Below are 57247 nucleotides of genomic sequence, written 5' to 3' on the forward strand. Positions count from 1 at the left end.
TTCGTCTCCAACAGCTGGGGCGGCTCCGAGTCCTCCTCGCAGACCAGCGAGGACACCTCGTACTTCAAGCACCCGGGCGTCGCCATCACCGTCTCCTCCGGTGACGAGGCCTACGGCGCCGAGTACCCGGCCACTTCCCAGTACGTGACCGCCGTCGGCGGCACCGCCCTGTCCACCAGCTCCAACAGCCGCGGCTGGACCGAGTCCGTGTGGAAGACCAGCAGCACCGAGGGCACCGGCTCCGGCTGCTCCGCCTACGACGCGAAGCCGAGCTGGCAGACCGACACCGGCTGCTCCAAGCGCATGGAGTCCGACGTCTCCGCGGTCGCCGACCCCGCCACCGGCGTGGCCGTCTACGACACCTACGGCGGCTCCGGCTGGGCGGTCTACGGCGGTACGAGTGCCTCCTCGCCGATCATCGCGGGTGTGTACGCCCTCGCGGGCACCCCGGGCTCCAGCGACTATCCGGCGAAGTACCCGTACTCCCACACCTCGAACCTGTACGACGTGACCAGCGGCAACAACGGCTCCTGCTCGCCCTCGTACTTCTGCACCGCGGCCACCGGCTACGACGGCCCGACCGGCTGGGGCACCCCGAACGGCACCACCGCCTTCGCCTCGGGCACCAGCACCGGCAACACGGTGACCGTCACCAACCCGGGCAGCCAGTCCACCACCACCGGCGGTTCGGTCGGTCTGCAGATCTCGGCGAGCGACAGCGCGGGCGCGACCCTCACCTACAGCGCGAGCGGTCTGCCGACCGGCCTTTCGATCAGCAGCTCCACCGGTCTGATCTCCGGCACCGCGAGCACGGCCGGTACGTACAGCGTCACCGTCTCCGCCTCCGACAGCACGGGCGCCTCCGGCTCCGCCTCCTTCACCTGGACCGTCAGCACCTCCGGCGGCGGCACCTGCACCTCGGCGCAGCTGCTCGGCAACCCGGGCTTCGAGTCGGGCAACACCACCTGGAGCGCCAGCAGCGGCGTGATCACCAACTCCAGCAGTGAGGCCGCGCACGCCGGTTCGTACAAGGCATGGCTGGACGGCTACGGCTCGACGCACACCGACACGCTCTCCCAGTCGGTGACGATCCCGTCCGGCTGCAAGGCCAGCTTCACCTTCTACCTGCACATCGACACCGCGGAGACCACCACAAGCAGCCAGTACGACAAGCTGACGGTCACCGCCGGATCGACCACCCTGGCGACCTATTCGAACCTCAACAAGGCCACCGGGTACACCCAGAAGACCTTCGACCTGTCCTCCTTCGCCGGGTCCACCGTCACCCTGAAGTTCAGCGGTGTCGAGGACTCCTCCCTCCAGACCAGCTTCGTCGTCGACGACACCGCCGTCACGACCAGCTGACCAGTGGGGCCCTGGCCGGCGTCGCGGCCAGGGCCCTGTGACCCTGTGTGGATCCTGATGCGGGGGTGGCACGTCCAAGCGACAAGGAGGTGCCACCCCATGCGCCGTACGACCCACCATCGGATCCTCACCCTCACGGCCCTGACGCTGCTCCTCGCGGGCTGCGGCACACAGGGCGGCGGTGACGCGGGCGGCAGCCGCAGCGTCTCGCCGTCCCCCACGACGAGCCAGCCGAGCTGTGACACGGCTCCCGCGGAGCTCGGCGCCGCCGACACCGGCCACACGTACTGCCTCACGGCCGGCGGCGTACTCCGCCTCACCCTGGACGGCACCGCCAGTCGGCCGTGGACACCCGTCAAGGTCAGCGGCACCGGGCTAGAGGCGACCAACAGCGGCGTCGTCCTCCAGGCGGGCGACGCGAGCTCCGCCTTCAAGGCGGTCTCGGCGGGAACCGCCCACCTCACCTCGTCCCGGCCGCTCTGCGCGACCGCCCCGGGCAAGGTGTCGTGCAAGGGCATTCAGGAGTGGACGGTCACGGTGCTGGTCACGAAGTCCTAGCTGCCGGTCGATGCGCCGCTCGTGGGCCGTGCCGATCAGCGCGGGCAGGGCCAGGACCACGAACAGCGCGAGGACGGTCAGGATTCCGACGGTGGTGTCCGAGTTGTCGATGAGCATCTCCATGAACACCACTGTCGTACCGCTCGCCCTTCGGCGTCAGTGGCAGGACTGCCGTACACCCTCGATTTCCTGCCACTGACGAGGCACACTGGCCGACATGCTGAAAAACGTGGCCGCGGTCCTGCTCGACGGTGTGCACCCCTTCGAACTCGGGGTCGTCTGCGAGGTGTTCGGCATCGACCGAAGCGACGACGGGCTGCCCGTCTACGACTTCGCGGTCGCCTCCGCCGAGGGCCCGACCCTGAGCACCCACGCGGGGTTCTCGCTGACCACGGAGCACGGCCTGGAGCGGCTGGAGAGCGCCGACCTCATCGCTCTCCCCGCCGGGAACTCCTATGTGTCCCGGTCCTATCCGCCCGAACTGCTCGACGCCCTGCACCGCGCCACGGACCGCGGCGCCCGGGTGCTCAGCGTCTGCTCCGGTGTCTTCGTGCTCGGCGCGGCCGGGCTCCTCGACGGGCGGCGCTGCGCCGTGCACTGGCACCACGCCGAGGAGCTCACCCGGCAGTACCCGAAGGCGATCGTCGAGCCGGACGTGCTGTACGTGGACGAGGACCCGGTGATCACCTCGGCCGGCACCGCCGCCGGAATCGACGCCTGTCTGCACATCGTCCGCAAGGAACAGGGCCCCGAGGTCGCCAACGCCATCGCCCGCCGCATGGTGGTGCCCCCGCACCGGGACGGCGGGCAGGCCCAGTACATCGAGCGCCCGCTGCCCCGCTCCACCTGCGACACGGTCGGCGAGGTGCTGGTGTGGATGGAGCGCCACCTCGACCGGGAGGTGACCGTCGAGCAGCTCGCGGCCCGCGCCCACATGTCCCCGCGCACCTTCGCACGCCGCTTCCAGCAGGAGACCGGCACCACCCCGTACCGCTGGATCCTGCGCCAAAGGGTGCTGCTGGCACAGGAGTTGCTGGAGGCGTCGGACGAGACGATGGACGCGATCGCGGGCCGCACCGGGTTCGGCACCGCGGCCGCGCTGCGCCACCAGTTCGTCCGGAGCCTGGGGACGACCCCGCAGGCGTACCGGCGCACGTTCAGGGGCCCGCGGGCTGCCTGAACGCGCACCGGTACGGACACGGGGTCACCGCTTACGACGCCGCGCGGTCACCGCGGCAGGGCCCTCAGCAGCAGCCGGTACGGACGCAGGGTGATGCCGACGCGGGTCGCGTCATTGGACTCGGAGACCTGCTCGAACCGCCAGCGGGACGCCACCGTCGCCGTGATCAGGCTGAGCTGCGCCATCGAGAAGTGGTCGCTCGGACACTTCCGGTTGCCCACGCTGAAGGGGCTCATGGCGTGCTTCGGGACGTCCTTGGCGCGTTCCGGAAGCCAGCGGTCGGGGTCGAAATCCAGATGCCCGTCGTACGAGCGCGGATCACGCTGGATGGCGAACGGACTGTAGACGATGTCGGCACCGGCGGGTATCCGATAGCCGCCGAGTTCGGTTTCGGTCACCGCCCGCCGGGTCAAAATCCATACGGCGGGGCGCAGCCGCATCGACTCGACAACGACATTGTTGGTGTACGACAGCTTCCGGACGTCGTCGAATGCGACGGGCCGGTCCCCGACGACGGATTTGACCTCCTCGGCCACCCGCGCGGCGTGTTCTGGGTGTTCGGTGAGGACTTGCAGCAGCCACATGATCGTGGACGCCACGGTTTCGCTGCCGGGCGTGAGTATCGCTACGACTTGGTCGTGGATCTCCTGTTCGCCGATCGGCTCGCCGTTCTCGTCCTTCGCTTCCAGCAATGCCGTCAGCAAATCGTCCGGCTTTTGACCGGATGCGCGGCGCTCGGCGACGATCTCGTCGACGAGGAGATGCAAATCGGCCAATGCGCGGTCGAATTTGCGGTTGGCCGGAAGCGGCAGCCGATAGAGCGGGCCCGCCGGGATCACCATGCGCCGGTACATGCCGCGGAACACGGTGGCGAGCGCGACGCTCAGCCGCTCGGCGCGCTCGTCCATGAACTCGCCGCGCAGCAGACAGCGGGCCGCGATGCGCACGGCGACACGGAACGACTCGGAGGTGCAGTCGACGGGCTCGCCCGACCCCATGCGCTCGGCGAGCGCACGCGCCTCCTCCTCCATGATCGGTCCGTACTCGGGGATGATGTCGAGCCGGAACGCGGGCTGGATGGTGCGGCGCTGACGACGGTGCCTGGGCCCGTTCGCGGTGGCGACGCCCTCCTTGCCGAGCAGGCCTTCCAGGGACTCCCAGAGGGGTCCGTCGATCTTGAAGTCGGTGCTGAGCGCCATCGCTCCGGTGAGGGCCGGCGAGGTGAGCGCGTACACCGTCTTGGGGCCCAGCTTGAGCCGTACGACGTCGCCGTGGTCGCGGAGCCGGGCGAGGAAGCCCAGCGGGTCGCGGACCAGTTTCCAGCCGTGGCCCAGGACGGGTACGCCGCCCCCGGCCAGAGGTGGGACGGGCAGCTGCGGTGCCGCGGGTTGCGCGGGCTTCACGGACTCGACGGTCATGACTCACCTGCCGCTTCGTTGTTGACGTACGGGGGTGTGGAGCGGTCGTCCCAGCTGTCGACGGTGTACCGGCCGGACTCGTGGTGGAACCAGTACACGGAGCTGAACCAGTTCCGCATATTGCCGAGGCACGCTTTCACGGCGAGGCTCAATTCCTTGCCGTGCACGGTGCCGTCCGCGAGCGTGTCGGCGAACCGGTTGAGGTCCTTTTCCGCGTCGAGGAATTCGGTGATGCATTCCTCGATCCGCCGCCGGATGTCCTGCACCGCTTCTTCGAGCGTCATCCCCTCGTGATGGATGAGGCTGATTCCGATATTGTGGACCTCGTCGCCCGCGATTTCTTTCGGGAGCGAGCAGAGATCGTTGTACCAGGCCGCGAATTCCTGGCTCAGCAACGCCGCCCGCCGATATGCGAAATGGTTCCGCACGGCGGTGGGAAGTTCACAGTCGACGCTCGACTCAAGAAGGTCGGTCCAGATCCAGTGCGCGAAGGTGAGCCGCCGCAGTTCCAGATATTCCTCGACCGTGGGCACGGTGCCGTTGACACGGTTGCGGAATTCCCGGTCGTACGCCTCGATCACCGCGTGGAAATGCCGGGCGAAGCGCGCGTTCCACTTCTTGGTCAGGAACGAGTACAGGCGCACCACGCTGTCCGCGAACCCCGCGACCAGGGGATCCCGGTGGTGCAGGTGCTCCCCCGGGGAGTCGAGAGCCGCGTGCAGCTGGAACCTGAGCCTCCGCCAGGCGTCGGGCCTGCCGCAGATGACATCGCGGTCATGGCGGTCGTCCCAGACGAAGAACCACGCACTGTAGTCCGCTATCGCCTGCATGACCTCGTCGGGAGCGCCAATGTAGTAGCCCGCCATCAGGTCCGTATAGCAAAGGCCGTCGGCATATTCGTCGACCTTGTCCGCCGGCATGAGGCGTTTTTCCCTCAACCACGAACGTGTGTTCTCCTGGAGCCTCGGCCAATACGGGTGCAGTTGACGGGGAAACGCGGACTCGATCACCGGGAGAGAGAGCGCCGGTGGAACCGCGACCACGGTCGGTGTCGATGAAGTGCCGTGTGAGAATGCATGCACGAACAAACCCCTCTCAGCCGCCAGTTGACGCCGCGCCCCTCCCGCTGTGCCGGGCGTGCGCCGTTGCGTATCCCCGCACTTCCCATTCAGCACCACAACTGACCGTTCTGGGAACGGATTTACTCCACTCGCTACCCCACAGTGCTGAGAATCTCCCCTTCTGTGACTGAATATGGATCACTGGAGGAGCACAAGGGATCGAACGTGCGACGCACATGCGAACGGCGCCTGGTCAGGGAGTTCCCCCTGACCAGACGCCGCTCGAACCGACCCGCGCGTGCGCGCGAGCCCCAACTGCCCCGCCGCGACTCAGTCGTTCGCGACGATCGGGTAGCGGGGCTCGTTCTCGGCCATCTGCCGCAGGGCTTCCTTGCGCTCGCGCTTGGAGAGCCGGTCGATGTAGAGGTAGCCGTACAGGTGGTCGGTCTCGTGCTGGAGGCAGCGCGCGAAGTAGCCGGTGCCGCGCACCTTGATCGGGTTGCCCTTCTCGTCCTGCCCGGTGACCTCCGCGTAGTCGGGGCGGGCCAGCGGCGCGTACGCGGTCGGCACCGAGAGGCAGCCCTCGTTGCTGTCGTCGAGGCGGCGCTGCTCGGCGGGCAGCTCGACGAGGACGGGGTTGCAGACGACACCGACGTGCCGCTTGCCCTCGTCGTCCTGGCAGTCGTAGACGAAGACCTTCAGGTCGACACCGATCTGGTTCGCCGCCAGGCCCACGCCCTCGGCGGTGCGCTGGCTGGCGAACATGTCGGCGACCAGCTGGTCGAGCTCGGGCCCGAACTCGGTGACGTCCTTGCACTCCTTGTGCAGCACCGGGTTGCCGACGACCGTGATCGGCCGCGAGGTACCGCGCTCACGGTAGGCCGCCTCGCGCTCCTCACCGTCCTCGGTGTCGTTGACGAAACCCTCGTCGTCCACGGGGAGCACTCCAGAGTGCTGCTGCTCGGTGTCCTGCTGCGCCATGACCGACGTACGCCTTCCTGAGTGCATGGGAGTGTGGTGCTGTTACAGAGTACGGGGACAGGCGCCCCTTCAGGGGCGCGGGGAACTGCGCGACAAGCCCCCACCGGCCCGCAGTGAACCCGCGGCGCTCAGCAAACCTCTTCGAGATCCCGCCAGTCCCGGGAGTCCGGACTGTCGGCGACCCACCCGTCCAACAGCCCCCGCACCAGCCCGGCCGGCGCGGCCACCCCGCACTCCCGCTCCGGCACCCACAGCTGCCCGTCGGTGCGGTGACCGAGCGGCCCCGGATGTCCGGGCTCGCTGTGGTCGTGCGGGTCGAGATGCTCACCGTCGCCCTCGTCGGACGGCATCCGCGACTCGGAACACATCCGGCACAGCAGCCGTACGGACGAGGACCAGTCCTCCGCGGCGAAGCCGGCTTCCGCCGCGAGCTGCTCCAGGGCGTCGCGGTCCTCCTCGGTGGCGGCCTCCAGGAGGACCACCCAGGTGGGCACCGGGGAGGGCGCCCACAGCTCGATCTCGTCGAAGACGGGATAGGCGTGCCCGGCGGCGGTCGTCCGCTCCCCGTGCGGGACACCGTCGTGCAGAACGACCTCGCCCCAGCGCCGCCCCGAGGACGGCAGCGGAATGGACAGGACCTCCACCCGGGCCGGATCGAGCCTGCGCCCCCACACGACCTCGGCCTCGCCCTCCGGCGACAGCCGTACGGCCGCACTGCCGAGGTCCATGCCCGCCGGTTCCCCGGACACGGCGGCCCCGCCGGGCACCCGCAGCCCGTACGCCTGCCAGGCACGGCGGGCCAGCGGCCAGTCCTGCAGGGCGGTGGCGGCGATCCCGACGTTCCACCAGTCGGGGGCGCCCGCCTCCCTGTCGAGAAGTGCGACGGCCCTGAGGCCCGCGGCCCGCGCCTGCTCCCAGTCGTGCCGGAACTTGTGCAGCAGGGCCAGGTTGAACCAGGACTCCGACAGCCAGGGCTCCAGGTCCGCGGCGCGCGTCAACAGCGCTCCCGCGTCCTCGTACCGGCCGTCGCCGATCAGCGTGAACGCGCGATCGGTGGCCTGCCGCCATGAGGCGGAGGGCCGGTGTCGTCCCTTGCCGAAGATCCTCACGATTCCCGCCTGCCAGTTCCTTGCGTTTCCCGCCTGCCGGTCCTTTGAAGAGTTTCCTGAAGACAGCGCAGCCCCGGGCTGGCCCGTGCCCCCGAACGCCCTCTTCCTCGCATCCAACCACGGACCGTTGGACGGGCGCTCATTACCCATGGGTTACCCAGCCTGGGGCAGGGTAAGGGTGCCCCGCAACAGGACCCTGGCCAGCGACTCCACCACCTCGGGCTGATAGTCGCGGGCGGTGGCCAGGCGCAGCTTCTCCAGGGCGGTGAGGGGCCCTCCCGGGCCTGCTTCCCTGGCCATCTCCTCGTACGCGTTGACGGCCCGCACGATCCGTGCCGTGACCGGCTGCTCCCGGTACGGATCGGCCTGCCGTTCCACGACCACGGCGACCTCGGCGTCCACGCCGGTCTGACGTACGACGGCGCCGCCGAGGAGGGCGATGCGCCTCTGCTCGTCGGCGGAGAGCACGGAGGTGGCTCCGGCCGGCACCGGGTCGACCAGGCTGAGCTGTCCGATGTCGTGCATGAGCGCCGCGTACTCCAGAACGGTCAGATCGGGCTCGGACAGGCCCAGCTCACGGCCGACGGCCCGGCTGAGCTCGGCGACCCGCCGGGCGTGCCCGGTGGGGGTGTACCCGGCGATCTCAGTCGCCCGCGCGAGTGAGGCGATCGTCTGCCGATAGGTGACGCGCACGGCGGCGTACCGCCGGACGGAGAGCTGGGTGAGCAGCAGGGGCAGCGAGAACACGGGCAGCGCCCACAGCCCGACGACCGCCACCGCGAGCGACATCACGGCCCCGGTCGCGCAGACCGCCGACCCGATGCCGAGCGTGGCCCGCAGCTCGTCCCGCAGCAGCGGTCCGAAGGGCCAGCGGGTCCGGGCGTGCGCCATCGCCGCCGCGAGCACGGCGTCGCACAGCGCGGTGAGCACCAGCAGGGAGACCAGCAGCAGGGCGTACGAGGGGCCGCCCCAGCCCATCAACCTCCCCTGGTTGTACAGGGGTTGGAAGCAGACGGCGGCGAAGCCGACGGTGAGGACGCGCCGGGTGAGGTGGTCGGCGGTGGGCCCTCGGCCGCGGGCGACGTGCGGTACGCAGCCGATGAGGGCCGCGGCCACGACGACGGCGACGATCTCGAGGACGCCGTGGTCGGCGCGGTGTCCGGCGTTCTCGCCGAGCAGCGCGTACGCGAGGGCTCCGGCGGCGGCGAGGGGCGCCGACTCCCGCTCCTCGGCCCCGCTCCAGCGGGTCAGCTCCCCCACGGCGATGAGGATCCCGAAGGCGAGCGCGACACCTCGTTCGTCGAGACCGTGCCAGAAGACGACGGCCAGCGAGACAACGGCGAGGAGCAGGGCGACCGCGTGAACGAGAGTGAGGGTGAACGGGGCTCGCCCGACGATCCCGTACCCGGGAATCCCCACCCCCACGGCACTCATGACCGCCCCCGCCCACCGATGTCGCCCGATGGGGGTTCGCCCCCCACCGACTCCCGCCCCACACCGGTCAACGACCCGTCGGCGTCCGTCGGGCAGCCGTCCGTACTCGCCGAGGACCCGGTTTTGTTTGTCGGGTTCCCCTCTGTCCGACTGGAAACGGGCGGAGCGGGCGGGTAAACCCCTGCGGTCACCGCAGGATGCCACCCGTGTCGGTTCAGCGCTCGCACCAGGGCCCGTACCATCCCCGGATCGAACTGCGCCCCCGCACACCGTTCCAGTTCCTCCAGCGCCACCGGCACCGGCCGGGCCCGCCGGTAGGACCGGGTCGACGTCATCGCGTCGAACGCGTCAGCGACGGCCACCACGCGCGCGAACTCCGGGATCTGGCGTCCCACCAGCCCGTACGGGTACCCGCTCCCGTCGATCCGCTCATGGTGGTGCAGGATCGCCGACCGCGCCTCCCCGAGGAAGCCGATACCGCGCACCATCTCGTGCCCGTACTCGGGATGCAGCTCGATGATCCGCCGTTCCTCCGGCGTCAGCGGCCCGTCCTTGCGCAGGAGCCGCGTGGGCACGCCCAGTTTCCCCACGTCGTGCAGGATCCCGGCGAAGCGCAGCACTTCGACGCGCTCGTCGTCCATGCCCAGCTCACGGGCGATCATCATGGACGCCTGCCCGACCCGCTCACTGTGCCCGCGCGTGTACCCGTCCTTGATGTCGACGGCCTGCACGAGGGCCCGGATGGTGGCCTGGTGGGCGGCCCGCTCCCGGTGGTACTGCGCGAACGCCCAGCAGGACACGTACATCGGCAGCAGGACGAGCAACGCGGCGACGGGACCGTACGGACTGCGCCACAGCACCGCCATCATCAGCCCGGCGAGCCCGTGCACGGCGACGGAGGCGAGGGAGCGCGAGAAGAGCCCTCGCCAGGCACCCCGCACCGGCACCCGCTCGGCGAGCGCCAGGATCCCGCCGTCGAGCGCGGTCAGCACCACGCAGAAGGTGAGCACCGCGGCCCCGGCGGGCACGAGCGCGTACGGGAAGTGGGGCAGGGCGACCGCGTCCCGGCCGCCCAGCGCCCAGTGCACCCGGGACGCCGCCCAGACCGCGACGGCGAGCTGGGCCGCGCGCCAGACCCGGCGCAGCCACCGCGGCCGCTGCTCCACGCGGGCGAGCAGCGCGCCCGGCAGCGCCACGAGCGCGGCGGCCGGCGGCGGCAGCAGAAAGGCCCCGGCGAGCAGCACGGGCAGGAAGGTGCCCAGCCCTCTGGGGGCGCCCCGCTCGGCGACGCGGGCGGCGGCACCCTTGGGGCTGTGCGGGAAGGGGATCCGCTCGCAGCCGGCGTACAGCGCGGCGAGCAGGGCGACGATCCACCAGGGTGCGTGAACGGCGGGCAGCGGAGCCAGGCAGGCCACGGCGGCCAGGACGACACAGACGACGTAGACACGGGCCCACGTCGGAATCGACCCCATCGCCACATTCCCTCCCCCGGACGTCCCCTGCCCCGGTCAGGCTCCGGAGCCTAGGGCGGTGGGAACGGTACGGGGGCGGCAATGGCCGAATCCGCGGGCTCGGAGCCCGCGGATTAGCACGTTCGGGTGATAACCGGACGATCTTCCCGGGGAGTTCAGGACTCCTGGGGCGTCGCGGTGACGTCGTGCTCGGGCACGGTCTGACCGGAGCGGATCAGGTCGATACGGCCCATGACCTTGGCACGCAGATCGGTCGGCACGTCGTCCTGGCCGCAGCACCGCTTGACCAGCTTCTTCACGGCCTGCTCGAGTCCGTACTTCTCGAGACACGGGGAGCACTCCTCGAAGTGCACCTCGAACTTGGTGCAGTCCGAGTCCGGCATCTCATGGTCGAGGAACTCGTACAGGTGGTCGAGTACCTCACTGCAATCCGTCTCGTGCGGCTCTCCGCAGCTCATGAGCCCGAGCCTTTCGCTTCGTTCGACTCTCCGGCGCCGGCCGGGACCAGTCCGCGGTCACGGGCGTAGTCCTCGAGCATGCCGCGCAGTTGGCGACGGCCCCGGTGCAGCCGGGACATCACCGTACCGATGGGTGTCCCCATGATGTCCGCGATCTCCTTGTACGCAAAGCCTTCTACATCAGCGAGATAGACCGCGATGCGGAATTCCTCGGGGATCGCCTGCAGTGCAGCCTTGACGTCCGAGTCGGGCAGGTGGTCGAGCGCCTGCGACTCCGCGGAGCGCAGACCGGTCGACATGTGCGACTCGGCACGCGCGAGCTGCCAGTCCTCGATCTCCTCGGCCGCACTGCGCTGGGGTTCGCGCTGCTTCTTGCGGTACGAGTTGATGAAGGTGTTGGTGAGAATGCGATACAGCCAAGCCTTGAGGTTGGTGCCCTCGCGGAACTGGTGGAAGGACGCGTACGCCTTCGCGTACGTCTCCTGCACCAGATCCTCGGCGTCGGCCGGGTTGCGCGTCATGCGCAGGGCGGCCGAGTACATCTGGTCGAGGAATTCGAGCGCGTCCCGCTCGAAGCGCGCGGTGCGCTCGGCGGACGACTCCGTGCTCGTGCCCTGGCCCTCGGGCTGCTCCGCCTGGCCGTGATCGGTCCCTGCGTCGGTCCCAGTGACCGGACCCACCTCCTCCAGCGACGTGACAGGACCGAAACCGGTCCCACTCGAATCGGAGGATAGACGAACATCCACACCCGCCGCCGCTCGAACGGGGGCGGTCTTCGCCGCGTGCAGCACCGTCCAGTCCAGCTCAGGGCTACTGCTGCGGTTCGGGCAGATGGTCGAACCCATGCGGCGGACTTCCTCTCGTTCGAACGGTTCAGCACGCTCCGTGCTGTCTGCCCGACACAACAGTGGTCCACCGCCCGACATTCCCGTGCGTCACCCGAGTGACGCGATCCACCTCACAACGCCGTCGGTGATGATCTCCAGGGCCGCGTCCTGGTCGATCGGTGCCCGTTTCGGCACGGCGAAGCCATGATCTCCGTACGGCACCTCGATCAGCTCATGCGAGCCCTTCGGGAACTCCGCCGGCCTGCCGAACGGGTCGTTGCCACCCTGGACGACGAGGGTGGGCACCCCGGCGCCGAGGAGTTCGTCGGCGCGGGACTTCTCGGGCTTGCCGGGGGGATGCAGCGGGAAACTGAGGGCGAGGACGGCGGTGGCGCCGAGTTCGGTCGCCGTACGGCAGGCGACGCGGGCCCCGGCGCTGCGCCCGCCCGCGACCACCGGCAGTCCGGGCTTCGCGACCGTGGACCACAGGCCCCGCCATCCGACGTCCAGGGTCTTCGGCGCGGGCGCCACCTTCTTCCCGGCCACCCGCCAGGGCTGCTCGACCAGCGCGACGCTCACGCCGTGCCCGGGAAGCACCGCGGCCAGCGCCTGGAGATCGCGCGCCTCGATACCGCCGCCCGCACCGTGACTCACAGCGAGCACCAGGCGTGGCTTCTTGGCCCGGTGCCAGCTGACGCGGGCCGTACCGGCGTCCGTCTCGACCGTCTCGATCGCGTCCATGATCTCCGTCACGTCACCCTTCCATGACCTCCGTCACGTCAGAAGAGTGTGCCCTCTTCGGGGCCCTCCAGCTCCTTCAGCAGCTCCGGCCCGTTGTTGCGGACGTTACTGACGGCCGTGGAGACGGGATAGGCGCGCATCAGCCCGGCGGGCGGCGGCGCGAGCAACTCGCGCAGACCGTCGACGTCCGTACGGGCCGGGTCGAGCCAGGCGTCCCAGCGGTCCGGGGTGAGCATCAGGGGCATCCGGGGGTGGATGTCGGCGAGGGCGTGCGGCCCCTCGGCGGGCGCGACCGCGAGCGGTGAGGTCTCCGCCTCGGTCGTGATCACCGAGCACGTCACCCACCAGGCCCGGGGGTGGTCGTCGGGGAGCGTCCTGTCGCGCCAGAACTCGTACAGCCCTGCCATCGCGAAGACCGAGCCGTCCGCGGGGAGCACGAAGTACGGCTGCTTGCGTGGCCGCTTCTTCTTGCCCTCGACCTCGAGATCGCGCTCGGCGGACCCGGTGACCCACTCGTAGTAGCCGTCGGCGGGGACGATGCAACGCCGGGCGGCGAAGGCACGGCGGTACGAGGGCTTCTCGTGCACGGTCTCCGCGCGGGCGTTGATCATCCGGGCGCCGCCCTCGGGCGTCTTGGCCCAGGACGGGACGAGCCCCCACTTGAGCCTGCGCAGCTGGCGAACCGGCTTCGGGCTCTCCGCGTCCTTAAGGGGGCGGTCGAGGACGGCATAGACGTCCTTGGTCGGAGCCACGTTGTAGTCGGGGTCCAAGGTCTCCTCGGGCTCCCACTTCTCGACCTCAAAGATTCCTGCGAGATCCTCGGGCCTACGACTCGCTGCATACCGTCCGCACATACGTGCCACACTGCCAGATTCCGCGACATCAGAGGGAGCCACCGCAGACAATGGACAGCACCGCATCCACCTCGCTGGCCTCGCTCTGGGACCAGGTCTCCGGCACCCAGCCGGACCCCGACCTGTGGGTGGTGATAGCCACCCTGGTCGCCGCTCTCGCGGTGATCGTCCCGCACGGCGTGTGGCGTCTCTCCCGCAACGCCATCACCATCGCGCACGAGGGCGGCCACGGGCTGGTGGCGCTGCTGACCGGGCGGAGCCTCAGTGGTATCCGGCTGCACTCCGACACCAGCGGTCTCACCGTCAGCCGCGGCAAGCCCACCGGCCTCGGCATGATCCTCACCGCGACGGCCGGCTACACCGCTCCCCCGCTGCTCGGCCTCGGCGGCGCCGCGCTGCTGGGCGTGGGCCGCATCACCCTGCTGCTGTGGCTGGCCACGGCCCTGCTCGTCGCGATGCTGGTGATGATCCGCAACGCCTACGGGGCGCTCACGGTGGTCCTCACCGGCGGTACGTTCCTGATGGTGTCCTGGCTCGCCGGACCCCAGGTACAGGCGGCCTTCGCGTACGCCGTGGTGTGGTTCCTGCTGCTCGGCGGCGTCCGGCCGGCCTTCGAGCTCCAGGCCAAGCGCAGCCGGGGCGGCGCCGGCGACTCCGACGCCGACCAGCTCTCCCGCCTCACCCACGTCCCGGCGGGGCTGTGGCTGTTCCTGTTCCACGCGGTGTCCCTGTGCTCCCTGCTGGGCGGCGGCCGCTGGCTGCTGGGACACTGAGGCACCCCAGCAACTTTCGATCACATTCCGTCACTTTTGATCAAGATCTACCCCCACCCCCACCCACTAAAGTGGGCGCATGACCGCGAACCCCGCCCACACCGCCCTCTGGCCCGCCCCGCACGCGAGCGGAGTCGTCGACGCGACGGTCCACGTGCCGGGGTCCAAGTCGGTCACCAACCGCGCCCTGGTCCTCGCCGCGCTCGCCTCGGAGCCGGGCTGGCTGCGCCGCCCGCTGCGCTCCCGGGACACGCTGCTGATGGCGGGCGCGCTGCGCGCGATGGGCGTCGGCATCGAGGAGACGGTGGCGTCCAGCTCCACGGTCGCCGCGGGCCCGGACGCCTCCGGCGAGGCCTGGCGGGTCATCCCCTCGGGTCTCCAGGGCCCGGCCACGGTCGACGTCGGCAACGCCGGCACCGTGATGCGCTTCCTGCCCCCGGTCGCCGCCCTCGCGGACGGCCCCATCCGCTTCGACGGCGACCCCCGGTCGTACGAGCGCCCGCTGAACGGTGTGATCGACGCGCTGCGTCTGCTCGGCGCCCGCATCGACGACGACGGCCGCGGCGCGCTGCCGCTGACCGTGCACGGTGGCGGCGCCCTGGACGGCGGCCCGGTGGAGATCGACGCGTCCTCGTCGTCCCAGTTCGTCAGCGCTCTCCTCCTGTCCGGCCCACGCTTCAACCAGGGGGTGGAGGTCCGCCACATCGGCTCGACGCTGCCCTCGATGCCGCACATCCGGATGACGGTCGACATGCTGCGCGCGGTCGGTGCGCAGGTGGACACCCCGGAGTCGGGCGGCGAGCCCAACGTCTGGCGGGTCACGCCCGGCGCGCTGCTCGGCCGTGACCTGATCATCGAGCCGGACCTGTCGAACGCCCAGCCGTTCCTGGCGGCGGCCCTGGTGACCGGCGGCACGGTCGTCGTCCCCGACTGGCCCTCGCACACCACCCAGCCCGGTGACCGGCTGCGGGAGATCTTCACCGAGATGGGCGGTTCCTGCGAACTGAACGACAGCGGTCTGGAGTTCACCGGTTCGGGTGCGATCCACGGCATCGACGTGGACCTGAGCGAGGTCGGCGAGCTGACCCCGGGCATCGCGGCGGTCGCCGCTCTCGCCGACTCCCCGTCCACCCTGCGGGGGGTCGCCCATCTGCGCCTGCACGAGACGGACCGGCTGGCCGCGCTCACCAAGGAGATCAACGAACTCGGCGGTGACGTCACCGAGACCGCCGACGGCCTGCACATCCGCCCGCGCCGACTGCACGGCGGCATCTTCCACACCTACGACGACCACCGCATGGCGACCGCCGGCGCGATCATCGGGCTGGCGGTGGAGGGCGTCCAGATCGAGAACGTGGCGACGACGGCCAAGACCCTGCCGGACTTCCCTGACATGTGGTCCGGAATGCTCGGGAACTGACGGGCGGACCGGGATCATGCGCCGCTACGGCAAGCACACCGACGAGGACGACATCCGCCAGCGCCCCAACCGCAAGGGCAACCGTCCGCGCACGAACATCCGCCCCAAGCACGAGGAGGCGGTCGAGGGCATGGTCGTCACCGTCGACCGGGGCCGTCTGACCTGCCTCGTCGAGGACCGCCTCGTGATGGCGATGAAGGCCCGCGAGCTGGGCCGCAAGGCCGCCGTCGTCGGGGACCGCGTCGCGATCGTCGGTGACCTGTCCGGCGAGAAGGACACCCTCGCCCGCATCGTCCGCATCGAGCCGCGCAGCTCGGTACTGCGCCGCACGGCCGACGACGACGACCCCTACGAGCGCGTGGTCGTCGCCAACGCCGACCAGCTCGCCATCGTCACCGCCCTCGCCGACCCCGAGCCGCGCCCCCGCCTGATCGACCGCTGCCTGGTCGCGGCGTACGACGCCGGCCTGGAGCCCCTGCTGGTGCTGACCAAGTCGGACCTCGCCCCGCCCGACGAACTCCTCGAGCTGTACGGGGCCTTGGGCGTCCCCTACGTCGTGACGAGCCGTGCGGAGCTGGAGAGCGGCGCGGCGGTGGACCGGGTGCGCAAGCAACTGGACGGCAAGATCACGGCGTTCGTCGGGCACTCCGGCGTCGGCAAGACGACCCTGGTCAACGCGCTGGTCTCGCAGGAGCGGCGGCGCAGCACCGGCCACGTGAACGCCGTCACGGGCCGCGGTCGGCACACCACGACCTCGGCGCGCGCGATCCCGCTGCCGGGCAGTGAGGGCTGGGTCATCGACACCCCCGGCGTCCGCTCCTTCGGCCTGCATCACGTCGACCCGTCCCGGGTCATCCACGCCTTCCCCGACCTCGAACCCGGTACCGAGGGCTGCCCGCGCGCGTGCAGCCACGACGAGCCGGACTGCGCGCTGGACCAGTGGGTGGCGGACGGTCACGCGGACCCGCAGCGGCTCTACTCCCTGCGCCGGCTGCTGGCGACGCGGGAACGCACGGAGGGTGACTGAGTCCCCTGAGCCCCCTTGTGACCTCCGCGTTGTTTGCGTGGGCGGCCCGTCGGTAAGTGCTTAGCCGGTCGGCAAATGCATAATCGCACCAAGCCGGACCCAGGCCAGGCGAAGCAGTCGACGTGCGGACACGGGAGGACGAGACATGGCGTGGCTGCTGGTCGTTGTGGCGGGACTGCTCGAAACCGGCTTCGCCGTCTGTCTGAAGCTCTCGCACGGATTCACCAGACTCTGGCCGACGGTCGCCTTCTGCGTCTTCGCGCTGGGCAGCTTCGGTCTGCTGACTCTCGCCCTGCGCAAGCTCGACGTCGGCCCGGCGTACGCGGTGTGGACCGGCATCGGCGCGGCGGGCACCGCCATCTACGGCATGATCTTCCTCGGCGACCTGGTGTCGACGCTCAAGATCGTCTCCATCAGCTTCGTCATCATCGGCGTCATCGGCCTCCAACTCTCGGGCTCCGCCCACTGAGACGCCCCGCGAGGACGTCCTCTTGGGGCGCGGGAAGTCTTTCTTGGGGCGCGGGAAGTCTTTCAGGGGGGCGCGGGAAGTCTTTCAGGGGGGCGCGGGAAGTCTTTCAGGGGCGCTGGGCAGTCTCCTCAGGGACGCGGCACAGTCTTTCGGGGACGCGGGGCAATCTCCTCAGCGGCGCGGCACAGCCTTTCGGAGGCGCCGGGCGGTCTCCTCAGCGGCGCGGCACAGCCTTTCGGAGGCGCCGGGCGGTCTTCTCAGGGGCGCGGCACAGTCTTTTGAGGGCGCCGGGCGGTCTTCTCAGGGGCGCGGCACAGTCTTTTGGGGGCGCGGGGCGGTCTTCTCAGGGGCGCGGCGCAGTCTTTTGGGGGCGCGGGGAACTGCGCGACCAGCCACCCACACGCCGCACCCGCCCGCCCACCTGCCGAGGCACCCCAGAAGGCGCCCAGAAAGCGTCACCTCAGCTGCCGAGGCAACGCACCTCGCACCAGCTCCGTCACCCCACCCTCCCCCGGCGGAGCCGCCACACACGACAGCGACAACCGCACCACCAACTCACACGCCCCCGCCAACTCCCCCATATCCCCCCGCATCGCCCCGGGCCCGGACAACGCCGCGACGGCCCGATCCCGTACGAGCGCCACGAAGTCGGCGGGCGAGGGCAACGGCCCGTCGGCCCTGCGCTGCGCGGGCACCGCGGACGACGACGGCACCGCCGAGAGCGTCGGCGACGGCAGCCGCTCACTCCAGCACCCGGTCAGCATGGCCCGTACGAGCACGTTGCCCCGGGCCGCCGACGTGGTCCACTCGGCGGCCGCGACCAACCGCTCGCGCGCGTCCGCGTGGGCGGCCAGCGCGCGCTCGACACCGGCGAGATAGCCGTCGGCCTCCCTCCGCACGAGGGCGCGCGCGAGCCCCTCCTTGCTTCCGAACTCGTTGTAGAGCGTCTGGCGGGACACACCGGCCACGGCGGCGACGTCGACCATCCGCACCGTGGACCACGGACGGTGTGCGAGCGCCGTATAGGCGGCATCCAGAAGGGATTCCCGCGCTGCAGGCATCTTTCGCCTCCCTGGGGGCGAGCGGGCGGCACTGCAGCTCAGATTTGACGCGCGCAGGGGCACTGTCAAGGGTTCGCGGCGGCGTCGAGGGGCGTACGTCGACCCCCGCACGCCGCGGTGATCAATCCGGCCGTACGTCCCGCGCCCCCGAGGCGCCCCCGAGCCCCATGACCGTGCCCTATGATCCCCCGGGCCGTATGGCTGTGGCCCGAGTGGGCCATATACGGTGCAGTCATGCCCGACTATCGCGATGACCTGCGCCTGGCCCATGTCCTGGCGGACGCCGCCGACGCGGCGACGATGGACCGGTTCAAGGCGCTCGACCTCAAGGTCGAGACCAAGCCGGACATGACACCGGTCAGCGAGGCGGACAAGGCCGCCGAGGAGCTGATCCGCGGCCACCTCCAGCGGGCACGGCCACGCGACGCGATCCTCGGTGAGGAGTACGGCATCGAGGGCACCGGCCCGCGCCGCTGGGTGATCGACCCGATCGACGGCACCAAGAACTACGTCCGTGGGGTGCCCGTCTGGGCCACGCTGATCTCCCTGATGGAAGCGGGCGAGGGCGGCTACCAGCCGGTGGTCGGAGTGGTCTCGGCGCCCGCGCTGGGCCGCCGCTGGTGGGCGGCGAAGGGGCACGGCGCGTTCACCGGCCGCAGCCTGTCCTCGGCCACGCGCCTGAAGGTCTCCCAGGTCTCGCGGATGGCCGACGCGTCCTTCGCGTACTCCTCACTGTCCGGCTGGGAGGACCAGGGCCGCCTCGACGGCTTTTTGGACCTGACGAAGGCGGTCTGGCGCACGCGCGGGTACGGCGACTTCTGGCCGTACATGATGGTGGCGGAGGGCTCGGTGGACATCTGCGCGGAGCCCGAGCTGTCGCTGTGGGACATGGCGGCGAACGCGATCGTGGTGACCGAGGCGGGCGGATCCTTCACGGGCCTCGACGGCCGCCCGGGCCCGCACAGCGGCAACGCGGCCGCGTCGAACGGCATCCTCCACGACGAGCTGCTGGGTTATCTGAACCAGCGGTACTGAAGAGCCGATGGTGCGCCCTTGTGATCCATGGGCGCCCCCGAAAGGCACCGCACGCCCTCTTGTTGACCCTCCCTTTAACTGCGACTCTGAGAGTCCCCCCACTTGTGAACTTGTGAATCGCTTCTCTTGGCGCTTCACCAAGGAGGTGGCTCCAGCCCATGCTCGTCCGCGACGCCATGAGCACGGTGGTCCTCACCATCGGCCCGGCACACACACTCCGTCAGGCGGCCTGCCTGATGTCCTCCCGCCGCGTAGGCGCGGCCGTCGTCCACGACGAAGACTCCTCCGGCCTCGGCATCCTCACCGAACGCGACATCCTCAACTCGATCGCCCTCGGCCAGAACCCGGACACCGAGACCGCGAGCACCCACACCACGACCGACGTCGTCTTCGCCGCCCCCGTCTGGACCCTGGAGGAAGCCGCGGCGGCGATGGCACACGGCGGTTTCCGACACCTGATCGTGCTCGACGACAACGGCCCGGTCGGCATCGTCTCGGTCCGCGACATCATCCGCTGCTGGGCCCCGAAGCGGCAGCGGGTACCCGCGTAGACGCCCAGGCACCTCTCCCAGGCCACCCCTCCCGGGCACCACTGCCGGGCCCGCACATGCCGACGGGCCGGACCCCCATCACTCAGAGGGGATCCGGCCCACCGCCCACGACAAGCGATCCAGTGCTGGTTGTCAGCCGCGCAGGGCCTGGACCGCGGCCTCCAGCCGCTTGCCGAAGTCTTCGTCAGCCTGACGGAAGTTGTTGATCGCGCGCTCGGCGATGTCGTCACGGGAGACCTTGGCGATGAAACCCGCCAGGTTCGCGATCAGACGCCCCTGCTCGTCCTCCGACATCAGGCGGTACAGACTGCCCGCCTGCACGAAGTCGTCGTCCTCGGAGTGGGACGGCGCCTCGGTCTCACCGGTGTGACCGGTCACCGCGATCGGTTGCCACAGCGGCCGGTCCGTTTGGAACGGACCGCCGAAGCTGTTCGGCTCGTAGTTCTTCTCGCCCTTGTGGCGGCCGTCGTACAGGGAGCCGTCACGGGAGTTCGTGCGCGCCTCGGCGGCGTGCGGGCGGTTCACCGGCAGGTGGTCGGCGTTGATGCCGACGCGGTAGCGGTGCGCGTCGCCATAGGCGAAGAGCCGCCCCTGAAGCATCTTGTCGGGGGAAGGCCCGATACCCGGCACGAAGTGCGCCGGCGAGAAGATCGACTGCTCGACCTCGGCGAAGATGTTCTCCGGGTTGCGGTTGAGCTCCAGCCTGCCGATCTCGATCGGCGGGTAGTCCTCGTGCGGCCACACCTTGGTGAGGTCGAACGGGTTGAACCGGTAGGTCGCCGCGTCGGCCGCCGGCATGATCTGCACCTGCACGGTCCAGGACGGGAACTCACCGCGCTCGATGGCCTCGCGCAGGTCGCGCTGGTGGGAGTCGGGGTCCTCACCGGCGAGCCTGTCGGCCTCCGCCTGGGTGAGGTTCTTGATGCCCTGGTCGGTCTTGAAGTGGTACTTGACCCAGAAGACCTCGCCGGCCTCGTTGTTCCACTGGTAGGTGTGCGAGCCGTACCCGTTGAGGTGGCGATAGGAGGCAGGAATCCCCCGGTCACCGAAGAGCCAGGTCACCTGGTGCGTGCTCTCGGGGCTGAGGCCCCAGAAATCCCACACGTTGTCGGCCTCCTGCGAACCGGTGTACGGGTCGCGCTTCTGCGTGTGGATGAAGTCGGGGAACTTGATGGCGTCCTTGATGAAGAACACCGGGGTGTTGTTGCCGACGAGGTCGTAGTTGCCGTCCTCGGTGTAGAACTTCAGCGCGAAGCCGCGGGGGTCACGGACCGCGTCCGCGGAGCCGAGGTTGCCGGCCACCGTCGAGAACCGCAGGAAGGTCTCGGTCTGCTTGCCGACCTCGGAGAGGAACGTGGCACGGGTGTACGGGGTGACATCCGCAGTGACCGTGAAGGTGCCGTAGGCGGCGGCGCCCCGGGCGTGCACGACACGCTCCGGGATGCGCTCACGGTTGAAGTGGGCGAGCTTCTCGAGAAGCAGCTGATCCTGAACGAGCACCGGGCCGCCGACGCCCGCGGTCTCACTGTTCTGGTTGTCGGCCACCGGCGCGCCGGCCTCTGTCGTAAGCGGTCCCTGCGTCACGTGCGCCTCCTGCGTCATTACGGATCACCCAATGCCGAATCGATCCTACATTAGACAATATCCAAATCAAGCACTCATCCAAAGTCACACCCATTCGGGATCTGGTCACCTTGCTGTTAAGCTGGCGTGCATGAGTGACCTGTTGGAACGACTGCGCGGACGCGGATGGCGAATGACCGCGCAGCGGCGTGTCGTGGCCGAGGTCCTCGACGGCGATCACGTCCATCTGACGGCCGACGAGGTGCATGCCCGGGCCGTCGCCAAGCTGCCCGAGATCTCCCGGGCGACCGTCTACAACACGTTGGGTGAGCTGGTCTCGCTCGGCGAGGTGCTGGAAGTCGCGACGGACAAGCGCGCCAAGCGCTACGACCCGAACGCGCACCGTCCGCACCACCACCTGGTCTGTGCCCAGTGCGGCTCGATCCGCGACGTCCACCCGAGCGGCAACCCGCTCGCCGACCTCCCCGACTCGGAGCGCTTCGGCTTCACGGTCTCGGACGTTGAGGTCACATACCGGGGCCTGTGCCCCACCTGCGCCTCAGCCTGACTCCCCCGAAGCCCCGGCCTCCACGGACGCCGGGGCTTTCCCGTGCCCCGCACCCCGAAAACGCCGAAGGACCCAGATCAAAATGATCTGGGTCCTTCGCCTTCAAGTAGCGGGGACAGGATTTGAACCTGCGACCTCTGGGTTATGAGCCCAGCGAGCTACCGAGCTGCTCCACCCCGCGTCGATGAACTGAACATTACGTCAACCAGGTGGACCAGTGCAAATCCCATAGACGCCCCCTTGAACACGAACGAGGAAAGCCCCACGGTCCCCCTCGAGACACAAGGGAAGGGGAAGCACCCACGGGGGCCGGGGCGGGAACCCCACGGGGCTACGGGGGCGGAAGCCCCACGGGTACGGGGGCGGGAAACCCACGGGGTACGGAAGCGCAGTCCCTGACGGGGTTGCAGGGGCGGAGCCCCCGGGGGTCCAGAGGCACAGCCCGGCGCGACGCAGAGGGCAACCCCGCGCAGGTCCAGGGGCACGGCCCGGCGGGGTCCAGGGGCGCAGCCCGCAGAAGGCCAAGGCCAGCCCGGTGGGGTGCAGGGGCGCAGCCCCGCGAAGGTCCAGGGGCAGGGCGCGGCAGGGTCCAGGGGCGCAGCCCGCAGAAGGCCAAGGCCAGCCCGGTGGGGTGCAGGGGCGCAGCCCCGCGAAGGTCCAGGAGCAGGGCGCGGCAGGGTCCAGGGGCGCAGCCCGCAGAAGGCCAAGGCCAGCCCGGTGGGGTGCAGGGGCGCAGCCCCGCGAAGGTCCGCAGGCAGGGCCCGCCGGGGTGCAGGGGCGGAGCCCCTGGTGGGGTTCGGGGCGGAGCCCCTGGTGGGGTTCGGGGCGGAGCCCCGGGGATGGGTCGGGTAGGGGCGGCGGGGGCGAGAACAAGCCGAGACCAGCCCCCATCCACCGCCACAAACTCACGCAGACAACTCCTGCCGCAACGCATCCCGCAACCGAGCCGCCCGCTCAGCCACCTCCGCGGGCCCCAGCGCAACCGCCCGATCAGCCCACCGCTGCCCCTCCGCCAACTCCCCCCGCCGCGCATACACGAGCGCAAGCCGAAGCGCCGCCCGCCCATGCCCCGCATCCGCCGCCCGGGTCCACCACAACGCCGCCTCCGGCTCACTCCCCTCCCGAGCCAACAGCAGCCCGAGATTGAAGGCCCCGTTCCGAGACCCGGCCTCCGCGGCCGACCGGTACCACCGAGCCGCCTCCACCACATCACCCCGAGCCGCGGCGAGCATCCCGACCCGCACCTGCGCCCGCCGATGCCCGAGGGAGGCAGCCCGCTCGTACCACTCCTCGCACTCACTCTTCTCCTGCGCCGGCTCCCCGAGCTCATGCGCGGGCGCCGGCGGCCGCCGAGCGTCGAGCACGGCGGCCAGCCGGTACGCGGCCTCCGCGCTACCGCCCCCCGCCGCACACCTCAGATGCCGCTCCGCCTCCAACTCGTCCCCGTCCCGCAGTCGCGCGATCGCGACCTGCAGCGCCGCCTCGGTGTGCCCGGCGGAAGCCGCCCGCTCGTACCACCGCAGCGCCGCCTCCTCGTCCTCCTCGCTCCCCCGCCCGGCATGCAGGATCCCGAGATTGAACGCGGCGTCCACACTCCCGGCCTCCGCGGCCTTGGAGAACCACGGCTCGGCCCCGGCCGAGTCCCCGACCTGAAGCAACAGGATCGCCAGCGCGTTCGCGGCCTCACGGTGCCCCGCGTACGCGGCCCGCCGGTACCACTGCTCGGCCTGCGCGGTCCGCCCCTGCTCGGCGCAGAGCAGCCCGAGGTTGTACGCGCCGTTCACATCACCGGCGTCCATGGCGGCCCGGTACCACCGCTCAGCGGTCTGCGTCTCGCCGCGCTCGGCGTGCAGCGCCCCCAGCGCGTTCGCGGCGTTCCCGTCCCCGTCCTGCGCGGCCCGCAGCCACCACACGGCCGCGCTCTCCGTGTCCCCCGCGTCCCGCAGCAGGAACCCGAGCGCGCAGGCGGCCCGCGCCTCTCCGTCCTTGGCGGACGTCAGATACCAGCGCCCCGCCTCCTTGAGGTGTCCCCGCTTCTCCAGGATCGCCCCGAGGTGCAGCGCGGCCCGCCGGTGCCCCCGCGCGGCGGCCTGCCGGTACCACTGCTCGGCCTCTTCACCGGCGGCTCCTATGACCCCGATGACACCGTTGTCGCCCCTGCCCTCGCCCGCGTCCGCGGCCTTGCGGTCGAGCGTGCGAGCGAGCCGGTAGGCCGCCTCACGGTGCCCCCGCTCGGCGGCCGCCCGCATCCACTGCTCCGCGCCGACGTCACTGCGGTGTTCCAGCAGATCGGCGAGCGCGTACGCCCCGAGGGCATGCCCCTGCTCGGCGGACTGGCGCAGCCAGTACTCGGCGGCAGGCTCGTCTCCCCGCTCCCGGTGATAGCGCCCGAGCGCGTGCGCGGCGGCCGCGGACCCGGCGACGGCGGCGATCCGCCACCACCCGGCGGCCTCGTCGGCGTACCCACGCTGGTGCAGGAGAACACCAAGGTTGTTGGCGGCGGCGCGGTCACCGGCGGCGGTGGCCGCGCGCAACTGAGGCTCGGCTCCGTCGAGATCGCCACGGCGCAGCAGCATCGCTCCGAGGACACTCATCGCCTCGACGTCGCCGGCCTCGGCGGCGAGCCGCTGACGTGCTTCCTCGGCAGCCTCGCCGGTTTCGTCCCGGTCTGAAGGCTGCGCAAAACGCCCTGTATCCAACAGAGTTGCCTTGTCCCCCATAACGTCCATCGTCGCACCACCTGCAACCTGGGTACACCTGGTATACCGCAGTCAGTGAGGTCACTTCAGCGTTTTGTCGACATGCCCACAGAGAGACAAGTCAAACACAGTTCTCCCAACTCCCCACGGATGGCGCAGCCTTCGGCGCGTCGCCCATGGTCGCCGCGCGCACCCCGCGCACGCGTCCTGCTCAGGTCGTCATACGGGTGCAGTACACGTGTGCGCACACAGCGAAGGCCCGGATCCTGTGAGGATCCGGGCCTTCGCTTTTCAGTAGCGGGGACAGGATTTGAACCTGCGACCTCTGGGTTATGAGCCCAGCGAGCTACCGAGCTGCTCCACCCCGCGCCGTTGTGTTGCAACCGTACCACGGCGCGGAGGGGGCCTCTGACCAGCAGCGGAGGGGGCCTTTGAGCAGCGGCTGATTCAAGAACCGGACCAGCCGCCGACCGGCCCGACGGACCGGCCGGCGCCCTGGCCCGTACGGCCGCCCTAGGTCGTACCGCCGCTGGGACTACTGCTGCCGCTGGGGCTCGGACTGCTGCTGCCACTCGGGCTCGGACTACCGCTCGGGCTGCTGCCCTTGTCGTCGCTCTTGCTGCCGCCGCTGCCACCAGTGGCGCTCTTGTCGGCCTTGGCCTGAGCGTCCTCGGCCCGCTTCAGCGCGTCCTGAAGATCCTTCTGCGCCTGCCCGTACGCCGTCCAGTCGCCCTTCTTGAGGGCGTCCTGGCCCTGGTCGAAGGCCTTCTGGGCGTCGGTGAGCGCCTGTTGGACCGTCGGGTTGCTCGACGTCGGCGGTGGGGTGGTCCCCGTGTCGGCCGGTGGACTGGTCGTACTGTCCGTCCCGAAGATCTTGTTGAGCGCCTGGTCGAGTGTGTCCTCGAAAGCGGTGTTGCCTCCGTAGGTCACCAACACCTTGCGCAACAACGGGTACTTGAGGTCGCCACCGCGTACGTAGACGGGCTCCACGTAGAGCAGTCCTCCGTCGAGCGGAACCGTCAGCAGATTGCCGTACTCGACTTCCGAGTCCCCACCCTTCAGAAGTCTGATCGACTCGGCGATGTCCTGTTGGGAGTTGAACTGGCTCTGGACCTGTTTGGGCCCGTCGACGGGTTCACTCGTCGGCAGTTTCAGGATTCTGATCTTGCCGTAGTCACTGGTGCCCGCCTCGGAGTCGACCGACATGAAGGCGCTCAGGTTGTCCCGGCCGTTCGGAGTGAACGTCGTCGTCAGCGAGAACGTCTGCGCCTGCTGGTCGGGCATCTTCATGCTCAGGTAGTACGGCGGCACCGCGTCGCCCGACTTGTTGGTCGGCTCGTCGGGGACCTGCCACACCTCGCTGCCGCTGAGGAACGTCTGCGCGTCCTTCACGTGGTAGCGGGTGAGCAGCTCGCGCTGGACCTTGAACAGGTCCTGCGGGTACCGCAGATGGTCCATGAGCGACTGCGAGATGGCCGTCTTCGGCTCCACCGTGTTCGGGAACGCCTTCATCCAGGTCTTGAGGACCGGGTCCTTGGTGTCCCACTGGTAGAGCTTGACCTCGCCGGTGTACGCGTCGACGGTCGCCTTCACCGAGTTGCGGATGTAGTTGACCTGGTTCTGCTGGGCCACCACCGCGCGCTGGTTGTTGGTCGCGGTGAGTGAGTCCGCCGTCGTGTCACCGAGGGTGGTGCGGGAGGCGTACGGGTAGCCGTTGGTCGTGGTGTAGGCGTCGACGATCCACTGGATCTTGCCGTCGACCACGGCCGGGTAGGCGTCGCCGTCGATGGTCAGCCAGGGGGCCACCGCCTCGACGCGGTTCTTGGGGGTGCGGTTGTAGAGGATCCGGGAACCCTCGCCGATCGCGCCCGAGTAGAGGATCTGCGGCTCGCCGAACGCCACGGCGTACGCGGCACGGTTGATCGGGCTGGAGAGGCTGACCCCGCTCTTGGCCTGGTAGCTGGTGGTCTTCTCACCGCTGTCGTCGGAGTAGTCGATCTCCTTCTGGGGACCGCCGACGATCGAGTACTGCGTGGTCTTCTCGCCGTAGTAGACCCGCTGCTCGTACGTCCCCAGGTCGCCCTTGGACGGCAGGTCGGACTCGGTGAAGACGGGCCGGCCACCGGAGGTCGCCGTGGTGCCCTTGGCGGCCACCACGCCGTATCCGTGCGTGTAGCGGAAGTGGTCGTTGATCCAGTTGTTCTTCGGAATGCCGTTCAGGTTCAGCTCGCGCAGTCCGATGACCGTGTCTTGATCCCCGACGTTCGTGCCGTCCTTGCTGTACCGGTCGACGTCCAGGTTGGTCGGGAACGCGTAGTAGTTCTTCATCTGCTGCAACTGCTGGAACGTCGGCGAGACGATGTTCGGGTCCAGCAGACGGATGCTCGCCGTGGTGTCGGCGTCGGCGCGCTGCTTGGTCTTGTCCTTGGTGTCGCTCTTGCCCGCGTACTCCGAGACCTGGGTGCCGTCGATGCCGTAGGCCTCGCGGGTCGCCTTCAGGTTCTTCTCGACGTACGGCGCTTCCTTGGCCTGCTCGTTCGGCTGGACCTGGAACTTCTGCACGATCGCCGGGTAGAGACCGCCGATGAGGATCGCCGAGAGCACCATCAGGCCGAAGCCGATGACGGGCAGCTGCCAGGTGCGCCGCCACAGGGTGGCGAAGAACAGCAGCGCGCAGATGACGGCGATGCAGAACAGGATCGTCTTGGCGGGCAGATACGCGTTGGCGTCGACGTACCTGAGACCCGTCCAGTTGCCGGTCGCCTTGAAGTCGCTGGACTTCACGGCGAGTCCGTAGCGGTCGAGCCAGTAGGCGACCGCCTTCAGGGCGACGAAGATGCCCAGCAGCACCGACAGGTGTCCGGTCGCCGCGGCCGTGGCGCGCGCGCCCGGGGAGGTGATCCTGAGCCCTCCGTAGAGGTAGTGCGTGAGCGCGGCGGCGATCAGCGAGAGCACGGCGGCGGCGAAGCCGAAGCCGAGCAGGAACCGGTACCAGGGCAAGTCGAAGGCGTAGAAGGAGACGTCGAGGTGGAACTGGGGGTCCTTCTGGTGGAAGGGGACCCCGTTCACCCACATCAGCCACGTGCGCCACTGGCCCGACGCCGACGCGCCGGCGATCAGCCCCACCAGGGAGGTGATGCCGAGCAGCAGCCACCTCTTGTAGGGCGCGATCCCCATCCGGTACCGGTCGAGGCTCTGCTGCTCCATCGACATCGCGCTCAGCGGCGGTCGCAGCCGGTGTGCCAGCCAGATGTTCACGCCGACCGAGGCCGCCATGATCAGGCCGAACACGAAGAAGAGCCCGATCTTGGTCCACAGGGTGGTCGTGAAGACGGACGAGTAGTGAACCGACCGGTACCAGAGCCAGTCCGTCCAGAACCCCGCGAACATGACGAACGCCATGGCCAGCACGGCCAGCACGCCCAGTGTCATGAGCAGGGTCCGGACCCGCCGGGACGGTCGGCCCACTCTGATCCGTGGCCCCGTCGGGCCTCCGCCGCGGTCCGGCATCTGGAAAGCCAAGGTGCGCACCTCGAAGTTCGCTGTTGATCCGTCAGGTCCCCTTGAAGCGGACCATCCGTCAGGCTCCGTGATCGTGGAGCCTCATCTATGCAACTTACTCACGCTTTACTCGGTTCCCGGATCCGGGTACGAACGAGGCAGGATTGTGACCATGTCCAACACTCCCATGGCAGCGAGCCCGCTCACCCGGGCCGTACTCGAGATCGACGAGTACGCCTCCGGCCTCGGCTGGGACCAGCCCGCTCGCCTTTTCGCCCTCGTAGACACCGCGCGACTGCGGGCCCAGGAGCCCGGCCTCGCGGCCCAGCTCGGCCTGCAGGACGAGCCCGATACCACCGGTCTCACCCCCATCGAGCAGGACGAGATCCCTGCCGACAAGCCGCTGGACGACTTCCTCGGCACCATCGCCTGGCCCGACGCCGTGGTCGGCTGCGCGCTCACCGTGGAGCGGCTGATGCTGCCGCCGTCCGCGGAGGCCTCCGTCCCGGAGGGCCTGAGCGACAAGAAGCTCGCGAAGTGGGTCGCCGAGCACCCGGACCGCCAGGAGGTCCGTATGACGGTCGGCGTCCTGCGCGACGGCACCCGCGACTCGGCACTGCGTCTGCGCGAGAAGGACGCGCCGACCGAGGTCCTCACGGGCGCGGGCCTGGTACCGGGCCTGGCGGAGGCGCTGTCGGCGACGTTCGCGGACTGACGTCCAGGTGTACGCGGATGGGGGCGCCCCCGGAAGTCCGGGGCGCCCCCATCGCGCCGTACGGCCCATGCGTACCGCCGCCGGTCGGTCCCTCAGCCCTTGGTGGTGCACTTCGGCAGGTCGGCGGTCTTGCCGGAGCTGATGTCCTTCAGGGCGTTCATCGCGTCGTCGATGGTGTTGACCTTGACCAGGGTGAGCCCCTTGGGGGTGTCCTTGGCGGCGGCCGCGCAGTTGTCCTTGGGCGTCAGGAAGTACTGGGCGCCCTTCTCGCGCGCTCCGATCGTCTTCAGCTCGATGCCGCCGATCGGACCGACGGTTCCGCTGTCGTCGATGGTGCCGGTGCCGGCCACGAACTTGCCGCCGGTGAGGTCGCCCGGGGTCAGCTTGTCCACGATGCCCAGCGCGAACATCAGCCCGGCGCTCGGACCGCCGACGTCGGCGAGCTTGATGTCGATGCTGAACGGGAACGTGTGATCGGTCCCGGCCGAGATGCCGACGATGGCGCGCGACGCGCCGCTGTCGCTGGACTTCGCCGTGGTGATGGTCACGTCCGTGGTCGCGGTGGCCGTCTTGCCCGCCTTCTCGGCGGCGGCCTGCTCCTTGGCGGGCACCACCGTGAAGACGACCTTCTCGCCGGGCTTGTGCTTGGTGACCAGCTTGGCGACGTCCTCGGGTGCCTTGACGGCCGTACCGTCGACGCTCTTGATCACGTCACCGGCGTGCAGCCGACCCTCGGCCGGGGAGCCCTTGACGACGGTCGACACGATCACCCAGGACTTCACCGGGATGCCCAGCTCCTTCAGAGCGGCCACCTTGGCGCTCTCCTGGGACTGGCTGAACTCCTCGGCGTTCTCCTGCGTCGACTGCTGCTCGGTCTTGCCGTCCGGGTAGAGCGTGTCGTGCGGCACGACCTTGTTGTCATGCGCGAGCCACCCGTACACGGCCTCTGGGAGGTTCATGTTGTAGTCGGCGCTGGTGACCCGGACAGTGGTCATGTTCAGGTGCCCGGTGGCCGGGTACGTCTTGCGCCCGGAGATCTGCAGCACCGGCTCGCCGTCGTGCTCGCCCAGTGTGTTCACCGTCGGTCCCGGTGACATCTCCGAGTACGGCACTTTGATGAACACTCCCGCGCACAGGAGCGCGATCAGGATCAGGGTGGAGGCGAGCATCGTCGCGGTGCGGCGTGGCATGCCACGACAGTACGGGACGGTGCTGTCAGCGCACTGTCGGGGCCGTCCGTACGGGGCCCGGGCGGCCCCTGCGGGGCCCCGGCCTCAGACCACGTCGGAGCGCGGCTTCTCCCCGGCACCGGGCCGCACCATGACGGCCTCGGAGCGCTCCATGGCCGCGCGGAAGCGCGCGTACCCCTCGAGCTCGATGCCGTCCCCCACCGTCTTGCGGTTCCGGCCGGCCCAACTGCCCCACAGTCCGGCACCGATCGCAGCCAAAAGCGGAATCAGCAACCAGGCGAGCGACGCCATGCCGACCTCCCAACCCCACGAGCGACCGCAACTGACTGATCAGCAGATTAACCATCCGCCTTGCTAACGCTCATACCAGGGGGTCGGTTACGCAACCGGAGCAAAGGTGAGAGCTCGGTGAGGCCGGACTCACACGTCCGGCCGACTCCCTCAACAGGCTCCGACCCACTCCTCCGTGCCGTCGGAGAACTTCTGGTGCTTCCAGATGGGCACCTCGTGCTTGAGGTCGTCGATCAGCTTGCGACACGCTTCGAAGGCCTCACCGCGGTGCGGGCACGACACGGCGACGATCACCGCGAGATCACCGACGGCCAGGTCACCGACCCGGTGCACGGCGGCCAGCGCCCGCACCGGATACTCGGCGACCACTTTCTCGGCGATCCGCCGCATCTCGGCCTCCGCGCTGGGATGGCACGAATACCCCAGCCCGTCGACGTCGGCACCCCCGTCGTGATTGCGCACGGTCCCCACGAAGAGCGCGGTCCCTCCGGCGGCGTCGTCCCCGACGGCCCGGAAGACCTCGTCCAAGGAGAGCGGCTCGTCCCGAATCGCCAACAGCCGAATCGGATCCTGCGCGCCCGACTCACCCGGATGATCAAAGGTAGGTGCCATGTCCCCATCGTGCCGCACCCCACGACACCCACGAAATACGCCGTTCACCCCGCACACACGTGTGACCTTTTGGAGCCTCCTACAGGGGTAACAAGCCCGTACCCACCCACCCCGGCCACCATTCGACAACGAGCCCGTTCAGTCCGCCACCGGGGTCGGGCCGAAGCCCCGAGGACAGCGGGCACACGAACCCGCCGAGACGCAGGCACACAGCCCGACCGGGGTCCGGGGCCGAAGCCCCACCTGGGGTTCAGGGGCGCAGCCCCTCCGGGGTCCGGGGGCAGAGCCCCGCCAGGAGTCCGGGGACGGAGCGCCACCGGAGTCCAGAGGCGCACCCCCACCGGGCTGCAGGGGCGAAGCCCCGAAAGGGGTCCAGAGGCGCAGCCCCACCGGAGTCCAGGGGCAGAGCCCCATCGGGGTCCAGGGGCGCACCCTCACCGGGGGTGCAGGGGCGCAGCCCCGTCAGGGGTGCAGGGGTGCAGCCCCGTCAGGGGTGCAGGGGTGCAGCCCCGTCAGGGGTGCAGGGGTGCAGCCCCGCCAGGGGTCCGGGGGCGGAGCCTCCGGGGATGGGACGGGTAGGGGCGGCGGGGGCGGAACACCGGGCCCCAGCCACGACGCACCCGCACCCGACCACCCCACCCCCCAAGACTCAGATCCGTCGCCGAGCCTTCCGAGCCCGCCGAACCAACGCGGCCGTACCCAGAAGAGCAACCGTCGCCCCCGCAGCCCCCGCCGCCGTCGCGTCCTTCCGCCCCAGCCGCCGCCCAGCCACGGTGTGCCGCCCGGCGACCTCCTCCAGCAGCTCCGCGAGAACCTCCTCGTTGGTCCACTGCGGCCGCCACCCGGCGTCATGCATCCGGCTCCCACTCACCACCCAGGGATACATCGTGTACGCCAGATCCCCGGCGGGCGAAGGAGTGAGCCCAATCCGGTGAAGTCGCGCGGCAGCCCCCAGTGCGACGGCGGACGGCAACTCCATCCGCCGAATCCCGCTGAGCTCCTCGACCTCCTCCTGCTCCAGCCACCCGTCGCACCCGACGGCCAGCTCCCCCTCCACCTTCTCCAGGACGGCGTACTCCAGAGCACTGCACAGATCCTCGACGTGGCAGAACTGCCAGGCAGGCCGTGACCCCGCCACCACAAGGAGTCGAGGAGACTCGAAGTACCTGGTCAGCGCGGTGTCGGTGCCACCACCGACCAGGACTCCCGGCCGTACGACGGTGACGTTGAGCCCCGGATGCGCGCGCGGCGCCCGCCGGGCGAGCCGCTCGATCTCCAGCAGGTCCCCGACCCCCGTGGCCTCGGCGGTCGCCCGCAGTTCGGCGTCTTCGGAGAGGGGCAGTTCGTTGTCGGGCAGCGCCCCGTAGACCATCGCGGAGGTGCACAGCACGACCCGGTGCACCCCGACAGCGGCGGCAGCCGTCAGCACGGTCTGCGTCCCCCGGACGTTGTACGCCGTGCGCGCCGCCGCGTCCGTCTCCAGGTCGAGGTCGAGCGCGAGATGCACCACGACGTCCGCGCCACGCAGCTTCTCGGCGATCGCCGGGTCCCGCACGTCGAGGATCTGCCACTGGGCGCCCTCGCACTCGCCGCGACGCTCGTCGATGGCGATGACCTGCTTGATCTCCTCGCTGGCGGCAAGCCGCTCGGTCAGCATCGCGCCCACGCCGGACGCGGCGCCGGTGACCGCGACGACGGGCCCGCGCAAGGGCGGGCTGGTTGAGTGGTTTCGCGCTGCGCGAACCTGTGGATCTGGGGAACTCACCGGGCGTCTCCAGCGGTTGTCTTCAGTAACGGACGCGCGTGACGCGGCCGTACCAGGTGGCATCCATCCTGCCGCAGGCCAAGAGTCGGCGAAGCACCGAGGCCCGATCGGGCTCGGGTGTCTACGCTGGGTGGTGTTGTCGGGCAGTCGCCGTCGGAACGAACCGGCGGCCTTACCAGCCGAGGAATCCCGTGAGTGACACCCCATTCGGATTCGGCCTTCCGCCGGAGGAGCCGGAGAACGGCGACGAGGGCAAGAAGAAGGACCAGCAGAGCGGCGGTGGACAGGGACCGTTCGGTTTCGGGCCGCCCGGAGCCGGCGGCCCCGGCGCCGACAATCCGCTCGCAGCGATGTTCGGTTCCATGAACCCCAACGATCTGGGGGCCGCGTTCCAGCAGCTGGGCCAGATGCTCTCGTACGAGGGCGGTCCGGTGAATTGGGACATGGCCAAGCAGATCGCCCGCCAGACGGTCTCCCAGGGCACTTCTGACGGCACCAAGGACGCGAGCGTCGGTCCCGCCGAGCGCACCGCGGTTCAGGATGCCGTACGCCTGGCCGACCTGTGGCTGGACGACGCGACGTCCCTCCCGTCCGGCGCCGCCTCTGCCGTGGCCTGGAGCCGCGCGGAGTGGGTCGAGGCGACCCTGCCGGTGTGGAAGGAGCTCGTCGACCCGGTCGCCGAGCGCGTCGGCGCGGCCATGGGCGATGTCCTGCCGGAGGAGATGCAGGCCATGGCGGGCCCGCTCATCGGCATGATGCGCTCCATGGGCGGCGCCATGTTCGGTACGCAGATCGGGCAGGCCGTCGGCGTGCTCGCGGGCGAGGTCGTCGGCTCCACCGACATCGGCCTGCCGCTCGGCCCGGCCGGCAAGGCCGCGCTGCTGCCGCTGAACATCGCGTCGTTCGGCAAGGACCTGGGCGTCCCCCTGGAGGAGGTGCGGCTCTACCTCGCCCTGCGCGAGGCCGCCCACCAGCGTCTCTTCTCGCACGTGCCGTGGCTGCGCTCGCACCTGTTCGGCGCGGTCGAGGGCTACGCGCGCGGGATCAAGGTCGACACGGCCAAGCTGGAGGACGTGGTCGGCCAGCTCGACCCGCAGAACCCCGAGCAGCTGCAGGACGCCCTCCAGCAGGGCATGTTCCAGCCGGAGGACACGCCGGAGCAGAAGGCCGCGCTGGCCCGTCTGGAGACGGCGCTCGCGCTCGTGGAGGGCTGGGTGGACGCGGTCGTGCACGCGGCCGCGAAGCCGCGTCTTTCCTCCGCGGACGCGCTGCGTGAGACGCTGCGCCGGCGCCGCGCCACGGGCGGTCCCGCCGAGCAGACGTTCGCCACACTGATCGGCCTGGAGCTGCGCCCGCGCCGGCTGCGGGACGCCTCGCGCCTGTGGGCCTCGCTCACCGACGCGCGCGGTGTCGACGGCCGCGACGGTCTGTGGGCCCACCCGGACATGCTGCCGACCGCATCCGACCTCGACGACCCGGACGGCTTCGTGCACCGCGAGCAGCTGGACTTCTCCGAGCTCGACAAGATGCTCGGCGAGGCGGCGAGCGGCTCCGCCGAGAGGACGAACCTGAAGAAGGACGACGCTCCCGCGGACGACGACAAGGGTGACGGCACCGAGTGACCCTTCACGACGACGCCGTCCTCGTACTGAAGCAGTACGAGGACCAGGAAGAGCTGCGCCAGGTCTATCTGGACCATCTGTCCGAGCATCCCGACGGCATGTGGAAGGCCTGCACGGCGGGGCACGTCACGGCCAGCGCCCTGGTCATCGACCCGGTCGGCGGCCGCGTCCTGCTGACGCTGCACCGGAAGCTGCAGATGTGGCTGCAGATGGGCGGCCACTGCGAGCCGGGCGATCCAACGCTGGCGGCGGCCGCGCTGCGCGAGGCGACCGAGGAGTCGGGCATCGAGGATCTGATCCTGCTGCCGGGCGGCCCCGTGACCCTGGACCGGCACGCCATCCCGGCGCCGTGCAATTGGCACCTGGACGTCCAGTACGCCGCGCTCGCCCCGCCCGAGGCCGTGGCGGCGATCAGCGACGAGTCCCTGGACCTGCGCTGGTTCCCCTACGAGGAGGTCGCGGACGTGGCGGACGCCTCGGTCGTGCGGCTCCTGGAAGCAACCCGCGCACGGCTCGCGGCCTGAGGCACGTGTAAGGGGCGACCGCCATGGCGGTCGCCCCTTACGTTCGTCTCCCGGACCGTCACCTGGTCGACTGACCGCCGGTCGAATCAGCCGACCTTGGGTACGGCCGATCGAGCGACCATCGGCCGGTCAGCTCCAGACGTTGCCCTGGTTCTGCGCCCGAGCCCCCTGCTGCCCCATGCCGTACTGGGCGCGCAGCCCCTGGCCGATCACCGCGTTCTGCGGCGGCAGCAGCTCACTGGGCTGGACGAGCGCGAAGCCCTGGCCCAGGAAGCTGAGCTCCCAGCCCTCACCGGTGCTGCCCCGCCGCCGCCACACCCCGGAGGAGTGCGTCTGGGCCTGCATCTGGACACGCAGGCCGGTGGACCAGGCGACGATCGCGTCGGCGTCGCAGTTGACGTACTTGTCCGGCGTGACCTGCATCATCAGCGGCATGCCCGAGGTCATCAGGGCGACCTTGCCACGGCCGGTGATGTTGAGCTGGTACTTGCCGGAGCCGGAGATGCCGTACTGGCTATCCACGGCGATGACCTCGTGGTGCAGCGAGGAGTCCATCGCCAGGACATAGCTGCTGTCGACGGTCAGCCCGTCCTGCTCCACGTCGACCACGTGCACGTGCTGGGCGAGATTGGCGAGATAGACCGTCCCCTGCCCGTGGCACCGCATGAGGTCGAGGCCTTCACCGGTGTACGCGCGTGCGCGGTGCTGGCTGTTGTTCTGGTACTCGGCGTCGAACTCCACGAGCCCCTGGTACGCGACCATGGTGCCCTTGCGCGCCAGGATGTCGTCGTGCCCCTCCATGACGACTCGCAGCATCTGCGAGTTCTGGAGGCTGTAGCGCTCCTGGGTCTGCTGCTCGTTGTAGCCGAAAAGCGGGCTCTGCATGATGTGGTGCTCCCCCTCAGCCCCGGATCCGGAGGCGGTCGGTGCTGTCCTCGCTGGGCTGGACGACGACGATGCCCTGTCCGGAGAACGCCATCTGGTACGCCTCGCCGCTGCCGCGTCCGATCAGCGACTGCGCCTTGAAGCTGCGCTTGCCCTTCACCTTGAGGTTCGGGGACCAGGCGACGAGCGCGTCCGGGTCGACGTACGTCTCGTCCTCACCACCGCCGCAGTCGACCACGATCGGCTTGCCGCGCGAGGTCAGCGCGACCCAGCCCTGGCCGGAGATCTTGGTGTTCCACAGGCCCTGTCCGGCGAACTTGGCGAGCCCCTTCACCCGCTCGACGCCCCACTGGAGATGGGCGTCGAAGGCGAGCAGGTTGGTGGCGTTGACGGAGATCGCGTCCCCGTTGAGGTTGATGACGACGACGTTCGCCCCGTAGTCGGCCAGGTAGAGCAGGCCGTCGCCGGTGCACTTCATGAGGGGCGCGCCCTCGCCGGTCATCCAGTCCCGCGCGATCTGGCGTACGGCGGGCGGGTTGGGCTCGTACTGGACGAACCCTTCGTAGGCGACCATCGATCCCACGCGCGCGAAGAGGTCGTTTCCGGTCTGCATGGCGACCTTGAGCATGTGGTTGCCGTGGTTCTCCATGCGGGCGGTGACAGGTGCCGGGGCGAAGCCCGCGAGTGGCTGGTTCATGACGGGCTCCCTCAGACCTCGTACGGCTGGACGACGATGAAATTGCCGGGCGCGCCGCGGAACTGGAGGTTCACGCTCTCCCCGGTGTCGCCGGGGTAGGCGTTGCGGCGCATCCGCACCTGGCTGGAGACGATCACCTGGGAGGCCGCGGACCAGGCGACGACGGCGTTGCAGTCGGCGAAGGTCGTCGGCGTCACGGGCAGCACCACGGGAGCGCCGTGCGTCTTCACGACGATCGTTCCGGTCCCCTGGAACTGCATGGTGAACAGCGCGCCTCCGGGGATGCCGTGCCCCTCGATACGCCGAACCTCGTACTGGAGGGACTCGTCGAAGGCGAGCACGCTCTCCGCGGAGACACAGATCGCGTCGCCCTGGAGTTCGATGGGATGCACGTGGGTGGCGTTCTCGGCGAGGAACACCTGCCCCTGGCCGGTACAGCGCATGAGCTGCATCTCCTGGCCGGTCGCGTTGCCCACGATCCGTCCGGCGAAGCCGGCGCCCTTGTAGCTGAAGTCGACCTTGCCCTGGTAGAGCACCATGCTGCCCTGGCGGGCCAGCACGGGCTGGCCGCCGATACCGAGGTCGACGCGGATGAGCTTCTTGTTCTGCTGGGTCCACCGCTGACCGGTGGGCGTCTCCTTGTAGGCCCCCAGCGCGGCGGCCACACCGGCACCGCCCTGCGGGGCGCCCTGGGGAACGCCGTACGGGGACGGCGCGCCGGGCTGACCCGGAGCCTGGCCCGGAACCTGGCCGTACGGCGGCTGCTGGCCGTAGCCCGGAGGCGCCGTCGGGGCCTGCGGCCCATAGCCGGGGGGCGCGGGCGGTGCCTGCTGGCCGTAACCGGGCGGCATGGGAGCCGTCTGACCGGGAGGCTGCTGTCCGTAGCCCGGCGGCGGACCGGGCGGACCGGGCGGCTGGATGTACGGAGCGGGGCCCGGCGGCGGCACGGTGCCGCCCGGCGGGGTGTGCAGCGGGGCGATGATGGTCGGCGCGGCGTGCACCGAGGGCACGGTGTGCGTCGGGGCGGGCGGCGGCGCGAACCCCTGCGCGGCGGGCGCCGGGGCGGGAGCCGGAGCCGGGGCGCCGAACGCGGGGGGTGCGGTGGCCTGGGCGGGCGGAGCGAAGGACGGCGCGGCAGTGGCCTGCGGTTCCTGCGCGGCGGGCTGCTCGTCGGCGACCTCACCACCGAAGTTCTTGAGCAGCGCATCGAGGCCGCCGTCGAAGCCCTGCCCCACGGCGGCGAACCGCCAGACGTCCTTCAGGTAGAAGTCGCCCAGCATCACGGCACGCTCGGTGGAGAACTCCGCGCCACTGAACGAGTACCGGGCCACCTCCTCGCCGCCCGCGACAACACGGAGGTATCCGGGGGCGATCTGCGACATCTGTCCGGCGCCGTCGATCGTCGCCGTGAACGACAGCTTCTGGATCTGCGCCGGGATCCGGTCGAGCGTGACGCGGAAGGACTCCGTGTCACCCGACTGGGCGCCGAGGAGCTGGATGGATTCTTCGGGGGTCTTCGGCTGGTTGAAGAAGACGAAGTACCGGTCGTCCGAAAGCCTTTCGTCGGCGTCCAGACCGAAGCAGCTGATGTCGAAGGTCAGTCCGGGACCGGTGATCTGCACACCTACGTACAGATCCGTGCCCGCGGTGAGGTCACTGATCCTGGCCTTGTGGCCGCGTTGGAATTCCCTGGCCATGCGTAACGACCGTCCCCCATCCCGAGTGCGATTGCGTCGCGTCAGGCTAACGGGAAACTCTGACAGTGAGCGCCGCCGGTACAGACCCGGTACACAATCACCCCCGGGCTGGAACGGTCCGCCGCCGCCCGCATCCGCTACTCGTCGCTCGCCACGGGCAGATGCGGCAGCCGTTCGGCCGCGACCACCCCTTCGAGATAGCCGCGGGCACGCTCCGTACGCGGATACGCCTCCAGCAGCCGCCAGAAGCGGGGGCCGTGACCGGGCACCAGAAGGTGCGCGAGTTCGTGGACGAGGACGTAGTCGACGACATACTCGGGCATGCCCTGCAGACGATGCGAAAGACGGATACTGCCCTCGGCCGGGGTGCAGGACCCCCAGCGCGTGTTCTGATTGGTGACCCAGCGGACCGAGGCGGGGCGGGCCCGGCCGTCGAAGTACTGCTCCGACAGCCGCGCGGCGCGCTCGGTCAGCTCGGCGTCGCCGAGCACCCGTTTGCTCTCCTGGGCGGCCAGCTTGTCGAGCATGACGGTGACCCAGCGCTGCTCCTCCGCCTCGGACATACGGGCGGGGATGAGCACGACGGTGCGATCGCCCTCGCGGTACGCGGAGACCGTTCTGCGCCGGCGCGCGCTCCTGCGAACCTCGATCGCGCTCGCCCCCGAGCCGCTTGGTGGCGGACTCGTCGTGCTGCGCTGTGGCTTTCCGGCGCGGTGCAGTGGGTCGGCGGGCACGCCCCGACGTTACCCGCTGCACATGGGGGAAGTCCCGTCCCCTGGACGGTTCGATGCCGATCCGCACCCCGTGCGCTTGATTTATACGACGAACACCACCGCCTGTGGACAACTTTCGGCACGGTTCGGCCGGGCGGGGCATGCTGGCATTCGATCGGCGGGCCCGGGACGGACCCCGCCGACACACGGGGATGCTCTACGGGTACGGGGGTCGGTCATGCATCCGATGGTGAAGCCCGCGCTGCGGCGCGGCTGGCGGGATCTCAACACCGTGCAGTTCGGGATGGCGCCCGCCCACGCGATGGTGCTGGGCCCGGTGGACACGGCGACAGGCAGCTTTCTCGACCTGCTCAACGGAACACGCGGGCTGCCGCTCCTCCGCGACGAGGGTCGCGCGATGGGCCTGCCCGACGGTCATGTCGACGCGCTTGTGGAGCGACTGGCCCGCTCGGGTCTGCTGGACGACGCGACGGGCGGCGGCCGGGCCGCGGACGCCCTGCGCGAGAAGAAGGCGGTCCTGGACCGGCTCCGCCCCGACCTCGCGTCCCTGTCCCTCGTCGCCCGCGCGCCGGGTGACGCCCTGAAGCATCTGGCCGCCCGCCGCTCCCTGCGGGTGCAGGTGAGGGGCGCCGGCCGGGTGGGAGTCGTCCTGGCCTCCCTCCTGGCCGGCGCCGGCGTCGGCCAGGTCGAGGTGCGCGACATCGGCAGCGTCGAACCCTGGGACGTGGCACCGGGCGGACTGCCGTCGGCGTCCATCGGCGAGCGCCGGGAGGAAGCCGCCCGGCGCGCGGTGCGCCGAGCGGCACCGGATCGGCCACCACGGCCCGCTGCCGAAGGCGAGGAGCTCGGTCTCTCCCTGGTGATCCTCGCGCCCCGGGACGGCCTGGCGGTGCACGCCCCCGATCCCGCCGTCGTCGAGCCCCTGATCACCTCCGGCACCCCCCATCTCTACGCGGGGGTCGTGGAGGGAACGGGTATCGTCGGCCCCTTGGTGCTGCCCGGCGACACCGGCTGCGCGGGCTGCCTGGACCAGCAGCGCATCGACCGGGACCCGACCTGGCCACGCCTGATCGCCCAGTGGCGCTCCGGCGCCTCGCACCAGGTCCCGGCATGCGACCTCGCGCTGGCTACCGGGGTCGCCGGACTCGCGGCGGGACACGCCCTCGCCTTCCTCGACGGACGGCTTCCCTCCAGCGCCGGGGCACGCTGGGAGTGCTCCGTGCCGGGCTTCGACTGGCATGCGAAGCCGGTGTGGTCGCATCCCGCATGCCCGTGCGGCGCGGCGGAGAAAAGTAAGAAGGGGGAGCGCGCCGCCGAGGACGGGCAGCCGCACGAGACAATGGCGGGGCAACAGCCGCACGCGGCACGGCTGTCTGGGACTTGGAGGGCGCATGTCTGATCTTCCCCGGAAGGCAGTCACCCGAACTGCCAAACTCGCCGCACTACCGCTCGGCTTCGCCGGGCGAGCGACCTGGGGGCTGGGCAAGAGGATCGGCGGGAAGTCCGCGGAGATCGTCGGCCGCGAGCTGCAGCAGCGCACGGCGGAGCAGCTCTTCAAGGTCCTCGGCGAGCTGAAGGGGGGTGCCATGAAGTTCGGACAAGCCCTGTCCGTCTTCGAGTCGGCACTGCCCGAGGAGGTCGCGGGACCCTATCGCGCGGCGCTGACGAAGCTCCAGGAGGCGGCGCCGCCGATGCCGACGCGCACGGTGCATTCCGTTCTGCGGGAGCGCCTCGGCGAGGACTGGTCCGAGCTGTTCCAGAAGTTCGAGGACAAGCCGTCCGCGGCGGCCTCGATCGGCCAGGTGCACCGGGCGGTGTGGCACGACGGACGCGAGGTCGCCGTCAAGGTGCAGTACCCGGGGGCGGGCGAGGCCCTGCTGTCCGATCTGACCCAGCTCAGCCGATTCGCCAGGCTCCTGGGTCCCCTGATCCCCGGCATGGACATCAAGCCGCTCATCGCGGAGCTGCGCGACCGGGTGTCCGAGGAGCTCGACTACGCGCTGGAGGCAGAGGCCCAACAGACGCATGCCACGGAGTTCGCGGGCGATCCGGACGTGCTCGTCCCGGCGGTGGTCCACCAGTGCGACCAGGTCCTGGTGACCGAGTGGATCGACGGGATACCGCTGTCGGAGGTGATCGCCGAGGGCACCCAGGAGCAGCGGGACCGTGCGGGCCAGCTGCTGGCCCGGTTCCTCTTCTCGGGTCCCGCCCGCACCGGACTGCTGCACGCCGATCCGCACCCGGGCAACTTCCGTCTCCTGCCGGACGAGAAGGGCGGCTGGCGGCTGGGCGTCCTGGACTTCGGCACGGTCGACCGTCTCCCCGGCGGTCTGCCCTCGACGATCGGCTACTCCCTCCGGATGACTCTCGAGGGCGAGGCCGAAGCGGTCTACGAGCTGCTGCGTGAGGAGGGCTTCGTCAAGGAGTCCATAGAGCTCGAACCCGACGCGGTCCTGGACTATCTCCTGCCGATCATCGAACCGGCCCAGGTCGACGAGTTCACGTTCACCCGCGGCTGGATGCGCAGTCAGGCCGCCCGCATCGCCGACCCCCGTTCCCCCGCACATCAGTTGGGCAGGCTCCTCAACCTGCCACCGTCATATCTCCTGATACACCGTGTGACTTTGAGCACCATCGGAGTCCTGTGCCAGCTGGGCGCGACGGTGCGGCTGCGCGACGAACTGGAGGAGTGGCTGCCGGGTTTCGTACCGGGAGAGGACCCGACGGAGGAGCTGCTGGACGAGGAGGGATCAGCGGCCGGAGCATGACTCGGGCCGCCTTCGGCCGGCGGGCTCACCCGGGCGTGGCCTACCACCAGGCCGAGTCCAGCCGTCCCTCGATCGCCCTGAGGTTGCTGCGGGCGCAGTTGTCGCAGAAGTAGTGGCGGCTGCCGTTCTCCATGGAGCAGGTCCACGTCAGCGGAGGGCCGTCGGCCGGGGTGCCGCAGCGGGCGCACACGATGTGTCGGGCCTCGGCCGTGTCGGGCCGCGGCATGGAGCCGGTGCTGTCACTGTCCCCGGGAAGACTCGTCACTCGGCGACGATAGCGCCGTGGTCGGCGGTTCGCCCGGCACAACGCACCGCGGGGGCCGGTCCGTTCGGACCGACCCCCGCGAGGAGTTGCCTACTGGTACTGCAGCGACTGCCTTCGGCTAGTGCATGACCGCCATGGCCAGCGCGCGCCGGGCGCGCATGGAGGCGCGCTCGGCCCGACGCTGCATCCGACGGGCGGAGGCCAGGCGCACGGCCAGGCGTTCCCGCTCGGCCTCGTGCAGTCGCTCGTGCATATGCGCACGAGCCAGGGCTTCTGGGATGAGTTGCATCTCGCGGGTCCTGTTCTGACGCGAGTCGTTCGCGCCGGTGGTGGTGAAGTCTGGGATGGCGGAGCCTGCGGGCTCGCTGGTGGACGGCTTCATCGGGGCCTGTTTCTTGGGGTCGTGCGTCAGGGGGCGATCGATCGTTCCTACGGTGTTCATGCCGCAACCGGGTTCTTGCGCGGGCGGCCACGCGGCCGCTTGCGGGCCACGACAACACCCTGGACGAAGAGCTCGCCGCCCCAGACACCCCAGGGCTCGCGCCGCTCCTTGGCGCCGGCGAGGCAGGCCTCGATCAGCGGGCAGGTACGGCAGAGGGACTTGGCGTACTCGACGTCGGCCGGCGACTCGGCGAAGAAGACCTCCGGGTCGTAGGAGCGGCAGGGGACGGGTACGCCGAGGTTCTCGATGGCGTCGTCGAGCGCGGTGAGCGCAGTGAGCGGGATCAAGGTGGGGTCCTCCGTGAGGCCGGGCGGGGGGATCGTTTCGGAAGGCGGTACGGACGGGGCGTGCGCTTCGAGTTGCACGGTTGGTCTTCCTCGTCTGGTCGTGCCGGCCGGGTTGGCCGGTTGGCGGCTGGTACCGGGTTCTTTTCTTGTCCCGAGGCCCCTTCGCTCTGCCGTCCCCGGTCGGGGACAAACAGAAGGGCCGCGGATCCCGGGTGGGGTTCCGCGGCCCTGAAGGCGCCGGCCTGATCGAAGATCAGGCTGGATCACTCCAGGGTTCAGGCCCACGGAAGGCCCACATCGTGTGGTGCTGCTTCGTCTGCTTCAGCGATCCGGCACCGGCTGCCGCAAAGGCATAGGCCTGGGCCTCTGCCACTACTGCCGCTTCCAGTGCCTTCATCGGTCGCTCATTGCGCTCACGGATGGGAAGAACCGCGAGAGACAGAGGGGAGGCCGGCCGGACGGCAGCGATGCCGGACAGACCGGTGCCCAGGTTCGAGACGCCGAGCAGGCACGGGGAGACGACCGAGCGATCGGTCATTTTGGCGGTGCTGATGGAGCTGATGTTGATGCTGATCACTGGAATCGCCTCCTCTCGGCGTCTTGGGGGACTGGGGTGAGCCAGTCCGACGGCTATTAAGTAGAGCACGGAACCAGGGCCTCGGAGAAGGCCGCTGCTGCCGTGGTTAAGAACCTATGGGGATTGCTGGGGCATGCGCAAACTATTTTTTCGACGAGTTTGCATCAGTCACCCTCGCCGCCCTCCGCAGGCTCCTGACCAGCACAGATGGCCAGAACATCGGCCCCGAACCGGTTGAACTTGCGCACGCCGACTCCTGGGATCCGCGCCAACTCGCCCTCGTCGTCCGGCGCGGCCTCGGCGATCGCCATGAGTGTCTTGTCGGTGAAGACGCAGAACGCGGGCTGCCCACTGCGCTGCGCCTGTACCGCCCGCCACTCCCGCAGCCGCTCGTAGAGGCCTTCGTCCATGTCGGAGGGGCAGTCCTCACAACGCATCAGTTTCATCTCGCCGGCGTCGGTCAGCGTGCGCCCGCAGACCCGACAGCGGGCCGGGGTCCGGCTGGTCCGCCGTACGACCGTGCCTCCGCTGCTTCCGATGCCGCGCTCGATGCCTCCTGGACCGCCGCCGGCGCTGCGGCCCGCGGTGGCTACGGAGCCGGGGCGCAGCCCGTCGAGGAAGCGGCTGGGCCGGCGGTTGGGTCTGCCGCCGGGTGAGCGGGACAGGGCCCATGAGACGAGGAGGTGTTCTCTGGCGCGGGTGACTCCGACGTAGAGGAGTCGGCGTTCTTCCTCGATCTGCTCATCGGTCTTTGCGTAGGTGATCGGCATCATGCCCTCCGCGACGCCGACCAGGAAGACGACGTCCCACTCCAGTCCCTTGGCGGAGTGCAGGGAGGCGAGGGTGACGCCCTGGACGGTCGGGGCGTGCTGGGCACTCGCGCGCTCGTCGAGCTCGGCCACCAGGTCACCGAGGGTGGCGCCGTGTTTGGCGGCGGCGAAGTCCTGGGCGAGATGGACGAGGGCGGCCAGTGACTCCCAGCGCTCTCTGACGGCGCCGGATCCGGCCGGGGGTTGGCTGGTCCAGCCCTCGCCGGAGAGCACAGCTCGGACCTGGGAGGGCAGGTCGACGGCGTCGTCGAGGAGGGAGTCGTTGGCGCCGAAGCGGGCGGCCGCGCGCAGGGCGGCACCTGCTTTGCGCACCTCAGGGCGGTCGAAGAACCGCTCGGCGCCACGCAGCTGGTAGGGCACTCCGGCGTCGGCGAGGGCCTGTTCGTAGATCTCGGACTGGGAGTTCGTGCGGAAGAGGATGGCGATCTCGCCCGCGGGGATGCCGGAGGCGACGAGGTCGCGGATGCGGCGGGCGGCGCCCTCGGCCTCGGCGGGTTCGTCCGTGTATTCGGCGTAGACGGGCTCGGGGCCCGGGGCACGCTGAGAGATCAGTTCCAGGCGGTGGTCGGCGGCCCGGCCGCGGGCCTGGGAGAGCAGGCCGTTGGCGAGGTGCACCACTTGGGGTGAGGAGCGATAGTCGCGGACGAGCTTGACGACGGTGGCCCCGGGGTGGCGGGTGCGGAAGTCGAGCAGGTGGTCGGGAGTTGCACCGGTGAACGAATAGATCGTCTGGCTGGCGTCGCCGACGACGCAGAGGCTGTCGCGCTCGCCGAGCCACAGTTCCAGGAGGCGCTGCTGGAGGGGGCTGACGTCCTGGTACTCGTCGACCACGAAGTGCTGGTACTGGGAGCGGACCTGCTCGGCGATGTCGTGACGGTCCTGGAGGATCGCGACGGTCAGCAGCAGGACGTCCTCGAAGTCGATGACGGCGCGGTCGCGCTTGAGGTCCTCGTACGTGGCGTAGAGCTGGGCGATCTCGGCCGGGTCGCGGGGCGAGAGACGGCCGGTCTTGGCCGCGGCTGCCGCGTAGTCGGCGGGGACGGTCTGGGTGACCTTGGACCATTCGATCTCGGCCGTGACGTCGCGCAGCTCGCCCCGGTCGAGGCGGATGCGGCAGGCGGCCGCCGCGTCGGCGACGAGCTGGATCTTGCGGTCGATGAGCCGGGGCAGGCCGCCGCCGACCGCTTTCGGCCAGAAGTACTGGAGTTGGCGCAGCGCGGCGGAGTGGAACGTACGCGCCTGGACACCACCGGCGCCGAGCTGGCGGAGCCGGCCGCGCATCTCGCCCGCGGCCCTGTTGGTGAAGGTGACGGCGAGCACACTGGAGGGCTGGAGGATCCCGGCACGCACCCCGTAGGCGATGCGGTGGGTGATCGCTCGCGTCTTGCCCGTGCCGGCGCCTGCCAGCACGCACACCGGACCGTGCAGGGCGGTGGCGACCTCGCGCTGCTCGGGGTCGAGCCCGTCGAGCACCGCGTCGGCCGTGTCCGGTGCCTGCGGGAAGAGGGTGGAGTGCGTTGCTGCTGTCACCCCGCCATGCTGCCAGGTCGGCGGGGACGCATGAGCCGGTTGTCCACAGCGAGGCACTTGCAGTCGTACTAATGCGGCAGGCGCTGGGCGTGCTCTTGCTCACCCGTCTGCCGCGAGGTGCACTCGTGTACCGGGCCGGGGTACCCGGGAGCGGGAATGGTGGCTCGCTCGCGTACGTTCCACCTCTGCGACAACGCACCCCCAGCAGCAAAGGAGCGCGAGACACATGCCGGGCACTGTGACGATGTACAGCACCACGTGGTGCGGCTACTGCACGCGACTGAAGGGCCAGATGGACCGCGCGGGCATCGCGTACAACGAGATCAACATCGAGCAGGACCCGGAGTCCGCGGCCTTCGTGGAGAAGGCGAATGGCGGAAACCAGACGGTTCCGACCGTGCTGTTCGCGGACGGCTCGACGCTCACCAACCCTTCGCTGGCGCAGGTCAAGCAGAAGATCGGCGCGTAAGCGGTTCACCATCGGTGCGCCCCCGGCGGTTGCCGCGGGCAGCAACAGGGGCGGTCCTTGAGTCTGACTCAAGGACCGCCCCTGTTGTGTGACTTGCGCCACTCGCGCGAGTGGTGTGGTGCGAGTCGGTCAGGCGGCTACCGCTCCCGGGCGCGGCAGGGGCTTGCCGTACCAGAGTTCGATCAGGCGGGCGGCGATGGAGATGCCGAACGGAGGCAGTACCTCGCCGGACTCGAAGGCGGTGCGCAGGTCCTCGCGGGAGAACCAGCGGGCCTCGTGGATCTCCTCGCCGTCGACGTTGATCTCGGACGAGGTGGCGCGGGCCATGAAGCCGAGCATGAGGCTGGAGGGGAACGGCCAGGGCTGGCTGGCGACGTACTCGACCTCGCCGACCGTGACGCCCGCCTCCTCGAAGACCTCGCGGCGCACGGACTGCTCGATGGACTCGCCGGGTTCGACGAAGCCGGCCAGCGTGGAGAAGCGGCCCTCGGGCCAGTGCACCTGGCGGCCGAGCAGGATGCGGTCCTCGTCGTCCGTCACCGCCATGATCACGGCCGGGTCGGTGCGCGGGTAGTGCTCGGCGCCGCAGGCGGGGCAGCGGCGGATGTGCCCGGCCGCCGCGATCACGGTGCGCTCGCCGCAGCGTGAGCAGAAGCGGTGCAGCCGCTGCCAGTTCTCCAGGGCTACGGCGTGCACCATCAGACCCGCGTCGCGGGGTGAGAGCAGGAGGCCCGCCTCGCGCAGGCCCGCCGAGCGGGCGGACTGGTCGATGCGGCCGGGCAGTGCGTCCTTCTGGAGTGCGAAATAGCTCACACCGTCGTCGTCCGTGCCGAGGAAGTAGCGGTGCGCCTCGGTGAGCGGGGCCTCGAAGGAGGGGGTCATGACGAGTTCGGTGGTGCCGTCCGCCGTCTCGTCGATGAGCACCTGACCGCCGGAGACCACGAAGACGCGGGTGGTGGGGTGGCTCCAGGCCGCCGCGAGCCAGGCCTCGTCGAGCCGGTGGTGGGCGGCCCGGTCGATGCCGCTCGGGGCGGTGAGCGAGATGGGACGGTCGGCGGTTCGGTCGGTCCAGGTGGTCACGGGTGCTTCCAACTCCCCCGGTGGAACGGTTATTTCGGCGGGCGGTTCAGCAGGGCGGGTGCGAAGGGCGCTGTTCGGGGTGGGGACGGTCTTTTCAGGAGGGGTGGAGACGGGCTCTTTCAGTGTGCCTCGCGCCAGTTCTCGGCCAGGTCGCCCCACAGGTAGGCGCTGGTTTCGACGCCCTTCATGAGGAGGTCGAGTTCGACCTTCTCGTTGGGGGCGTGCCAGCCGTCGGAGGGGACGGAGATGCCCAGGAAGAGCACGGGGGCGCCGAGGACTTCCTGGAGGTCGGCCGCGGGTCCCGAACCACCCTCGCGGGTGAAACGGATCGGCTGCTCGAAGGCGCGGCCCATGGCGCGTACGACGGACTGCAGGGCGGGGTGGTCCAGCGGTGTGAGGCAGGGGCGGGTGGCGGCGCCGAACGTGATCTCGTGCCGGATGCCGGCGGGCAGCCGGTCGGCGGCCCAGGCGCGGACCGCCTTCTCGATGTGGTCCGCGTCCTGGCCCGCCACCAGCCGGAACGAGAGTTTCACGGTGGCCGAGGACGGGATGATCGTCTTGCTGCCGGGGCCTTGGTAGCCGCCGCCGATGCCGTTGACCTCGGCGGTGGGGCGGGCCCAGATGCGCTCCAGGGTGGTGTGTCCGGCCTCTCCGTAGGTGGCCGTCGACTTGGCCGTGCTCAGCCAGCGCTCCTCGTCGAAGGGCAGTTCGGCGAAGAGCTCACGCTCGCGTTCGGTGAGTTCGGTGATGCCTTCGTAGAAGCCGGGGACGGCTACGCGCGCGTGCTCGTCGTGGAGGGCCGCGACAAGGCGGGCGGCGGCGGTGGCCGGGTTGGGCACGGCACCGCCGAAGGAGCCGGAGTGGATGTCCTGCCGCGGCCCGTACAGCTCGATCTCGCACTCGGCGAGGCCGCGCATGCCGGTGCACACGGTGGGGGTGTCCTCGGACCACATGCCGGTGTCGGAGACGATCACCGCGTCGGCGGAGAGCCGGTCGGCGTGGCTTTCGACGAGGTCGCGGAAGTGCGGGGAGCCGGACTCCTCCTCGCCCTCGATCAGGAGCTTGAGGTTCACGGCCGGTGCGCCGCGCCCGGTGGCGGCGAGATGGGCGCGGACGCCGAGTGTGTGGAAGAACACTTGGCCCTTGTCGTCGGCGGCGCCGCGCGCGTGGAGGCGGTTTCCGCGGATCACCGGTTCGAAGGGGTCGGTGTCCCAGCCGTCCTCGCGGGCTGCGGGCTGCACGTCGTGATGTCCGTAGACGAGAACCGTGGGAGCCCCGGGGTCCTCGGCGGGCCACTCGGCGAAGACGGCGGGGGCGCCCTCGGTCGCCCATACCTCGGTGGTCGGGAAGCCGGTCTCCTGCAACTTGGCGGCGAGCCAGTCGGCGCTGCGTGCCACGTCCGCGGCGTGGTCGGGCTGGGCCGACACCGAAGGGATGCGCAGCCACTCCGCGAGGTCGTCGAGGAAGGCCGTGCGGTGGTTCTGGATGTACGTGCGGACGGTGCTGACGGCGTTGTCAACGGGCTTGCTCATGCTCACGAGCCTATCCGCCCACCGAGGCGTGTTCGTCCGGCGGATCCCCGACAGACGCTTCCTGTGGGTCCGCCGGGTCCTGTGTGAGCAGTCGTTCCAATGCCGCGCGGTCCGGGAGCTCGTCCGGGTGGACCACCTCACCGCTGCGGACGTAAAGGAACGCGGCCTTGACGGACTCCAGGGGCACGCCTTGCTGTTCGGCCCAGGCGAGGCGGTACAGGGCGAGCTGGAGGGGGTCGGCGGTGCCGGTGCGGCTGGTCTTCCAGTCGACGATCTCGTACGTCGGGCCGGCGTCGTCCTCCGCCCGGTAGACGGCGTCGATCCGGCCCCGTACGACGCGTCCAGCGATGGCGAGCTGGAACGGTGCCTCGACGCGGTGAGGGGTGCGGTACGCGTAGGGAGTGCGTTCGAAGGCGTCCTTGAGCTCCTCCAGATCGCGTTCGTCAGCGATCTCGGCGTCGCTGCCGGGGAGGTCCTCCGGTTCCAGCATCGGCAGCCGCAGCTCTTCGAAGCGGGACTCCAGCCAGGCGTGGAAGCGTGTTCCGCGGCGCGCGGCGGGCTGTGGGGGGCGTGGCATGGGGCGTGCGAGTTCCTGCGCGAAGCCGTCCGGGTCGGCGGCCAGGCGCATGAGCTGCGTCACGGTGAGCGAGGCCGGCAGGGGGACGTCGGTGACGCTCGCGCGGGCACGCAGGAGCTCTCCGGTCAGGGCGTCGAGGTCGCGGTCCCAGGAGGCGAGGGTGCGGGCCTCCTCCGGGGTGAGGTGCGCGGGTTCCTCAAGGCGCGGTGTCGCGGGGTGCGGTGTCGCGGGGTGCGGGCGAGCCCCCGGAGCCGGTGCCTGGTGCGGGACCGTCGGGCGGCCCTGCGCGGGTCGCGTCGGCAGGTCCTCGGGGCGGTCGGTCGACCAGGAGTCCCAGTCGGAGTCGTCCCCGTCGGGGAGGGCGTCGTCGGGGAGGTCGTCGTCCCCGTAGGGCATGTCGTCGTACGCGGGGTCGTCGTCCTCGGGCGGGGGTGGCCAGTCCGGATCGTCGTACGAGGTGGGGTCGTGGCCGGCCGCGTGCCGGGCTCCCTCCGCCCCGGGGTGGGGCTCGTCGTGGGACGCCACACGCTCCAGGTGGGCGAGCACGGTCTCGGCGGCGGCGCGGCGCCGGGCCAGTGCCGCGTCGTCGAGCGGGAGTGGCCACGCGTGGTCGGCGGCCGCCTCGCGCAGGGCGGGGTTCTCCTCGTCCTCGGCGGGCTCCTCGGCCCAGACCTCGATCTCGCCGTGTCCGGCGGCGCAGTGCTCGTAGAGGGCGTCGAGGAAGTCCGAGGGGCCGCGCGGCTTCTTCTGGGAGGGGCCCCACCAGTGGCCGGAACCGAGCAGGAGCGAGCGGGGGCGGGTGAAGGTGACGTAGCCGAGGCGGAGCTCTTCGGTGTGCTGGTGGTCCTTCATGGCCTCGTGGAAGGCCTTGATGCCCTTGGCGTCCCAGGTCGCGATCTCGGGGAGCGTGTCGGCGTCGCCGCGCAGTTCGTGCGGCAGGACCTTGCCCTGGGCGGTCCACTTCTCGCGGCCCTGGGCGCTGGGAAAGGTGCCGGTGACGAGTCCGGGGACCGCGACGACGTCCCACTCCAGGCCCTTGGACTTGTGCGCGGTGAGCACCTTTACGGTGTTCTCGCCGCCGGGCAGGGCGTTGTCGAGGCCCTTCTCGTACTGGGCGGCGGTGCGCAGGAAGCCGAGGAAGGCCAGCAGCGTGGCCTCGCCGTCGCCCGCGGCGAAGGACGCGGCGACGTCGAGGAAGTTCGACAGGGTCTCTCGGCGGCGGGCGGCCAGCGCGTGCGGGGACGCGGAGAGCTCGACCTCGAGGCCGGTGACGGCGAGCACCCGGTGCAGGACGTCCATCAGGGGGTCGGCGAGCGAGCGGCGCAGGTCACGCAGCTCTGCGGCGAGCCGCGCGAACCGCACCCGCGCGTCCGGCGAGAAGGGCAGCCCGTCGTCGTCCCCTTCGGCCTCGATGGGCATCTCCAGGAACGTGTCGAGGGCGTCGGCGAGCGATATCACCTCGGCCGGGTCGACCCCCTCCACGGCCGCGGCGAGCCGGCGGTCCGGGTCCTCGTCGGCGCCCACGCGCCCGTGGGACACGAGCAGGCGGGCGCGCCGCCCCAGGAGGGCGAGGTCGCGCGGGCCGATCCGCCAGCGGGGGCCGGTGAGCAGGCGGACCAGGGAGGCGTTCGCCCCGGGATCCTGGAGGACTTCGCAGACGGCGACGAGGTCGGCGACCTCGGGCAGGTGCAGCAGCCCGGAGAGGCCCACCACCTCGACCGGGATGTCCCGGGCGACGAGCGCGCCCTGGATCTCGGCGAAGTCGCCCGCCGTACGGCACAGCACGGCGATCTCGCCGGGCGCCTTTCCGGTGCGTACCAGGTGGGCGATCGAATCGGCGAGCCAGTCGATCTCCTCGGCGTGGGTGCGCAGCAGCGCGCAGCGGACCTGGCCGTCGTGCTCGGCTCCTGGGGCCGGGCGCAGGGCCTCCACGCCCGCGTGCATGGCGCGCAGGGGCTCCGCGAGGCCGTTGGCGAGGTCGAGGAGGCGGCCGCCGCTGCGACGGTTCTCGCTGAGCGCCTGGCGGGCCGCGGGGCGGCCGTCGGCGTGTGCGAAGTGTTCGGGGAAGTCGTCGAGGTTGGCGACGGAGGCGCCGCGCCAGCCGTAGATGGCCTGGCAGGGGTCGCCGACCGCGGTCACGGGGTGGCCGGTGCCGCCGCCGAAGAGTCCGGCGAGCAGGATGCGCTGGGCCACCGAGGTGTCCTGGTACTCGTCCAGCAGCACCACCCGGAACTCGTCGCGGAGGATCTCCCCGACCTCGGGGCGGGTGCGGGCCAGGGTGGCCGAGAGGGCGATCTGGTCGCCGAAGTCGAGGAGGTCGCGCTCGCGCTTGGCCGACCGGTAGCGGCCCACCAGCTCGGCCAGTTCACGCCGAGCCGCGGCCGCCTCGGGGACCTTCCTCAGGTCGGCGTTGGTGAGTTTGGCGCCCTCCAGGGAGCGCAGCAGCTCGGCGTCGTAGGCGCGCAGGTCCTCGGGCCGTACGAGGTGTTCGGCGAGCTCGGAGTCGAGTGTGAGGAGGTCGCCGACGAGGTCCGGGAAGGAGCGGGTCAGCGCCGGGTACGGTCCCGGGGCCTCGCGCAGTACGCGGGCGGCGAGCTGGTAGCGGGTGGCGTCGGCGAGCAGGCGGGAGGTCGGTTCGAGTCCGATGCGCAGACCGTGGTCGGTCAGCAGGCGGCCCGCGAAGGCGTGGTAGGTGGAGATCACCGGCTCGCCCGGCGGGTTGTCGGGGTCGATCACGTCCGGGTCGGTGACTCCGGCCTTGATCAGCGCCTTGCGAACGCGCTCGGCGAGTTCGCCCGCCGCCTTGTTGGTGAACGTGAGACCGAGGACCTGCTCGGGGGCGACCTGTCCGGTGCCGACGAGCCACACCACGCGTGCCGCCATCACCGTGGTCTTGCCCGATCCGGCTCCGGCCACGATCACCTGCGGGGCGGGCGGTGCGGTGATGCAGACCGTCTGCTCCGGGGTGAACGGGATGCCGAGGAGCTCCTTGAGCTGCTCGGGGTCGGTGATGCGGGCGGGCATGTCGGAGAGGCTAGCGGCGCCCACTGACAGCGGAGGCCACATCGGCCGCCGGGACGGAAGAAGTGCTGGTCAACACCTGTGGTGCCGTACGTCACTCGCTGACGTGACGTCGACTGAGCCCGTCACTCGACCACGTGGCGTCCCTCGGGCCGAGCGCTGCACGATGCCCGGAAAGCGCAGTGTGTGCAGTGTTGTCCCGTGGTCGGTGAGAACCGTTCGTCGAGGACCTTCCCGGCCGCGGTGGCCAGCAGGTCGCCGACCCATTCGCCCTCGAGGGGCTCCTGGGCCTGCACCTTGGGGAGGGTCTCGCCGCCGTTCTTCTTGGCGGCGCCCTGGCGCAGCTGGACGAGTTCCGCGCCGCCGGGCTCGGGGCGTACGCCGTCGAAGGTGTCGTCGACGGCCCCCTCGCGGACGGCGAGCTGGTAGACGGCGAGCTGCGGGTGGTGCGCCACCTCCGCGGCGCTGGGCGCGTGTTTGCCGGTCTTGAAGTCGACCACGTAGGCGCGGCCCTCGGTGTCCGTCTCGACGCGGTCCATGGAGCCCCGGATACGCACCTCGTAGTCACCCGCCTCCAGGGTCACGTCGAAGTCGTGCTCACTGGCCACCGGCACACGTCCCGCACGGACGCCGTTGGAGTCGACGTGCCACTTCAGGAAGCGTTCGAGCGCCACGCGCGCGTGCTCCTTCTCCTGCGCGGACTTCCAGGGCGCGTCGAAGGCGAGCGCGTTCCACACGGAGTCCAGACGTTCCATGAGGACGGCGAGGTCGGCGGGGGTGCGTCCGGAGGCGACCTCGTCGGCCAGGACGTGCACCACGTTGCCGAAGCCCTGGGCGGCGGTCGCGGGCGCGTCCGCTTTGACCTCGCGGCCCAGGAACCACTGCAGGGCGCAGGTGTTGGCGAGCTGGTCGAGGGCGCTTCCGGAGAGCACGACGGGCTGGTCGCGGTCGCGCAGCGGCACCTTGCTCTCGGTCGGCTCGTACATGCCCCACCAGCGGTAGGGGTGCGCGGACGGCACGAGGGGGCGGCCGTCCTCGTCGCCGAGGGCGGCGAGCTTGGCCAGGCGGTGGGCCGCGGCCTGCCGGAGGGTGTCCGAGACCCGCGGGTCGACCGTGGTGGCGCGCAGTTCGGCGACCAGGGCCGCGACGGACAGCGGGCGGCGGGGGCGGCCGGTGACGTCCCTGGGTTCGACGCCGAGTTCGGTGAGGAAGCGGGAGGGCTGGTCGCCATCGTCGGCGGGGGCCTTCACGGCGGTGACGATCAGGCGTTCACGCGCGCGTGTGGCGGCCACGTAGAACAGACGGCGCTCTTCGGAGAGGAGCGCTCCGGGGGTGAGGGGTTCGGCCAGGCCGTCGCGTCCGATGCGGTCGGCCTCCAGCAGGGAGCCGCGGCGGCGCAGGTCCGGCCACAGGCCCTCCTGGACGCCCGCGACGACGACGAGGCGCCACTCCAGGCCCTTGGAGCGGTGCGCGGTCATCAGGCGTACGGCGGCGGGGCGCACCGCCCTGCGGGTGAGCGTGTCGGCGGCGATGTCCTGGGCCTCGATCTCCTCCAGGAAGTTGAGGGCGCCGCGCCCGCCCGTGCGTTCCTCGGCGCGGGCCGCGGTCGCGAACAGCGCGCAGACGGCGTCGAGGTCGCGGTCGGCGTTGCGTCCGGCCGCGCCACCGCGTCGGGCGGCCCGCTCCAGGCGCTGCGGCCACGGTGTTCCCTCCCAGAGGTCCCAAAGCGCCTCCTCGGCCGTCCCGCCGCCCGCCAGGCGCTCCCGTGCCTTGCGCAGCAGCGCGCCGAGGCGCTGGGCTCCCCGGGCGTACGCCGGGTCGTGCGCGACGAGCCGCTCCGGCTCGGCCAGCGCGCGGGTGAGCAGTTCGTCGGAGGGCTGCGGTACGTGGTTGCCCGCGGCGCGCTCCTCCTCGCGCAGCGCGCGCCCCAGACGCCGCAGATCGGCCGCGTCCATGCTCGCGAGGGGCGAGGCGAGCAGGGTGAGGGCGGTTTCGGTGTCGAGCCAGGGATCGGCTTGCGCGTCGGCATCCTCGGGTACGTCGATGTCTTCGGGTGCGTCGGCATCCTCGGGCACGTCGGCGTCTTCAGGTACGTCGCTGTCGCCGCCGGAGGGCGCGGCCGTACCCGACTCCGCGCGCGCCACCGCCCGCAGTGCCGTCAGCAAGGGCGTGACCGCCGGTTCGTGCCGCAGCGGCAGGTCGTCGCCGTCGATGTCGAGCGGCACGCCCGCCGCGGTGAGCGCCCGCCTGATCGTCGGGATCGTGCGGGAGCCGGCGCGCACCAGGACGGCCATGTCGCCCCAGGGGACGCCGTCCTCCAGGTGGGCGCGGCGCAGGATGTCCGCGATGTTGTCCAGCTCCGTGCCCGCCGTCGGGTACGTGTAGACCTCGACGGCGCCGCCGTCCCGTACCGGAGACAGCTGGCGGTGGGCGCGTACCTTCTCCGCCGGAAGGCGGGTCAGCGGCATGCGCTGCGTGATCAGACGGGTGGCGGTGAGCAGGGCGGCGCCGGAGCGGCGGGAGGTGCGCAGCACCTCGACCTGCGCGGGGCGGCCGTCCGCGCGCGGGAAGGCGTCGGGGAAGTCCAGGATGCCGTTCACGTCCGCGCCCCGGAAGGCGTAGATCGACTGGTCGGGGTCACCGAAGGCGACCAGGTTGCGGCCGCCGCCGGCGAGGGCGTGCAGCAGCCGGACCTGCGCGGGATCGGTGTCCTGGTACTCGTCCACGTAGACGGCGTCGTACTGCGCGGCGAGGTGTTCGGCCACGCCCGGACGCCCGGCGAGCAGCACGGCGCGGTGGACGAGTTCCGCGTAGTCGAGCACTCCTTGGAGGTCGAGAACGTCCAGGTACTCGGCGAGGAAGGCGGCTGCCGCGCCCCAGTCGGGGCGGCCGATGCGCCGGGCGAAGGCGGTCAGGGCGTCGGGGCTCAGGCCCAGTTCGCGGCTGCGCGCCAGTACCGCGCGGACCTCGTCGGCGAAGCCGCGCGTGGTCAGGCAGGCGCGCAGTTCGTCCGGCCAGCGGACATGGGCGAGGCCGAGCCGCTCCAGGTCGGGCTGGCCCGCGAGCAGTTCGCGCACCGCCACGTCCTGTTCGGGTCCGGACAGCAGCCTCAGGGGCTCCACGAACAGGTCGCTGTCCTGGTGGGCGCGGACCAGGGCGTAGCAGAACGAGTGGAAGGTGGTCGCCCGGGGAGCGCGGGCGGCCCCTATGCGCAGCGCCATGCGGTCGCGCAGCTCGACGGCCGCCTTGCGGCTGAACGTCAGCACCAGGATGCGTTCCGGGTCGCCGCCCCGCGCGATCCGCGCCGCGACGGACTCGACGAGCGTGGTCGTCTTGCCGGTACCGGGGCCGGCCAGCACGAGCAGCGGTCCCCTGTCATGGTCAACCACCGCGCGCTGCTCTGCGTCCAGACGAGGGGGCCCCACTCGGACCGGTGCGGTACGTACCAGTCGGTACGCGCCGCGGGTCCCCTGCCGCACCTGGGGGTGCGACAGGCGCCTGGTGGAAGAAGAGGAGCTCACGTGGTTCGCCGGTCCTGGAGGTCGTGCTGGTGGGAAGAGCGCCGCGCGTTCAGGGCGGTGGCCGCGGGGTGAGGGGGATGCGTGCCGTCGACGCTACGCCGGTGGGCATCGTGGAAGGAGGGCTTCCCCTTCTTCCCTCACACCACGTGCGTCCCTCTGCTCTCGAACGTACGGTATGTGACGGGCGTGCCCGGTTTCCCCCGTACGGGCCACAGGTTCCCCATCGCCCCGTCCGATGCCGGAAGCTGTCAGGTGTGACCCTGCGCGCGTTCGCCGCCGTCCCATCGTGCCCGTCTCATGTCGACGCGCGGCAGATGCCCCTCGGAGGCCCTGCTCGCCTCCTTCAGGGGCGTGCTCTCGTCGCGGTAGTGGCCCAGCGCATCGAGTTCGTGGCCCGGGAGCAGCGCGCCGTCCGCGCGGACGACCCGCCACCACGGGACCGCTCCTCCGTAGAGGGCCATCACCCGGCCCACCTGGCGCGGTCCGCCCTCCTCCAGCCACTCCGCGACGTCCCCGTACGTCATCACATGCCCGGGCGGGATCGACTCGGCGACCTCAAGGACCCGCTCCGCGTACTCCGGCAGGGCATCCGTCGGAAGGCTCTCCTCGCTCATCCGCCCCATCCTGCCCCATCCCACCGACAGTGCGACGATTCGGTGACTGTGCGTATCCCTCGCCACGAAGGCGCACTTGGGGCAGACTGTGCGCCCCCGTATTTGCACCCTGATGCCCCCGTGTGTCGGTGGGGCATGCCACCATCGTGCGGGCGGTGACTGGTGATACGAGATCAAGAAGAGACGATGAGGCAGCAGGGCGTGCACCCCGAAGACGCGGAGAGCACCTCCGCGGCCTCGTCGCGTCCGGACACCGGCGACACCGGCCCGAAGGACCCGGGCGAGGCGGCGGACGAGCCCACCACGGCGGTGGACGAAGAACCCGTTCCTGACACCCACGGCCGAGCCCAGAAGCGACTCGATCCGGCGGACGACTGCGGCGACGAGGTCCACAGCGACGAGGTCGAGGGCGACGAACCGCTGCTGCCCGCGCGCGTGCACCGTCCCTCCGATCTGATGCGGCTCCTGGTCGGCGTCCTCGCCATCGCCGTGCTGCTGGCCATCGCCGCGTTCGCGCACGGCACCACCTCGGGGCTCGAGCAGGACATCAACAAGGGCACCGGCCAGGCACCCGATCTGCTGATCAAGATCGCGGGTCTGGCGTCGAGCATCGCGATCCTCCTGGTGCCGGTCGCCTTCGCGATCGAGCGGCTGATCAAGCGGGACGGGCTGCGCATCGCCGACGGCGTGCTGGCCGCGGTCCTCGCGCACGGAGTGACACTCGCCACGGACCTGTGGGTCGCCAAGGGTGCCCCGAGCTCCATCCAGGAGGCACTCACCCAGCCCTCGCCGGGTGACATCCACGCCCTGACCGACCCGGTGCACGGCTATCTGGCGCCGGTCATCGCGTACATGACCGCCGTCGGGATGTCCCGCA

Annotated in this window: 49 protein-coding genes and 2 tRNA genes (2 of these 51 cut by a window edge); 17 read left to right on the forward strand and 34 right to left on the reverse strand. The window is 70.6% G+C overall.

All coding sequences use genetic code 11. The features are described 5' to 3' along the window. From ACZ7M3_RS06045 to ACZ7M3_RS06055, 3 genes are all read left to right on the forward strand, one after another. Positions 1-1365: the 3' portion of a S53 family peptidase gene (locus ACZ7M3_RS06045; RefSeq protein ID WP_472061191.1), read on the forward strand. 717 nt of this gene lie to the left of the window's left edge; only the last 1365 of its 2082 coding nucleotides appear in the window; its start codon lies off the left edge, out of view; it ends in the stop codon at positions 1363-1365. Positions 1366-1464: 99 nt separating this feature from the next. Next, positions 1465-1923 (forward strand): hypothetical protein, encoded by a 459-nt coding sequence (locus tag ACZ7M3_RS06050; protein WP_472061193.1) that lies wholly within the window; start codon positions 1465-1467, stop codon positions 1921-1923. 217 nt (positions 1924-2140) lie between these two features. Continuing rightward, positions 2141-3103, forward strand: coding sequence for a GlxA family transcriptional regulator (locus ACZ7M3_RS06055; protein ID WP_067368675.1), 963 nt, complete (start codon positions 2141-2143; stop codon positions 3101-3103). A 47-nt stretch (positions 3104-3150) separates the two neighbouring features. On the opposite strand, the gene ACZ7M3_RS06060 is transcribed toward ACZ7M3_RS06055, so the two are convergent. The 10 genes from ACZ7M3_RS06060 to ACZ7M3_RS06105 form a co-directional block, all read right to left on the reverse strand. After that, complete coding sequence (locus ACZ7M3_RS06060; protein ID WP_095852678.1) at positions 3151-4521, reverse strand: bifunctional albaflavenone monooxygenase/terpene synthase; 1371 nt, start codon at positions 4519-4521, stop codon at positions 3151-3153. Then, complete coding sequence (cyc1, locus tag ACZ7M3_RS06065) at positions 4518-5603, reverse strand: epi-isozizaene synthase (RefSeq protein WP_472062159.1); 1086 nt, start codon at positions 5601-5603, stop codon at positions 4518-4520. The genes ACZ7M3_RS06060 and cyc1 overlap by 4 nt, the downstream gene beginning before the upstream one ends. Before the next feature lie 309 nt (positions 5604-5912). Continuing rightward, positions 5913-6563: a peptide deformylase gene (gene def, locus ACZ7M3_RS06070; protein ID WP_054228148.1), complete on the reverse strand. Its 651-nt coding sequence runs from the start codon at positions 6561-6563 to the stop codon at positions 5913-5915. 128 nt (positions 6564-6691) lie between these two features. Then, the gene (locus tag ACZ7M3_RS06075) at positions 6692-7672 is read right to left on the reverse strand and encodes a tetratricopeptide repeat protein (RefSeq protein ID WP_472061195.1); all 981 of its coding nucleotides are present in this window, start codon (positions 7670-7672) and stop codon (positions 6692-6694) included. 153 nt (positions 7673-7825) lie between these two features. After that, positions 7826-9106 (reverse strand): HD-GYP domain-containing protein, encoded by a 1281-nt coding sequence (locus ACZ7M3_RS06080; protein WP_472061197.1) that lies wholly within the window; start codon positions 9104-9106, stop codon positions 7826-7828. Further along, entirely contained in the window at positions 9103-10578 is a 1476-nt protein-coding gene (locus ACZ7M3_RS06085) for an HD-GYP domain-containing protein (protein WP_472061199.1), read from the reverse strand. Before ACZ7M3_RS06085 ends, ACZ7M3_RS06080 begins: the two co-directional genes overlap by 4 nt. Positions 10579-10733: 155 nt before the next feature. Continuing rightward, entirely contained in the window at positions 10734-11036 is a 303-nt protein-coding gene (gene rsrA / locus ACZ7M3_RS06090) for a mycothiol system anti-sigma-R factor (protein WP_054228151.1), read from the reverse strand. Next, positions 11033-11716 carry an RNA polymerase sigma factor SigR gene (gene sigR / locus ACZ7M3_RS06095; protein ID WP_054228152.1) on the reverse strand — a complete coding sequence of 228 codons (684 nt, stop codon included), beginning with the start codon at positions 11714-11716 and terminating at the stop codon, positions 11033-11035. The genes rsrA and sigR overlap by 4 nt, the downstream gene beginning before the upstream one ends. A 255-nt stretch (positions 11717-11971) precedes the next feature. After that, on the reverse strand, positions 11972-12604 hold the full coding sequence (locus ACZ7M3_RS06100; RefSeq protein ID WP_355307389.1) for an alpha/beta hydrolase family protein: 633 nt from the start codon (positions 12602-12604) through the stop codon (positions 11972-11974). Positions 12605-12642: 38 nt separating this feature from the next. Continuing rightward, on the reverse strand, positions 12643-13458 hold the full coding sequence (locus tag ACZ7M3_RS06105) for an SOS response-associated peptidase (RefSeq protein ID WP_351307009.1): 816 nt from the start codon (positions 13456-13458) through the stop codon (positions 12643-12645). A 50-nt stretch (positions 13459-13508) separates the two neighbouring features. Between ACZ7M3_RS06105 and ACZ7M3_RS06110 the strand changes: the two genes are divergently transcribed. The 4 genes from ACZ7M3_RS06110 to ACZ7M3_RS06125 all read left to right on the forward strand — a co-directional run bounded on the left by ACZ7M3_RS06110 (position 13509) and on the right by ACZ7M3_RS06125 (position 17147). After that, complete coding sequence (locus ACZ7M3_RS06110) at positions 13509-14231, forward strand: M50 family metallopeptidase (RefSeq protein WP_472061201.1); 723 nt, start codon at positions 13509-13511, stop codon at positions 14229-14231. Positions 14232-14310: 79 nt separating this feature from the next. Then, entirely contained in the window at positions 14311-15651 is a 1341-nt protein-coding gene (gene aroA / locus ACZ7M3_RS06115) for a 3-phosphoshikimate 1-carboxyvinyltransferase (protein ID WP_472061203.1), read from the forward strand. A gap of 16 nt (positions 15652-15667) precedes the next feature. Beyond that, entirely contained in the window at positions 15668-16678 is a 1011-nt protein-coding gene (gene rsgA / locus ACZ7M3_RS06120; protein WP_075028836.1) for a ribosome small subunit-dependent GTPase A, read from the forward strand. A gap of 145 nt (positions 16679-16823) precedes the next feature. After that, on the forward strand, positions 16824-17147 hold the full coding sequence (locus ACZ7M3_RS06125) for a DMT family transporter (RefSeq protein ID WP_067368647.1): 324 nt from the start codon (positions 16824-16826) through the stop codon (positions 17145-17147). Positions 17148-17602: 455 nt separating this feature from the next. Here ACZ7M3_RS06125 and ACZ7M3_RS06130 read toward each other — a convergent pair whose 3' ends face one another. Next, positions 17603-18208, reverse strand: coding sequence for a TetR/AcrR family transcriptional regulator (locus tag ACZ7M3_RS06130; RefSeq protein WP_472061205.1), 606 nt, complete (start codon positions 18206-18208; stop codon positions 17603-17605). A gap of 234 nt (positions 18209-18442) precedes the next feature. On the opposite strand from ACZ7M3_RS06130, the gene hisN reads away from it, so the two are divergent. Both hisN and ACZ7M3_RS06140 read left to right on the forward strand, forming a co-directional pair. Beyond that, positions 18443-19243 (forward strand): histidinol-phosphatase, encoded by an 801-nt coding sequence (gene hisN, locus ACZ7M3_RS06135; protein WP_067369310.1) that lies wholly within the window; start codon positions 18443-18445, stop codon positions 19241-19243. Between the two features lie 158 nt (positions 19244-19401). Beyond that, the gene (locus ACZ7M3_RS06140; RefSeq protein WP_095852688.1) at positions 19402-19794 is read left to right on the forward strand and encodes a CBS domain-containing protein; all 393 of its coding nucleotides are present in this window, start codon (positions 19402-19404) and stop codon (positions 19792-19794) included. A gap of 132 nt (positions 19795-19926) precedes the next feature. Here ACZ7M3_RS06140 and ACZ7M3_RS06145 read toward each other — a convergent pair whose 3' ends face one another. After that, positions 19927-21396 (reverse strand): catalase, encoded by a 1470-nt coding sequence (locus tag ACZ7M3_RS06145; protein ID WP_472061207.1) that lies wholly within the window; start codon positions 21394-21396, stop codon positions 19927-19929. A 112-nt stretch (positions 21397-21508) separates the two neighbouring features. Here ACZ7M3_RS06145 and ACZ7M3_RS06150 point away from each other — a divergent pair, with 112 nt between their 5' ends. Continuing rightward, positions 21509-21925: a Fur family transcriptional regulator gene (locus tag ACZ7M3_RS06150; protein ID WP_054228161.1), complete on the forward strand. Its 417-nt coding sequence runs from the start codon at positions 21509-21511 to the stop codon at positions 21923-21925. A 107-nt stretch (positions 21926-22032) separates the two neighbouring features. Here ACZ7M3_RS06150 and ACZ7M3_RS06155 read toward each other — a convergent pair. The 4 genes from ACZ7M3_RS06155 to ACZ7M3_RS06170 form a co-directional block, all read right to left on the reverse strand. After that, positions 22033-22106: transfer RNA gene (locus ACZ7M3_RS06155), tRNA-Met, on the reverse strand. Between the two features lie 724 nt (positions 22107-22830). Beyond that, the gene (locus ACZ7M3_RS06160; protein ID WP_472061209.1) at positions 22831-24654 is read right to left on the reverse strand and encodes a tetratricopeptide repeat protein; all 1824 of its coding nucleotides are present in this window, start codon (positions 24652-24654) and stop codon (positions 22831-22833) included. Positions 24655-24919: 265 nt separating this feature from the next. After that, a tRNA-Met gene (locus ACZ7M3_RS06165) sits at positions 24920-24993 on the reverse strand. 144 nt (positions 24994-25137) lie between these two features. Further along, the gene (locus ACZ7M3_RS06170; protein WP_472062161.1) at positions 25138-28134 is read right to left on the reverse strand and encodes a UPF0182 family membrane protein; all 2997 of its coding nucleotides are present in this window, start codon (positions 28132-28134) and stop codon (positions 25138-25140) included. 163 nt (positions 28135-28297) lie between these two features. Here ACZ7M3_RS06170 and ACZ7M3_RS06175 point away from each other — a divergent pair, with 163 nt between their 5' ends. Continuing rightward, positions 28298-28840: a PPA1309 family protein gene (locus ACZ7M3_RS06175; RefSeq protein ID WP_472061211.1), complete on the forward strand. Its 543-nt coding sequence runs from the start codon at positions 28298-28300 to the stop codon at positions 28838-28840. Between the two features lie 92 nt (positions 28841-28932). On the opposite strand, the gene ACZ7M3_RS06180 is transcribed toward ACZ7M3_RS06175, so the two are convergent. The 4 genes from ACZ7M3_RS06180 to ACZ7M3_RS06195 form a co-directional block, all read right to left on the reverse strand. Further along, positions 28933-30030, reverse strand: a complete 1098-nt coding sequence (locus ACZ7M3_RS06180) for a YlbL family protein (RefSeq protein ID WP_261685570.1) — start codon at positions 30028-30030, stop codon at positions 28933-28935. Positions 30031-30114: 84 nt separating this feature from the next. Beyond that, entirely contained in the window at positions 30115-30321 is a 207-nt protein-coding gene (locus tag ACZ7M3_RS06185; protein WP_472062223.1) for a hypothetical protein, read from the reverse strand. Between the two features lie 150 nt (positions 30322-30471). Next, positions 30472-30933 (reverse strand): molybdenum cofactor biosynthesis protein MoaE, encoded by a 462-nt coding sequence (locus tag ACZ7M3_RS06190; protein ID WP_351307029.1) that lies wholly within the window; start codon positions 30931-30933, stop codon positions 30472-30474. 649 nt (positions 30934-31582) lie between these two features. Then, on the reverse strand, positions 31583-32698 hold the full coding sequence (locus tag ACZ7M3_RS06195; protein WP_261685571.1) for an SDR family oxidoreductase: 1116 nt from the start codon (positions 32696-32698) through the stop codon (positions 31583-31585). 191 nt (positions 32699-32889) lie between these two features. Here ACZ7M3_RS06195 and ACZ7M3_RS06200 point away from each other — a divergent pair, with 191 nt between their 5' ends. Together ACZ7M3_RS06200 and ACZ7M3_RS06205 are read left to right on the forward strand one after the other, a co-directional pair. Then, positions 32890-34320: a zinc-dependent metalloprotease gene (locus tag ACZ7M3_RS06200; protein ID WP_450428003.1), complete on the forward strand. Its 1431-nt coding sequence runs from the start codon at positions 32890-32892 to the stop codon at positions 34318-34320. Next, positions 34317-34844: an NUDIX hydrolase gene (locus ACZ7M3_RS06205; protein ID WP_472061213.1), complete on the forward strand. Its 528-nt coding sequence runs from the start codon at positions 34317-34319 to the stop codon at positions 34842-34844. The genes ACZ7M3_RS06200 and ACZ7M3_RS06205 overlap by 4 nt, the downstream gene beginning before the upstream one ends. Before the next feature lie 129 nt (positions 34845-34973). On the opposite strand, the gene ACZ7M3_RS06210 is transcribed toward ACZ7M3_RS06205, so the two are convergent. The 4 genes from ACZ7M3_RS06210 to ACZ7M3_RS06225 form a co-directional block, all read right to left on the reverse strand. Next, positions 34974-35729, reverse strand: a complete 756-nt coding sequence (locus ACZ7M3_RS06210) for an AIM24 family protein (RefSeq protein WP_351307036.1) — start codon at positions 35727-35729, stop codon at positions 34974-34976. A 16-nt stretch (positions 35730-35745) separates the two neighbouring features. Further along, positions 35746-36426 (reverse strand): AIM24 family protein, encoded by a 681-nt coding sequence (locus ACZ7M3_RS06215; RefSeq protein WP_054228171.1) that lies wholly within the window; start codon positions 36424-36426, stop codon positions 35746-35748. A gap of 11 nt (positions 36427-36437) precedes the next feature. Further along, positions 36438-38123, reverse strand: a complete 1686-nt coding sequence (locus ACZ7M3_RS06220) for a TerD family protein (protein ID WP_472061215.1) — start codon at positions 38121-38123, stop codon at positions 36438-36440. Between the two features lie 137 nt (positions 38124-38260). Next, entirely contained in the window at positions 38261-38857 is a 597-nt protein-coding gene (locus ACZ7M3_RS06225; RefSeq protein WP_075028823.1) for a M48 metallopeptidase family protein, read from the reverse strand. Between the two features lie 217 nt (positions 38858-39074). Here ACZ7M3_RS06225 and ACZ7M3_RS06230 point away from each other — a divergent pair, with 217 nt between their 5' ends. Beyond that, entirely contained in the window at positions 39075-40256 is a 1182-nt protein-coding gene (locus ACZ7M3_RS06230; protein ID WP_472061217.1) for a TOMM precursor leader peptide-binding protein, read from the forward strand. Beyond that, positions 40249-41625: an ABC1 kinase family protein gene (locus ACZ7M3_RS06235; RefSeq protein ID WP_472061219.1), complete on the forward strand. Its 1377-nt coding sequence runs from the start codon at positions 40249-40251 to the stop codon at positions 41623-41625. Before ACZ7M3_RS06230 ends, ACZ7M3_RS06235 begins: the two co-directional genes overlap by 8 nt. Before the next feature lie 40 nt (positions 41626-41665). On the opposite strand, the gene ACZ7M3_RS06240 is transcribed toward ACZ7M3_RS06235, so the two are convergent. The 5 genes from ACZ7M3_RS06240 to ACZ7M3_RS06260 all read right to left on the reverse strand — a co-directional run bounded on the left by ACZ7M3_RS06240 (position 41666) and on the right by ACZ7M3_RS06260 (position 45556). Beyond that, complete coding sequence (locus tag ACZ7M3_RS06240; RefSeq protein WP_388395101.1) at positions 41666-41890, reverse strand: hypothetical protein; 225 nt, start codon at positions 41888-41890, stop codon at positions 41666-41668. 118 nt (positions 41891-42008) lie between these two features. After that, the gene (locus tag ACZ7M3_RS06245) at positions 42009-42332 is read right to left on the reverse strand and encodes a hypothetical protein (RefSeq protein ID WP_054228177.1); all 324 of its coding nucleotides are present in this window, start codon (positions 42330-42332) and stop codon (positions 42009-42011) included. Further along, positions 42329-42697, reverse strand: a complete 369-nt coding sequence (locus ACZ7M3_RS06250) for a WhiB family transcriptional regulator (protein ID WP_095852703.1) — start codon at positions 42695-42697, stop codon at positions 42329-42331. Before ACZ7M3_RS06250 ends, ACZ7M3_RS06245 begins: the two co-directional genes overlap by 4 nt. Before the next feature lie 175 nt (positions 42698-42872). Next, the gene (locus tag ACZ7M3_RS06255; RefSeq protein ID WP_179436441.1) at positions 42873-43196 is read right to left on the reverse strand and encodes a hypothetical protein; all 324 of its coding nucleotides are present in this window, start codon (positions 43194-43196) and stop codon (positions 42873-42875) included. 164 nt (positions 43197-43360) lie between these two features. Beyond that, the gene (locus tag ACZ7M3_RS06260) at positions 43361-45556 is read right to left on the reverse strand and encodes an ATP-dependent DNA helicase UvrD2 (RefSeq protein ID WP_388395104.1); all 2196 of its coding nucleotides are present in this window, start codon (positions 45554-45556) and stop codon (positions 43361-43363) included. A 226-nt stretch (positions 45557-45782) separates the two neighbouring features. Between ACZ7M3_RS06260 and ACZ7M3_RS06265 the strand changes: the two genes are divergently transcribed. Beyond that, on the forward strand, positions 45783-46025 hold the full coding sequence (locus ACZ7M3_RS06265) for a mycoredoxin (protein ID WP_054228181.1): 243 nt from the start codon (positions 45783-45785) through the stop codon (positions 46023-46025). Between the two features lie 129 nt (positions 46026-46154). Here the strand turns inward: ACZ7M3_RS06265 and nudC are convergent, their stop codons facing one another. The 5 genes from nudC to ACZ7M3_RS06290 all read right to left on the reverse strand — a co-directional run bounded on the left by nudC (position 46155) and on the right by ACZ7M3_RS06290 (position 56370). Further along, entirely contained in the window at positions 46155-47105 is a 951-nt protein-coding gene (gene nudC, locus ACZ7M3_RS06270; RefSeq protein ID WP_179436442.1) for an NAD(+) diphosphatase, read from the reverse strand. 119 nt (positions 47106-47224) lie between these two features. Next, entirely contained in the window at positions 47225-48637 is a 1413-nt protein-coding gene (locus ACZ7M3_RS06275) for a dipeptidase (protein ID WP_472061222.1), read from the reverse strand. Between the two features lie 10 nt (positions 48638-48647). Further along, entirely contained in the window at positions 48648-52238 is a 3591-nt protein-coding gene (locus ACZ7M3_RS06280; protein WP_472061224.1) for a UvrD-helicase domain-containing protein, read from the reverse strand. Between the two features lie 122 nt (positions 52239-52360). Beyond that, on the reverse strand, positions 52361-55756 hold the full coding sequence (locus tag ACZ7M3_RS06285; protein ID WP_472061226.1) for an ATP-dependent helicase: 3396 nt from the start codon (positions 55754-55756) through the stop codon (positions 52361-52363). A 248-nt stretch (positions 55757-56004) separates the two neighbouring features. After that, the gene (locus tag ACZ7M3_RS06290; protein WP_179436443.1) at positions 56005-56370 is read right to left on the reverse strand and encodes an MGMT family protein; all 366 of its coding nucleotides are present in this window, start codon (positions 56368-56370) and stop codon (positions 56005-56007) included. Positions 56371-56556: 186 nt separating this feature from the next. Here ACZ7M3_RS06290 and ACZ7M3_RS06295 point away from each other — a divergent pair, with 186 nt between their 5' ends. After that, positions 56557-57247 carry the 5' end (the start) of a lysylphosphatidylglycerol synthase transmembrane domain-containing protein gene (locus ACZ7M3_RS06295; protein ID WP_472061228.1) on the forward strand. Its footprint extends 2108 nt past the window's final position, so only the first 691 of its 2799 coding nucleotides appear in the window; it begins with the start codon at positions 56557-56559; its stop codon lies off the right edge, out of view.

Source organism: Streptomyces sp. NPDC111656 (genome assembly GCF_055656965.1).

Coding starts and splice junctions, on each gene's coding strand:
- ACZ7M3_RS06050 (WP_472061193.1), top strand. CDS start 1,465: ATGCGCCGTACGACCCACCATCGGATCCTCACCCTCACGGCCCTGACG.
- ACZ7M3_RS06055 (WP_067368675.1), top strand. CDS start 2,141: ATGCTGAAAAACGTGGCCGCGGTCCTGCTCGACGGTGTGCACCCCTTC.
- ACZ7M3_RS06060 (WP_095852678.1), bottom strand. CDS start 4,521: ATGACCGTCGAGTCCGTGAAGCCCGCGCAACCCGCGGCACCGCAGCTG.
- def (WP_054228148.1), bottom strand. CDS start 6,563: ATGGCGCAGCAGGACACCGAGCAGCAGCACTCTGGAGTGCTCCCCGTG.
- ACZ7M3_RS06080 (WP_472061197.1), bottom strand. CDS start 9,106: ATGAGTGCCGTGGGGGTGGGGATTCCCGGGTACGGGATCGTCGGGCGA.
- ACZ7M3_RS06085 (WP_472061199.1), bottom strand. CDS start 10,578: ATGGGGTCGATTCCGACGTGGGCCCGTGTCTACGTCGTCTGTGTCGTC.
- rsrA (WP_054228151.1), bottom strand. CDS start 11,036: ATGAGCTGCGGAGAGCCGCACGAGACGGATTGCAGTGAGGTACTCGAC.
- ACZ7M3_RS06100 (WP_355307389.1), bottom strand. CDS start 12,604: ATGGACGCGATCGAGACGGTCGAGACGGACGCCGGTACGGCCCGCGTC.
- ACZ7M3_RS06105 (WP_351307009.1), bottom strand. CDS start 13,458: ATGTGCGGACGGTATGCAGCGAGTCGTAGGCCCGAGGATCTCGCAGGA.
- ACZ7M3_RS06110 (WP_472061201.1), top strand. CDS start 13,509: ATGGACAGCACCGCATCCACCTCGCTGGCCTCGCTCTGGGACCAGGTC.
- aroA (WP_472061203.1), top strand. CDS start 14,311: ATGACCGCGAACCCCGCCCACACCGCCCTCTGGCCCGCCCCGCACGCG.
- rsgA (WP_075028836.1), top strand. CDS start 15,668: ATGCGCCGCTACGGCAAGCACACCGACGAGGACGACATCCGCCAGCGC.
- ACZ7M3_RS06125 (WP_067368647.1), top strand. CDS start 16,824: ATGGCGTGGCTGCTGGTCGTTGTGGCGGGACTGCTCGAAACCGGCTTC.
- ACZ7M3_RS06130 (WP_472061205.1), bottom strand. CDS start 18,208: ATGCCTGCAGCGCGGGAATCCCTTCTGGATGCCGCCTATACGGCGCTC.
- hisN (WP_067369310.1), top strand. CDS start 18,443: ATGCCCGACTATCGCGATGACCTGCGCCTGGCCCATGTCCTGGCGGAC.
- ACZ7M3_RS06140 (WP_095852688.1), top strand. CDS start 19,402: ATGCTCGTCCGCGACGCCATGAGCACGGTGGTCCTCACCATCGGCCCG.
- ACZ7M3_RS06145 (WP_472061207.1), bottom strand. CDS start 21,396: ATGACGCAGGAGGCGCACGTGACGCAGGGACCGCTTACGACAGAGGCC.
- ACZ7M3_RS06150 (WP_054228161.1), top strand. CDS start 21,509: ATGAGTGACCTGTTGGAACGACTGCGCGGACGCGGATGGCGAATGACC.
- ACZ7M3_RS06160 (WP_472061209.1), bottom strand. CDS start 24,654: ATGGACGTTATGGGGGACAAGGCAACTCTGTTGGATACAGGGCGTTTT.
- ACZ7M3_RS06170 (WP_472062161.1), bottom strand. CDS start 28,134: ATGCCGGACCGCGGCGGAGGCCCGACGGGGCCACGGATCAGAGTGGGC.
- ACZ7M3_RS06175 (WP_472061211.1), top strand. CDS start 28,298: ATGTCCAACACTCCCATGGCAGCGAGCCCGCTCACCCGGGCCGTACTC.
- ACZ7M3_RS06180 (WP_261685570.1), bottom strand. CDS start 30,030: ATGCCACGCCGCACCGCGACGATGCTCGCCTCCACCCTGATCCTGATC.
- ACZ7M3_RS06185 (WP_472062223.1), bottom strand. CDS start 30,321: ATGGCGTCGCTCGCCTGGTTGCTGATTCCGCTTTTGGCTGCGATCGGT.
- ACZ7M3_RS06190 (WP_351307029.1), bottom strand. CDS start 30,933: ATGGCACCTACCTTTGATCATCCGGGTGAGTCGGGCGCGCAGGATCCG.
- ACZ7M3_RS06210 (WP_351307036.1), bottom strand. CDS start 35,729: ATGCAGAGCCCGCTTTTCGGCTACAACGAGCAGCAGACCCAGGAGCGC.
- ACZ7M3_RS06215 (WP_054228171.1), bottom strand. CDS start 36,426: ATGAACCAGCCACTCGCGGGCTTCGCCCCGGCACCTGTCACCGCCCGC.
- ACZ7M3_RS06220 (WP_472061215.1), bottom strand. CDS start 38,123: ATGGCCAGGGAATTCCAACGCGGCCACAAGGCCAGGATCAGTGACCTC.
- ACZ7M3_RS06230 (WP_472061217.1), top strand. CDS start 39,075: ATGCATCCGATGGTGAAGCCCGCGCTGCGGCGCGGCTGGCGGGATCTC.
- ACZ7M3_RS06235 (WP_472061219.1), top strand. CDS start 40,249: ATGTCTGATCTTCCCCGGAAGGCAGTCACCCGAACTGCCAAACTCGCC.
- ACZ7M3_RS06245 (WP_054228177.1), bottom strand. CDS start 42,332: ATGAACACCGTAGGAACGATCGATCGCCCCCTGACGCACGACCCCAAG.
- ACZ7M3_RS06265 (WP_054228181.1), top strand. CDS start 45,783: ATGCCGGGCACTGTGACGATGTACAGCACCACGTGGTGCGGCTACTGC.
- ACZ7M3_RS06275 (WP_472061222.1), bottom strand. CDS start 48,637: ATGAGCAAGCCCGTTGACAACGCCGTCAGCACCGTCCGCACGTACATC.
- ACZ7M3_RS06280 (WP_472061224.1), bottom strand. CDS start 52,238: ATGCCCGCCCGCATCACCGACCCCGAGCAGCTCAAGGAGCTCCTCGGC.
- ACZ7M3_RS06290 (WP_179436443.1), bottom strand. CDS start 56,370: ATGAGCGAGGAGAGCCTTCCGACGGATGCCCTGCCGGAGTACGCGGAG.